The organism is Pleomorphomonas sp. JP5, from assembly GCF_023721815.1.
In the GTDB taxonomy this organism is placed as follows: Bacteria; Pseudomonadota; Alphaproteobacteria; order Rhizobiales; family Pleomorphomonadaceae; genus Pleomorphomonas.
Genome location: NZ_JAMDLI010000007.1, coordinates 770,851 through 828,521, shown reverse-complemented (window position 1 = coordinate 828,521; position 57,671 = coordinate 770,851). Strand labels below are relative to the sequence as shown.

Annotated in this window: 48 protein-coding genes (2 of these 48 only partly in view); 10 read left to right on the top strand and 38 right to left on the bottom strand. The window is 63.1% G+C overall.

The genetic code is table 11. The annotated features are described in order from the left end of the window. The 3 genes in view from speB to M4J40_RS10730 are tightly spaced (at most 31 nt apart) and all read right to left on the bottom strand, a layout consistent with a single transcriptional unit that may run on beyond the window. On the bottom strand, positions 1–394 hold the start of the coding sequence (speB, locus tag M4J40_RS10740; RefSeq protein WP_251754126.1) for an agmatinase. 503 nt of this gene lie to the left of the window's left edge; the window shows 394 of its 897 coding nt (coding positions 1–394); it begins with the start codon at positions 392–394; its stop codon lies beyond the left edge, outside the window. A 31-nt stretch (positions 395–425) separates the two neighbouring features. Further along, positions 426–1,817 carry an ATP-binding protein gene (locus M4J40_RS22535; RefSeq protein WP_251754125.1) on the bottom strand — a complete coding sequence of 464 codons (1,392 nt, stop codon included), beginning with the start codon at positions 1,815–1,817 and terminating at the stop codon, positions 426–428. Further along, positions 1,814–2,542 (bottom strand): response regulator, encoded by a 729-nt coding sequence (locus M4J40_RS10730; protein WP_251754124.1) that lies wholly within the window; start codon positions 2,540–2,542, stop codon positions 1,814–1,816. The genes M4J40_RS22535 and M4J40_RS10730 overlap by 4 nt, the downstream gene beginning before the upstream one ends. Positions 2,543–2,765: 223 nt before the next feature. Between M4J40_RS10730 and M4J40_RS10725 the strand changes: the two genes are divergently transcribed. Then, entirely contained in the window at positions 2,766–3,314 is a 549-nt protein-coding gene (locus M4J40_RS10725) for an EF-hand domain-containing protein (RefSeq protein WP_251754123.1), read from the top strand. A gap of 76 nt (positions 3,315–3,390) precedes the next feature. On the opposite strand, the gene M4J40_RS10720 is transcribed toward M4J40_RS10725, so the two are convergent. From M4J40_RS10720 to M4J40_RS10700, 5 genes are all read right to left on the bottom strand, one after another. Further along, on the bottom strand, positions 3,391–4,455 hold the full coding sequence (locus tag M4J40_RS10720; protein ID WP_251754122.1) for an ABC transporter ATP-binding protein: 1,065 nt from the start codon (positions 4,453–4,455) through the stop codon (positions 3,391–3,393). 30 nt (positions 4,456–4,485) lie between these two features. Continuing rightward, positions 4,486–5,268, bottom strand: coding sequence for an ABC transporter permease (locus tag M4J40_RS10715; protein WP_251754121.1), 783 nt, complete (start codon positions 5,266–5,268; stop codon positions 4,486–4,488). After that, positions 5,265–6,146: an ABC transporter permease subunit gene (locus M4J40_RS10710; protein WP_251754120.1), complete on the bottom strand. Its 882-nt coding sequence runs from the start codon at positions 6,144–6,146 to the stop codon at positions 5,265–5,267. The genes M4J40_RS10715 and M4J40_RS10710 overlap by 4 nt, the downstream gene beginning before the upstream one ends. Positions 6,147–6,252: 106 nt before the next feature. After that, entirely contained in the window at positions 6,253–7,356 is a 1,104-nt protein-coding gene (locus M4J40_RS10705) for an ABC transporter substrate-binding protein (protein WP_251754119.1), read from the bottom strand. A gap of 268 nt (positions 7,357–7,624) precedes the next feature. Then, a complete protein-coding gene (locus tag M4J40_RS10700; protein WP_251754118.1) occupies positions 7,625–8,566 on the bottom strand; it encodes a glyoxylate/hydroxypyruvate reductase A in 942 nt (313 codons plus the stop codon). A gap of 184 nt (positions 8,567–8,750) precedes the next feature. On the opposite strand from M4J40_RS10700, the gene def reads away from it, so the two are divergent. The 3 genes from def to truA all read left to right on the top strand — a co-directional run bounded on the left by def (position 8,751) and on the right by truA (position 11,114). Continuing rightward, the gene (gene def / locus M4J40_RS10695; protein ID WP_251754117.1) at positions 8,751–9,269 is read left to right on the top strand and encodes a peptide deformylase; all 519 of its coding nucleotides are present in this window, start codon (positions 8,751–8,753) and stop codon (positions 9,267–9,269) included. A gap of 169 nt (positions 9,270–9,438) precedes the next feature. Beyond that, positions 9,439–10,371 carry a methionyl-tRNA formyltransferase gene (gene fmt / locus M4J40_RS10690; protein ID WP_251754116.1) on the top strand — a complete coding sequence of 311 codons (933 nt, stop codon included), beginning with the start codon at positions 9,439–9,441 and terminating at the stop codon, positions 10,369–10,371. 5 nt (positions 10,372–10,376) lie between these two features. Beyond that, complete coding sequence (truA, locus tag M4J40_RS10685) at positions 10,377–11,114, top strand: tRNA pseudouridine(38-40) synthase TruA (protein ID WP_251754115.1); 738 nt, start codon at positions 10,377–10,379, stop codon at positions 11,112–11,114. 55 nt (positions 11,115–11,169) lie between these two features. Here the strand turns inward: truA and M4J40_RS10680 are convergent, their stop codons facing one another. Continuing rightward, a complete protein-coding gene (locus tag M4J40_RS10680) occupies positions 11,170–12,744 on the bottom strand; it encodes a glucan biosynthesis protein (RefSeq protein ID WP_251754114.1) in 1,575 nt (524 codons plus the stop codon). 126 nt (positions 12,745–12,870) lie between these two features. On the opposite strand from M4J40_RS10680, the gene M4J40_RS10675 reads away from it, so the two are divergent. Both M4J40_RS10675 and glgB read left to right on the top strand, forming a co-directional pair. Beyond that, positions 12,871–15,066 (top strand): ATP-dependent RecD-like DNA helicase, encoded by a 2,196-nt coding sequence (locus M4J40_RS10675; protein WP_251754113.1) that lies wholly within the window; start codon positions 12,871–12,873, stop codon positions 15,064–15,066. Positions 15,067–15,246: 180 nt separating this feature from the next. Further along, positions 15,247–17,493 carry a 1,4-alpha-glucan branching protein GlgB gene (glgB, locus tag M4J40_RS10670; RefSeq protein ID WP_251754112.1) on the top strand — a complete coding sequence of 749 codons (2,247 nt, stop codon included), beginning with the start codon at positions 15,247–15,249 and terminating at the stop codon, positions 17,491–17,493. 32 nt (positions 17,494–17,525) lie between these two features. Here the strand turns inward: glgB and dapE are convergent, their stop codons facing one another. The 9 genes from dapE to rpmH form a co-directional block, all read right to left on the bottom strand. Continuing rightward, complete coding sequence (gene dapE / locus M4J40_RS10665) at positions 17,526–18,713, bottom strand: succinyl-diaminopimelate desuccinylase (RefSeq protein ID WP_251754111.1); 1,188 nt, start codon at positions 18,711–18,713, stop codon at positions 17,526–17,528. 72 nt (positions 18,714–18,785) lie between these two features. Then, positions 18,786–19,649 carry a 2,3,4,5-tetrahydropyridine-2,6-dicarboxylate N-succinyltransferase gene (gene dapD, locus M4J40_RS10660; RefSeq protein ID WP_251754110.1) on the bottom strand — a complete coding sequence of 288 codons (864 nt, stop codon included), beginning with the start codon at positions 19,647–19,649 and terminating at the stop codon, positions 18,786–18,788. Positions 19,650–19,959: 310 nt separating this feature from the next. After that, complete coding sequence (locus M4J40_RS10655; protein ID WP_251754109.1) at positions 19,960–21,768, bottom strand: DEAD/DEAH box helicase; 1,809 nt, start codon at positions 21,766–21,768, stop codon at positions 19,960–19,962. 115 nt (positions 21,769–21,883) lie between these two features. Then, on the bottom strand, positions 21,884–22,579 hold the full coding sequence (locus tag M4J40_RS10650) for a pyrimidine 5'-nucleotidase (protein WP_251754108.1): 696 nt from the start codon (positions 22,577–22,579) through the stop codon (positions 21,884–21,886). Then, positions 22,579–23,484 carry an acetylglutamate kinase gene (gene argB / locus M4J40_RS10645; RefSeq protein ID WP_251754107.1) on the bottom strand — a complete coding sequence of 302 codons (906 nt, stop codon included), beginning with the start codon at positions 23,482–23,484 and terminating at the stop codon, positions 22,579–22,581. Before argB ends, M4J40_RS10650 begins: the two co-directional genes overlap by 1 nt. A 106-nt stretch (positions 23,485–23,590) precedes the next feature. Then, positions 23,591–24,241 carry a ribosome biogenesis GTP-binding protein YihA/YsxC gene (gene yihA / locus M4J40_RS10640; protein WP_251754106.1) on the bottom strand — a complete coding sequence of 217 codons (651 nt, stop codon included), beginning with the start codon at positions 24,239–24,241 and terminating at the stop codon, positions 23,591–23,593. A gap of 105 nt (positions 24,242–24,346) precedes the next feature. Next, a complete protein-coding gene (gene yidC / locus M4J40_RS10635) occupies positions 24,347–26,155 on the bottom strand; it encodes a membrane protein insertase YidC (RefSeq protein ID WP_251754105.1) in 1,809 nt (602 codons plus the stop codon). Then, the gene (gene rnpA, locus M4J40_RS10630) at positions 26,152–26,559 is read right to left on the bottom strand and encodes a ribonuclease P protein component (protein WP_251754271.1); all 408 of its coding nucleotides are present in this window, start codon (positions 26,557–26,559) and stop codon (positions 26,152–26,154) included. The genes yidC and rnpA overlap by 4 nt, the downstream gene beginning before the upstream one ends. 54 nt (positions 26,560–26,613) lie before the next feature. Continuing rightward, positions 26,614–26,748 carry a 50S ribosomal protein L34 gene (rpmH, locus tag M4J40_RS10625; protein WP_026781973.1) on the bottom strand — a complete coding sequence of 45 codons (135 nt, stop codon included), beginning with the start codon at positions 26,746–26,748 and terminating at the stop codon, positions 26,614–26,616. Positions 26,749–27,146: 398 nt separating this feature from the next. Between rpmH and M4J40_RS10620 the strand changes: the two genes are divergently transcribed. After that, positions 27,147–28,592 (top strand): HAMP domain-containing sensor histidine kinase, encoded by a 1,446-nt coding sequence (locus M4J40_RS10620; RefSeq protein WP_251754104.1) that lies wholly within the window; start codon positions 27,147–27,149, stop codon positions 28,590–28,592. 62 nt (positions 28,593–28,654) lie between these two features. Here M4J40_RS10620 and nagB read toward each other — a convergent pair whose 3' ends face one another. The 13 genes from nagB to M4J40_RS10555 all read right to left on the bottom strand — a co-directional run bounded on the left by nagB (position 28,655) and on the right by M4J40_RS10555 (position 46,514). Next, on the bottom strand, positions 28,655–29,401 hold the full coding sequence (gene nagB / locus M4J40_RS10615) for a glucosamine-6-phosphate deaminase (RefSeq protein WP_251754103.1): 747 nt from the start codon (positions 29,399–29,401) through the stop codon (positions 28,655–28,657). Positions 29,402–29,509: 108 nt separating this feature from the next. Beyond that, on the bottom strand, positions 29,510–30,718 hold the full coding sequence (locus tag M4J40_RS10610; protein WP_251754102.1) for an ROK family transcriptional regulator: 1,209 nt from the start codon (positions 30,716–30,718) through the stop codon (positions 29,510–29,512). Positions 30,719–30,807: 89 nt separating this feature from the next. Next, on the bottom strand, positions 30,808–31,695 hold the full coding sequence (locus M4J40_RS10605; RefSeq protein WP_251754101.1) for a helix-turn-helix transcriptional regulator: 888 nt from the start codon (positions 31,693–31,695) through the stop codon (positions 30,808–30,810). A 52-nt stretch (positions 31,696–31,747) separates the two neighbouring features. Next, positions 31,748–34,294: a phosphoenolpyruvate--protein phosphotransferase gene (ptsP, locus tag M4J40_RS10600; RefSeq protein ID WP_251754100.1), complete on the bottom strand. Its 2,547-nt coding sequence runs from the start codon at positions 34,292–34,294 to the stop codon at positions 31,748–31,750. Positions 34,295–34,414: 120 nt separating this feature from the next. Then, positions 34,415–35,557: a mannitol-1-phosphate 5-dehydrogenase gene (locus M4J40_RS10595; RefSeq protein ID WP_251754097.1), complete on the bottom strand. Its 1,143-nt coding sequence runs from the start codon at positions 35,555–35,557 to the stop codon at positions 34,415–34,417. A 67-nt stretch (positions 35,558–35,624) separates the two neighbouring features. Further along, on the bottom strand, positions 35,625–37,544 hold the full coding sequence (locus M4J40_RS10590) for a PTS mannitol transporter subunit IICBA (protein WP_251754096.1): 1,920 nt from the start codon (positions 37,542–37,544) through the stop codon (positions 35,625–35,627). 591 nt (positions 37,545–38,135) lie between these two features. Then, positions 38,136–39,959, bottom strand: coding sequence for a glutamine--fructose-6-phosphate transaminase (isomerizing) (glmS, locus tag M4J40_RS10585; protein WP_251754094.1), 1,824 nt, complete (start codon positions 39,957–39,959; stop codon positions 38,136–38,138). A 159-nt stretch (positions 39,960–40,118) separates the two neighbouring features. Next, the gene (locus tag M4J40_RS10580; protein ID WP_251754092.1) at positions 40,119–40,442 is read right to left on the bottom strand and encodes a PTS fructose transporter subunit IIB; all 324 of its coding nucleotides are present in this window, start codon (positions 40,440–40,442) and stop codon (positions 40,119–40,121) included. Positions 40,443–40,666: 224 nt separating this feature from the next. Beyond that, positions 40,667–41,686 carry an ABC transporter ATP-binding protein gene (locus M4J40_RS10575; protein WP_251754090.1) on the bottom strand — a complete coding sequence of 340 codons (1,020 nt, stop codon included), beginning with the start codon at positions 41,684–41,686 and terminating at the stop codon, positions 40,667–40,669. 10 nt (positions 41,687–41,696) lie between these two features. Continuing rightward, positions 41,697–43,325 (bottom strand): glycoside hydrolase family 43 protein, encoded by a 1,629-nt coding sequence (locus M4J40_RS10570; protein ID WP_251754088.1) that lies wholly within the window; start codon positions 43,323–43,325, stop codon positions 41,697–41,699. A gap of 3 nt (positions 43,326–43,328) precedes the next feature. Beyond that, positions 43,329–44,129, bottom strand: a complete 801-nt coding sequence (locus M4J40_RS10565) for a carbohydrate ABC transporter permease (RefSeq protein WP_251754270.1) — start codon at positions 44,127–44,129, stop codon at positions 43,329–43,331. Positions 44,130–44,155: 26 nt separating this feature from the next. Then, positions 44,156–45,094, bottom strand: coding sequence for a carbohydrate ABC transporter permease (locus M4J40_RS10560; RefSeq protein WP_251754086.1), 939 nt, complete (start codon positions 45,092–45,094; stop codon positions 44,156–44,158). 163 nt (positions 45,095–45,257) lie between these two features. Then, the gene (locus tag M4J40_RS10555; RefSeq protein ID WP_251754084.1) at positions 45,258–46,514 is read right to left on the bottom strand and encodes an ABC transporter substrate-binding protein; all 1,257 of its coding nucleotides are present in this window, start codon (positions 46,512–46,514) and stop codon (positions 45,258–45,260) included. A 250-nt stretch (positions 46,515–46,764) separates the two neighbouring features. Between M4J40_RS10555 and M4J40_RS10550 the strand changes: the two genes are divergently transcribed. The 3 genes from M4J40_RS10550 (at position 46,765) to M4J40_RS10540 (ending at position 50,066) form a co-directional block, all read left to right on the top strand. Next, positions 46,765–47,967, top strand: a complete 1,203-nt coding sequence (locus M4J40_RS10550) for a DNA-binding transcriptional regulator (protein ID WP_251754083.1) — start codon at positions 46,765–46,767, stop codon at positions 47,965–47,967. 248 nt (positions 47,968–48,215) lie between these two features. After that, positions 48,216–49,196: an AraC family transcriptional regulator gene (locus M4J40_RS10545; protein WP_251754081.1), complete on the top strand. Its 981-nt coding sequence runs from the start codon at positions 48,216–48,218 to the stop codon at positions 49,194–49,196. A 90-nt stretch (positions 49,197–49,286) separates the two neighbouring features. Further along, on the top strand, positions 49,287–50,066 hold the full coding sequence (locus tag M4J40_RS10540) for a DeoR/GlpR family DNA-binding transcription regulator (protein WP_251754079.1): 780 nt from the start codon (positions 49,287–49,289) through the stop codon (positions 50,064–50,066). Positions 50,067–50,091: 25 nt separating this feature from the next. On the opposite strand, the gene M4J40_RS10535 is transcribed toward M4J40_RS10540, so the two are convergent. The 7 genes from M4J40_RS10535 to M4J40_RS10505 all read right to left on the bottom strand — a co-directional run. Then, positions 50,092–51,210 (bottom strand): transposase, encoded by a 1,119-nt coding sequence (locus M4J40_RS10535; protein WP_251754077.1) that lies wholly within the window; start codon positions 51,208–51,210, stop codon positions 50,092–50,094. Between the two features lie 72 nt (positions 51,211–51,282). Then, the gene (gene araD / locus M4J40_RS10530; protein ID WP_251754075.1) at positions 51,283–51,984 is read right to left on the bottom strand and encodes an L-ribulose-5-phosphate 4-epimerase; all 702 of its coding nucleotides are present in this window, start codon (positions 51,982–51,984) and stop codon (positions 51,283–51,285) included. Then, the gene (locus M4J40_RS10525; protein ID WP_251754073.1) at positions 51,977–52,837 is read right to left on the bottom strand and encodes an L-ribulose-5-phosphate 3-epimerase; all 861 of its coding nucleotides are present in this window, start codon (positions 52,835–52,837) and stop codon (positions 51,977–51,979) included. The genes araD and M4J40_RS10525 overlap by 8 nt, the downstream gene beginning before the upstream one ends. Before the next feature lie 36 nt (positions 52,838–52,873). Beyond that, positions 52,874–54,358, bottom strand: coding sequence for an FGGY-family carbohydrate kinase (locus M4J40_RS10520; RefSeq protein WP_251754071.1), 1,485 nt, complete (start codon positions 54,356–54,358; stop codon positions 52,874–52,876). A 327-nt stretch (positions 54,359–54,685) separates the two neighbouring features. Beyond that, positions 54,686–55,789 carry a substrate-binding domain-containing protein gene (locus tag M4J40_RS10515; RefSeq protein WP_251754069.1) on the bottom strand — a complete coding sequence of 368 codons (1,104 nt, stop codon included), beginning with the start codon at positions 55,787–55,789 and terminating at the stop codon, positions 54,686–54,688. A gap of 81 nt (positions 55,790–55,870) precedes the next feature. Then, complete coding sequence (locus M4J40_RS10510; RefSeq protein ID WP_251754067.1) at positions 55,871–56,812, bottom strand: ABC transporter permease; 942 nt, start codon at positions 56,810–56,812, stop codon at positions 55,871–55,873. Positions 56,813–56,828: 16 nt separating this feature from the next. Beyond that, positions 56,829–57,671, bottom strand: the 3' portion of a protein-coding gene (locus M4J40_RS10505; RefSeq protein ID WP_251754065.1) for an ABC transporter permease. Its footprint extends 54 nt past the window's final position; 843 of the gene's 897 nt are visible here — the last part of the coding sequence; the start codon falls outside the window, past its right edge; its stop codon occupies positions 56,829–56,831.

Sequence of the window (57,671 nt, the reverse complement as noted above, 5' to 3'; positions counted from 1 at the left end):
GAACAAGGCCGAGGGGCGCGCCAACCTTGCGTCGGAGCGTCCTGAGGAGCGGCAGCGAGATGCCGTGCTCGCCGCCGATGGCGATGAGATGCTTGAGCCCCTCGGCCTGGCTCTCGATCAGCCGATAGCTCTCGACAAGATCGCCGAGGGCGATCGGGAAGTCACCGATATCGGCGATGTCGAGTCGCGTCGGGTCGATCCAGAAATGAGGATGGTCGCCATCGGTCAGCATGCGGCTCGCCGCTCGCACGGCGGCAGGGCCGGAGCGGGCGCCGGTTCGGTTGGTGACGCCGATATCGAGCGGAATGCCGGCCAGCGCATAGGCGGCACCGCGATCGAAGCGGGAAAGCCCCATGAAGCTTGGGGCGACGGCAAAGGTTGGTGTACCGGACATGACGCTCCTGCTCGCGCTTTCCGGCAGCCCCTCAGGTTTCGGCAGCCACCGGCAGATGAATCGCCGCAGTCAAGCCGCCGCCGGGCCGATTGGCAAGCGTCAATTCGCCGCCATGCGCACGGACGATCGAGCGCGCCGTGGCAAGACCAAGACCGACGCCTCCGGTTTCGAGATTGCGCGACGTTTCGAGCCGGGTGAAGGGGGCGAACACTTCCTCCATCTTGTCCTCGGGAATACCGGGACCGTCGTCGTCGACAGCGATGATCACCCCTGTCGCCGTGCGTTCAAGCCGAACACGGGCGCGGAGCCCGTAGCGGAGTGCGTTCTCGACAAGATTGCGCAAGGCGCGTCGAAGCGAAACCGGCCGAACGGACAGATAGAGGTGTTCTGGCCCTTCGACGCTCACGTCCTGACCAAGATCCGAGAAATCGGCCGACACGGCTTCGACCAGAGCCAGCAGATCCGTGTTGCGCGACGCCTCGCCGGCCGCGTCGTCGCGGGCAAAGGCGAGCGTCGCTTCCGCCATGTGCGTCATCTCGTCGATGGTGTCGACCATCCGTTCGCGTGTTTCATCATCGTCGATGAACTCTGCCCTCAGACGCAGCGAGGTCAGGGGCGTGCGAAGATCGTGGCTGATCGCCGCCACCATGCGGGTCCGGTCGGCAACGAAGCGGCTGACGCGCGCTTGCATGGCGTTGAAAGCCCGGTTGGCTCGCACGATCTCCTCCGGACCGCGCTCGGGAAGGTCGGGGACGCTTTCGCCGCGACCGAGCCGATCCGAGGCCTGCGCCATCTCCCGCAATGGCTTGGTGATGCGCCGCACCGACAGCGCCACAACCAGGGATATGGCGATCACCGTCAGGAACGTCGACATCACCACCGGCCAGGCCCATAGCTGCGGCCGAGGCAGCAGCGTCTCCGAGTTGAGCCATTTGCCGTCGGAGAGCAGGACGGAGAGGGCCAAGGTCGGCGGCCACCGCTTGCCCCTCTGCCGCGCGCCCTGACCGAGACCGTTGCCGCGCATAGGCATGCCGGCGCCGATATCCGTCGTCTCGCCGTCGGCGAACTCCGCGCGGACCTGCCGCCCCGGACCGAAGATCTCGTCGAGCTTGGCTCGCGTCTCGTCGTCCGGCCATGCGGCGACCGCGTCCCTGACCAGGGGCTCTTGCGTGATCGAATAGCTGAGGCGGCTGGTACTCAGCGCCCCCAGGATGCGATCGCGCTGGCCGGCCGGCGTGTCCTCGATCAGATTGGCCAGTGTGGCGATGCGGCCCAGCACCTGTTCGCGCGCCGCCGCGTCGATCGCCGACCGCCGGCTTTCGGCGAAAAAGACCAGCGTGACCACCTGGGCGATCAGTACGGCGGCAATCAGCAACACCGACAGCTGACCGGCAAGGCTGCGCGGGAACAAACGCACCTTCACTCTGACAGTTCCTCGACATCGGCGGAGAAGATGTAGCCACCGCCCCACACGGTCTTGATCAGCTCGGGGTTCTTGGGATCAATCTCGATCTTCTTGCGCAGCCGGCTCACCTGGTTGTCGATCGAGCGATCGAAGATTTGCGGCGTTCGTCCAGACGTGAGGTCCATCAACTGATCGCGGTTGAGGACCATGTTGGGGCGTTTCAGGAACGCGGTGAGCAGTTGGAACTCCGCCGTCGACAACGGCAGAGCCACGCCGTCGCCGCCAACCAGTTCCCTGCGGCGCGCGTCGAGCACGAAGCGGTCGAACTTCAGTCGCCGGGATTCCAGAGGATCCCGAGGCTTGGGCACGGCCTGCGTCCTTCGAAGCACCGCCCGGATGCGCGCGAGCAGCTCACGCGGGTTGAACGGCTTGGTGACATAGTCGTCGGCGCCGATCTCCAGGCCGACGACCCGATCGGTGTCCTCGGCCATGGCGGTGAGCAGGATCACTGGCGTGTCGGAGCTTTCGCGCAGGAAACGGCAAAGGCTGAGGCCATCCTCGCCCGGCATCATGACGTCGAGCACCACGAGGTCGACCGCAGCCGCCTTCAGCGCCTTGCGCGCCGCGGCGGCGCTCTCCGACGTGGTCACGCGGAAGCCGTTCTTCAGAAGATAACGGCCAATGAGGTCTCTAATTTCGCGATGGTCGTCGACCACCAGGATATGGGGCTGTGGCTCGGTCATGTCAGATACTCAGACGTTCCATTTCCCAAGGATAGCGATCCGCGAAAAGGATACCAAAGGAAATGGTATCAAGATGTATCACTCCCCGGCGAGGTTACGCCTCAATACAACCGGGCGGTTTCCGGGCGAATTTGCGCGACAATTGATCCCTATGTTGAGTTTGCCGCCGACGGGAACCCCCTTTCATGCCGTGGGCGGAACGGACACATAAGGAGAAGCTCCCGTGAAAGCGCTCACACTCGCCACGATTTCCGCCCTCTCGGTCATCACCATCGGCACCGCCGCCTTCGCTGCCGGCCCCGGCATGGGACCGATGGGCTTCGGCCCGTCGGGTGGACCGATGAGACTCTTCACCGAGGCCGACACCAACAAGGATGGCAAGGTCGACGACGCCGAGTTCACGGCCTATCGCGACAAGATGTTCGCCGAGGCCAACAACGACGGCAAGGACGGCGTGAACATCCAGGAGTTCGAACCCTGGTTCTGGAAGCAGCATCGCGAAATGATGGTGCGGGCCTTCCAGCGTCTCGACGCCGACGGCGACGGCCAGATCAGCAAGGCCGAGGTCGACGCGGCGGGCGAGCGCATGATGAGCCGCTTCGATCGCAACAACGACGGCGTTCTCTCGGCTGACGATCGGCCGAACCGCGGCGACGGCTGGGGGCGTGACGGCCAGCGCGGCCGGCACCACGGACAGGGCATGGGCATGATGAGGGGCTGGATGGGCCAGGGTCAGGGTCCCGGCCCAGCCGAGGATGGCGCCGCCGACTAATCGCCGAGCCTCGCTAACCACATAAAAGCCTACCTAGACGATGGCCGCCCTCTCCCTGGGGGCGGCTTTCCTCTATTCAGTGCCGGTCTATGATCAGGAGATCGTCTTTCTTGAAGGAAACAGTAGCCGGCTTCCCTATTTTCGGCAGGTCGAGCGCCGGATCGTTGAAGATGTCGAGCGACACCCTCGCTTCCCGCAGCCGTACCCGCACCCGGATCACAGCGCCAAGGAAGGACACCTCTTCGACCGTTCCGGTCAGGGCATTGCGATCGCCATCGCCCCCGCCCAGCGAGAGCGCCTCCGGTCTCAACGCGACCGTCGCCTCGTCGGCGATACCGTAGGTGGAGATGTCGCGCGCGGTCAACACCGGCTGCCCATCGATCGATACGCGACCGGTTGCCGGATCGACGACACGAGCTTCGAACAGGTTGAGTGTACCGACAAAGCTCGCCACGAAGCGGGTCGCCGGATTGTTGTAGATCTCCGAAGGCGTTCCGATCTGGTCGGCCCGCCCCTGGTTCATCACCACGATGCGGTCGGAGATGGACAGCGCCTCCTCCTGATCATGCGTGACAAAGACGGTTGTAATGCCCAACTCGCGCTGCAGGGAGCGGATCTCCTCGCGCAAAGACACGCGGATCTTGGCGTCGAGTGCCGAGAGCGGTTCGTCGAGGAGCAGGACCTGCGGCTTGATCGCCAGGGCGCGGGCGAGCGCCACGCGCTGCTGCTGGCCACCGGAAAGCTGGTAAGGGTAGCGATCGCCGAGGTCCGGCAACTTGATCAGCTCCAGCATCTCGGCAACGCGCGCGTCGATCTCGCCGCGCTCCTTGCCGGCTATCTTCAAGCCGAAGCCGATGTTGCCCGCGACGGTCAGGTTGGGAAACAGCGCGTAGGCCTGGAACACCATGCCGACGTTGCGCTTGGCCGGCGGCAGATTGGTCATCTCGACGCCACCGACATGAAGCGAGCCGGACGTGGCGTTTTCGAAACCGGCGATCATCCTGAGAATGGTGGTCTTGCCGCAGCCCGAGGGACCGAGGAAGGAGACGAACTCGCCCTTCTCGATGGACAGACTGAAGTCATGGACCACTGTGTTCGGACCGAAGGACTTCTTGAGGTGACTGATTTCGATGAAGGACATCGGGGGTTCCGTGGGTGGGTCGGTTGCCGGTCAGGGGCGAGCCGCGACAGCGTTTCGGGAAACCACCTGGATGATGCCCATGCAGGCCCAGGTGATCATGAACGCCATGCAGGCAAGCGCCGCCGGTTCGTAGGCGCGATTGGCGCCGATGAGCTGGAGGTAGGGACCGAAGGCCGGGCGATTGAGAAGACTGGCAAAGGTGAACTCCCCAATGACGATGGCGAAGGTCAGAAAGGCGCCTGACAGCATCGCCGATCGAATGTTGGGAAGAATAATCCGCCAGATGATGGTGGCCGACGAAGCGCCCAGGCTCTCCGCTGCCTCGGTCAGCGTCCTGACGTCGATGGCCCGAAGCCCCGTATCGACCGAGCGATACATGTAGGGCAAGGCCAGCGTCACGTAGCCGCAGGTGAGCAGAAAGTTGGTGCTGAGCGTCGAGTTGGTGAGCGGCAGAAAGCTCGACGAGTTGTAGAGACGCAGGTAGCCGAAGACGATGACGATGGCGGGCACCACCAGTGGCAGAAGCGTCACGAACTCGACGAGCGGCCGCAGTTTCCTCAGGCGAAGCTCGACGAAGTAGGCCATGGGCACGATGATCGCCATGCCGAAGACGATGGTCACCACCGCGAGACCGACCGAGAAGGTGAAGGACGACTGGAACTGAGGGTCGGCCAGAACCACGCGGTAGGCCTCGAAGCTGTAGATGCCACGAAGCTTTCTCAGAGAGAACTCGAAGGTGGCCGCGAGCGGCACCACGAAGTAGAGCGTGCCGATCAAAATGGCGAGCCAGTGGCCAAGACGGTTGCTCTTCATTTGAGCCACCTTTCGCTGCGCACGCGGAGCAGGATGTAGCAGAGGTTGGATAGACCGGTGATGACGATCATGCCGAAGGCGATGGCGTAGCCGAGATTCTGATCGTGCAACACGTCGCCGCGAATCTGCGCGTAGAGCAGAATGGTGACGATATTGAGCGACGAGCCGGTCAACGCGTAGGCTGTGGCGATTGCGCCGAAGGCGTTGGCGAACAAAAGCAGCGCCGCGCCAAGGAAACTCGGCAGTAGAACCGGGCCGGCGATGTGTCGCCAATACTGCCAGTTGGAGGCGCCCAGAATGGTGGCGGCCTCACGCCACTCCTTGCGAAGTCCCTCGATGGCCGGGGTGACGATCAGCACCATCAGCGGGATCTGGAAATAGAGATAGGTGAGCGTCAGCCCCCAGAAGGACAGAAGGTTGAAGCCCTTGGCATAGATGTTGACCCCGAACAGCGACGACAGAAACAGCGTGACCAGCCCCTGCCGGCCGAGCGTAGCCAGAAAGGCGAAGGCCAGCGGTACGCCGGCAAACTGCGAGGCGACGCCGGAAAAGGTCATGATGGTCGGGCGGATCCAGCGCGGCAGCCCGCCGGACACCGCCGCGTAGGCGATGAAGGCTCCGATCGCGGCGCCGATCACGGCCGATGCGACCGAAACCTTGATGGAAATCCAGTAGGAAGCAAGGATGGTCGGGGTCCACAGCTTGCCCAGGTTGGCAAGCGTGAAGCCACCTTCATTGTCCTGAAAGGCGCCGACCACAAGAAACAAGGTCGGTAGGATCAGGAACAGCAGAGCGAACACCATGAAGGGTGTGACGCCGACGACGGCCCAGGGCACGCGCAGGCGGGGAAGACTGGCAGACGAAGCGTTGGAAGCCATGCGATGTGCTGTCCGGATCGGCAATCGTGGAAAACCGCCCTCCGACCGAACGTCGGAGGGCGGCCACCGGAAATGAGGGCAGGCGGCCTTGAGGTCGCGCCGGGCCTTACTTCACGTCGGCGCCGACGACGCTGTCCCAGTTCTTGGTGATGGTTTCCTTGTAGGCCGCCTGCTCGTCGAGCGTCGGGAAGATGGCGTTGGCGTAAGCCTCGGCCGGCGGCAGCTTGTCGAGGAGCTCCTGCGGAATCTTGCCGCTCTTGGCGAGATCGTTGAAGCGGATCGGATGGCAATAGCCCTTCAGCCAGCCGAGCTGACCTTCGTCCGAATAGAGGTACTCCATCCACAGCTTGGCGGCATTGGGATGCGGCGCATAGGCGGAAATCGCCTGGACGTAGACACCGGCGAGCACGCCGGTCTTCGGCACCACGACGTCGATCGGCGGGTTGCCGGCCAGCGTGTCGCGCCAGGACAGGAGGTTGTAGTCCCAGGCGGCGACGATCGGCGTCGTACCCTGGGCGAGAGAAGCGGACTTGCCGATCACCGGGACGAAGTTGCCCTTGGCCACCACGTCCTTGAAGAAGCCCAGACCAGCCTCGCCCGCCTTGGCGACATCACCACCGGAGGCCGACAAGCCCGAGGCGAAGACGGCCGAGATGGCCTGCGACGAGGCGCGCGGATCGCCGGCGAGAGCGACGGCGCTGGCGAGCTCCGGCTTCATCAGGTCGGCCCAGTCCGCCGGACTGTCCTTGATGAGATCCTTGTTGATGCCGAAAGACATCACGCCATAGTAGTCGCCGTACCAGTAACCATCGGCATCCTTGGCGCTGTCGGGAATGGTGTCCCAGGTCGCCACCTTGTAGGGCTGCAGAAGGCCATCGGCCTTGGCGGACGGACCGAAGCTGAGGCCGACGTCGATGACGTCTGGCGCCTGATCGCCAGTGTTGCCCTTGTTGGCCTTGATGGCCTCGATCTCGTCGCCCGAACCGGCGTCGGGGTTGAGCTCGTTGACCTCGAGACCGTACTTGGCCTTGAAGCCCTCGATGACGGCGCCGTAGCCACACCAGTCGTGCGGCAGGGCAATGGTGGTCAGCTTGCCTTCGGCCTTGGCGGCAGCGACGAGCTCATCCAGCGAAGCGGCGAATACCGGCACGGAAGCACACAGAGCGGCCTGCGCGGCGATGGTCGACGCGAGAAACAGCTTGAAAGACATGATGGTTCCCCTGTTGGCCGGACACTCCGGCACTCGGATTTCCCACTCTTCGGCAACGCCTCACGTCCGCCTCGACAAGGAAGCGGGCAAGGTCTGCGCGTTCTAGAAGGCGGATCAATCCGAGATGTCGCGAGCGGTCTCGGAAAGGTTCGCCGTCTCCGCGTTCTTCGTTACCTGAGTTATATGACAGTTTGTTGTGCGTGCCGTCAATTCACCCAGTCCGTTCGGGACGTTGCGTTTTTCGCCGCCTAAAGGCTTTCCTTTCTCCTCAGTAGCCTTTGTTGCGATCGACAAGATGACGAAGCGGCCGGCCAGCCTCGTAAGCCGCAATCTCACCAATCACATACCGGCTGAGCGCGACCGGATCGCTCTCGGCGGCGACGTGCGGCGTCAGGAAAATATTGGGTGCCTTCCAGAGCGGACTTTCGGGCGGCAATGGTTCGGTGGCGAAGACATCAAGGCTGGCGCCCTTGACCCGGCCATCGCGCAGGGCCTCGACAAGGTCTGCCTCCACCAGTGACCGGCCGCGACCGGAATTGAGAATGACCGGGCCGCCAAGCGGGCCATCCTTGGCCAATGCGTCGATCGCGGAATGGTCGATCAGATTTTCGGTCTCCGCCGTCAGCGGCAACAGCGACACGAGAATGTCGGTACGGGCAAGGAAGGGCCAGAGCCCGTCCTTGCCATGAAAACAGTCGACGCCATCCATTCGCTTCTCGCTGCGGCTCCACCCGGCGACTTGGAAACCAAGCGCCAGAAGAGCTCGCGCGGCGTCCTGCCCGAGCTCGCCCAGTCCCATGATGCCGACACGCACGGCGCCGGCGGCCCACTGACGAAGAGGCTTCCAACTGCCGGCCTCTTGCGCCGCCGCGTAATGGAGATGGCGGCGGTGATGCAAGAGCACGTTGAGCACGACCCATTCGGTCATCCGGCCGGTGAGATCGGGATCGACGATGCGGACGACCGGAAGATCCGGGAGATCTGGATCGGTGGTGAGATGATCGACGCCCGCCCCCAGCGAAAAGATCGCTTCGAGCTTTGGGAGTGTCTTGAGGTAGCCGGGCTCCGGCTTCCAGACGAGGGCGTAACGGACGCTGGCCGGATCGAACTCGTCGCCGGGGAGCACCACCGCCCGGTCTGGTGCGGCCTCCCGCAGGGCATGGATCCAGTGATCGGGCTTCCAGCCCCGAACGGCGACAAGAATGGTCATGACGATTCCCGGATGGAGATGATGCCCTACCTTGCCCGGCTCGGAAGCGGAAACGCAAGCCATGCCCATTCACGATCGACGGCAACGCCCCCGACGTTTTTGTCCGGGGCGACCTCGCCACTTCCGCGGCATCGCCGGATAGTCGCTATTGACGGCAATAGCTGCCGTGCGTATCTGACTTTTCATGTCAACACGCCCCCTCGTCATCCTCCCAGCCCCACTGCTTCGTCAGACCTCGGCACCCATCGCTCGTGTCGATGACGGCGTTCGCAAACTCGCCCATGACATGCTCGAAACCATGTATGCGGCGCCTGGTATCGGCCTTGCCGCCGTTCAGGTTGGCGAGATGAACCGCCTCATCACCATCGACGTCTCGCACGATGAGGATGCCAAGGATCCGCGCGTCTTCATCAACCCGGAAATCCTCTGGAAATCCGAGGACCTGTCGGTCTACGAGGAAGGCTGCCTGTCCATTCCCGACTACTACGAGGAGGTCGAACGGCCGGCCAAGGTCCGCGTCCGCTATACCAACCTCGCCGGGGAACCGGAGGAGATCGAGGCCGATGGTCTGCTTGCCACTTGCCTGCAGCACGAAATCGACCATCTCGACGGCGTCCTCTTCATCGACCATATCTCCAAGCTGAAGCGCGACCGCGTCACCAAGAAGTTCGTCAAGGCAGCCAAGGAAAAGGCGAGGATCTAGTTCTCCTGCAGCTTTTGTCGCCGGCAGCTTCCGGCGATGGCTTTTGTGCTTCGCACAGGCGCCGCTTGGCGTCGGAAGGCCCTTTCGCGGCTTCACACGGTTCCAATGCTTGACGGCACCGCCCGCATGGTATGAAACGCCGGGCGGAACAACCGCTCGCAGGATCGCCATGCCGCTCAAGGTCGTCTTCATGGGAACGCCCGACTTCTCGGTGCCGGTGCTCGATGCCGTCGTCGGAGCGGGACACGATGTCGTGGCGACCTATACGCGCGCGCCGAAGCCGGCGGGGCGCGGAATGGAGCTGCGGCGCTCGCCCGTACATGTCCGCGCCGACGCGCTGGGCATTCCGGTTCTGACGCCGAAGACGTTGAGAACCGAGGAAGCGCAAGCGACCTTCGCCGCCCATGGCGCCGACGTCGCCGTCGTTGTCGCCTATGGCCTCATCCTGCCGAAGCCCGTGCTTGATGCCCCTCGCTTCCATTGCCTCAACCTTCACGCCTCACTGCTGCCGCGCTGGCGCGGCGCGGCGCCGATCAACCGCGCCGTCATGGCCGGCGATCCGGAGTCCGGCGTCATGGTGATGAAGATGGAGGAAGGGCTCGACACCGGCCCGGTGGCGCTGACGGCTCGTATCGTCATCGATCCGGACATGACGGCCGGCGAACTGCATGACGCGCTGTCCCCGACGGGCGCCACCTTGATGGCCGAGGCCCTCGGCAAAATCGAGGATGGATCGATATCCTTCGTTCCCCAGGGCGAGGACGGCGTCACCTACGCCTCGAAGATCACCAACGAGGAGACCCGTATCGACTGGCGTCTGGCGGGCGCGGCGGTGCATGATCACGTACGGGGCCTCTCCCCCTTCCCCGGCTCCTGGTTTGCTGCCGACTTCGGCAAGGGCGACGAACGGGTAAAGCTTCTCCGCAGCGAACGCGCGGAGGGAACCGGCCAGCCCGGAACGCTGCTGTCCTCCGACGGTGTAGTCGCCTGTGGCGAAGGCGCGGTGCGTCTCGTCACCGTGCAGCGCGCGGGCTCCAAGGCAATGGCCTTCGCCGACTTTGCACGCGGCGCGCGCCTTGCGCCCGGCTTCAGGTTCGTCTGATCGCCATGCCCCGTTACCGGATGCTCATCGAATACGACGGCACCGCCTTTTGCGGCTGGCAATCGCAGGCCGAAGGAACCGGCGTGCAGGACTACCTGCAGCGGGCGATCCTCGGGTTCACCGGCGAGAAAATCGTCCTCAAGGGCGCCGGTCGCACCGATGCCGGCGTGCACGCACTCGGCCAGGTCTGCCATTTCGACATCGATAAGACGCTGCGCACCGATACCATCCGCGATGCCGGCAACGTTCACCTGCGGCCGCACGCCATTACCATCGTGTCGGCCGAAGAGGTGCCGGAGAGTTTCGACGCCCGGTTCTCGGCCGTGAAGCGGCACTATCGCTACCGCGTCTTCGCGCGACGCGCCCCGCCGACGCTGGAGCGCCACTTGGTCTGGCACGTCCACGCGCCGCTCGACGTCGAGCGCATGGCGGACGCCGCCAAGGTCCTGCTCGGTCGGCACGACTTCACCACCTTCCGCTCATCGGACTGCCAGTCGAAGAGCCCGGTCAAGACGCTCGATCAGCTCGATGTCGTCGAAGCGGGCGGCGAGATTCACTTCCTGGTCTCGGCGCGCTCGTTCCTGCACAATCAGGTGCGATCGATGGTCGGGGGGCTCAGGAAAGTCGGCGACGGTCGCTGGACAGCGGCCGACCTCAAGGCCTCGCTAGACGCGGCGGACCGCCGCGCTTGCGCGCCGGTAGCCCCGCCCGAAGGGCTCTGCCTGATGCGGGTCGACTACTGAAGAAAATGGGCGGGAAGGATCCTCCCCGCCCATCGAGATCAACCGCTCGCCCGGCTCACTTCGGCCAGACGAACGTGGTCGGCAGATGCTGATAGAGCCAGGTCTCGGTCAGCGTCTTGTCGCCGGCACGGAGATAAAGGCGCATGTCGACCGGGTTGGCGCCATCGCCTTCGAAATCGAACACGGCCCGCCAGCGCGTCGTGCCCACCACCGGCAGCGTGTAGACGCCCGAAATGGAGCCCGACGACGCCGAGACCACCGCCTCGACGCCTGATGACTGGTCGTAATTCTTGAGATCGCCGCCGTCGAAATCGATCACGTATTTGACGACACCTGCGGGACGCACCTGGCCGGGAACGCCGCCGAAGCCGAGGCGCGTCGAGTAGACGCGGCCGACCGGCGCCGGATTCGGCTCATCGACACCCCAGGTCAAGCGATAGTCGAATGCAATCTCGCTGCCCTTTATGGCTGGGGCTGCCGGCAGCCAATAGGCGACGATGTTGTCGTGGATCTCGTCGTCGGTGGCAATCTCGACGAGTTGCACGGCGCCGTCGCCCCACTCCCCCCTCGGCTCGACCCATACCGTCGACCGCTTTTCGTAGAAGACGCCGTCGTCCTGGTAGTTCTCGAAGTTGCGGTCGCGCTGGCAGAGGCCGAAGCCCTTGACGTTCTTGTCGACGAATGTCGAGGTCATCACGTTGACCGGATTGTTGAGCGGCCGCCAGACGCGTTCACCGGCGCCGTTCCAGATCGACAAGCCGTCGGAGTCGTGGATTTCCGGCCGCCAGTCGGGCGCCCGCTGACGGTTGGTCTCGTTATACCAGAACATGGAGGTCAGCGCCGCCACGCCGAAGCGGGCGATATCCTCACGCGGATAGAAGCGCACGGCCATGTCCATGACGACCGTCCGATCCTCCTGGCGACTGACGTCCCAGCGGACGGCGCCGGAAACGCGCGGCCCCTCGAGGTCGGCATAGATGGCGAACTGCCCGCCCTTGGAAGCGCCGAAATAGAAGTTGGTGAAGCGCGGGAACTCCTCGGGCGTCGGCATGGCCACATCGATGGCCAACGCGCGAGCCGACAACCCGTACTGGTCGAGTGCGCCAGAAGATCGGAAATAGGCGGCTCCGAGGAAGGCCAGCCAGTCGCGCTGCCCGGTCTCGTCCATGACGCGGAAGCCGGCAAATCCGATGTCGCCCGGCAGGCTGGCGGCCGGATTGCCCTCAGGGATGTCGAAGTAGTCGGGCGAGTAAAGCACTTCCTGCGCCTTGTCGCCGTCGACGAGATAGATGCCGACGGGCAACTTGAAGTAGCGGCCAAGGTGGAAGAAGCGCAACGGCGCTTTGCCGCCGGCCGCCTGAACGGTGTGATCGTCCTTGAACTTGATCTGCCAGTGCCTGTCGTAGTCGATGGCCTCCAGCGCCTCGAAGGCGCGCGGCACCTCCGGCACATAGGCAGCGGCGGCGCGTTCCTTGGCAGCGGTCATCAGCTTGCTGAAGGAGAAAGCCTTCGGCTTGCCGAGCCTGGTCGACGCCTCGACGGCGCGAGCCTCGGTTGCGGATAGGCTCGGAACGAGCCCGAGGGCGGCCAGCATGGCCAGCAGGTCACGGCGGGTAAGCTCGGACGACATGAGAGGGATACACTCCGACGAAGTTCCGCGCCCAGCCCGGCTGTTGCCACAAGGAGGCGCGACGGGCGCATACATAGACCGATCAAGGCTCGACGAACAGTGGGCGAACGCTGCATAACTGATGCGATGATTGATGATTCCCGACCATCCCCTCCCCTTGCCGACCGCTTGTTCGAGCGCCTTGCTGGCACGGTGGAGCGTGTGACCTTCCACAACGAGGAAAACGGCTTCTCGGTGTTGAGGGTGCGTGTGCGCGGTCGCAAGGATCCGGTGGCGGTCGTAGGCCATGTCCCGACCGTGGCGGCGGGAGAGAAGATCGATGCCGAAGGCCAGTGGATGACCGACAAGGTCCATGGCCTGCAGTTCCGCGCCGACCGCATCGAGACGAACGAACCGACGGGCAAGGATGCCGTGATCCGCTTCCTTGGCTCGGGGCTGATTTCCGGCGTTGGGCCGGCGATGGCCGAGCGCATCGTCCAGGTGTTCGGCGCCAAGGCGCTCGACGTGATCGAGAACGAGCCCATGCGGCTCGTCACCGTGCCCGGTCTCGGCAAGCAGACCGCCGCCCGCATCGCCGAGAGCTATCGCGAGCGCAAGGCGGTCAAGGACGTGATGATCGCCTTCCAGGACAAGGGCATCGGCACCGCGCGTGCCGTCGCCATCTGGAAGGTACTCGGCCCGGAAGCGGTCAAGCTGGTCGAGGAAGACCCCTATCGCCTTGCCCGCGAGGTGCGCGGCATCGGGTTTGCCGGCGCCGACGAGATCGCCGAGAAGTTCGGCATCGACCGCGCCGCGCCGGAACGCATCAGGGCCGGCATCGCGCACGCCATCGAGGGCGCGGCGGACGATGGCCATACGGCCGTACCGCGCGCCGACGTGCTGGAGCGTGCCGAACGGCTGTTGGGCGTCGATGCCGACGCCGTGTCGGCCGAAGTTGAGGGCGCAATAGCCCAGGGCGATGTCGAAACCTTCGATATCGACGGCACCGCCTTTCTGGCCGTTCGGCGTCTCGCCCGCTTCGAGCGCTCCGTCGCCAGCCGTCTCAAGGCGCTTTCCGAGGGGCGGCCACCATGGGGCCGCATCGACGTCGACGCGGCCGTCGAGCGGTTCGAAACGCGGAAGGGCATGCAGCTCAGCCCGTCGCAGCGCGAAGCGCTGGCGCTGGTCGCCGGTGCGAAGGTTTCGGTGATCACCGGCGGCCCCGGCGTTGGCAAGACGACGCTGCTGGAGGCCCTGCTCGCCACCATCTCCGCCGCGAAGCTCACGGTGGCGCTTGCCGCACCGACCGGCCGCGCCGCCCGCCGCATGGCCGAGCAGGCCGGCCGTGAGGCCAAGACGATCCATCGTCTCCTGGAAATCGATCCGACAACCGGCGGGTTCAGGCGGTCGGCGTCCGAGCCGCTGGAAGCCGACGTGGTGGTGATCGACGAGACGTCGATGGTCGACGTGCCGCTGATGGCCGCGCTCGTCGAAGCCATTCCTCTCAACGCGGCGCTGATCCTGATCGGCGACGTCGACCAGTTGCCATCCGTAGGGCCGGGACAAGTCCTTGCCGACGTCATCGCCTCCGGCCTGGTTCCTGTCGCCCGACTGACCGAGATCTTCCGGCAGGCCGAGGAAAGCCGAATCATCATCAACGCCCACCGCATCAATCGGGGCGAATGGCCCGAACCGCCTCCTTCCGGCGAGCTCGCCGACTTCTATGTCATCGAAGCGCGTGGAGCCGACGACGCGCTCGCCAAGATCCTGGAGGTCGTCGGCAATCGCATCCCCCGCCGATTCGGTCTCGACGCCATGCGCGACGTGCAGGTGATCACGCCGATGCAAAAGGGAATCTGCGGCGCCCGCAACCTCAACGACCGTCTCGCCGAACTCCTGAATGGCGCCCCGCTCGACCGCATCGATCGCTTCGGCCAAACCTATGCCACCGGCGACAAGGTGATGCAGATCGAGAATGATTACGATCGCGACGTGTTCAACGGCGATCTCGGCATTCTCAAGCGCATCCGCCAGAAGGAAGACGAGGTCGCCGTTTCCTTCGATGGCCGCGAGGTGAAATACGCCCTTGAAGACCTCGAAGCGCTGACGCGTGCCTACGCCATCACCATCCACAAGAGCCAGGGGTCGGAGTATCCGGCCGTGGTCATTCCGCTCCTGCGCGACCACGCCATCATGCTGGCGCGCAATCTGCTCTACACGGCGGCGACTCGCGGCCGACAGCTGGTCGTGCTGGTGGCCGAGCCGAGAGCGCTGGAAATGGCCCTCTCGGGGGACAGAATCCGTCGCCGGTTTACCCGCCTAAAGTCGATGCTGACCGGTTGATCCGGCCTTTCGCGCGAAAGATCCTTGCCCCAGAACCCCCGCTTCGCTGCGCTTAACCGGATGTCGCAGACGGCCGCGGGCCACTTCCGACGGTTGTTTCGATTGGTCGGAAAGCCATTTGCCCTTGCCCTGGCTTCCGCGTAACGTCGAGCAATAGCATCGAAATCGGGAGGTGGGTCGATGGTGGATCTCGGGTTGCGTGAAGGGCTGACGGACGGCGCTGTCCGGGCGATCACCGAGGGAACCCATGGCGATCCCTTCGCGCTTCTGGGGCCGCATCGCGTATCGGGTGCGCGCACCGTCATCCGAACCTTCAAGCCGAATGCCCGCGCTATCGCGCTGATCTCGTCCGATGGACGCAAGCTTGCCGACTTCCAGCACGTGGAGGGCGGGCTATGGGTCGCGTTCGCACAGGGCGATCCCGGCCTCTATCGGCTTCGGGTCGAGTGGCCGCATGGCAGCCACGAGGCGGAGGATCCCTATTCCTTCGGGCCGCTTCTCGGCGAGATGGATGTCTATCTGCTCGCCGAGGGCCAGCACCGGCAACTCACCGATGCGCTTGGCGCCGTGGTGACCGAGGTGGGTGGCGTACCGGGCGTGCGCTTCGCCGTCTGGGCGCCAAATGCCCGGCGTGTGTCGGTGGTCGGCAACTTCAACTCCTGGGACGGCCGGCGTCACCCGATGCGCCTCCGCCGAGAATGCGGCGTCTGGGAGCTCTTCTTGCCGCGCCTGCCGATCGGCGAGGCCTACAAGTATGAGATCATCGGCGCCGGTGGCGAGCTTCTTCCCGACAAGGCCGACCCGGTTGCCCGCCAGTACGAGCTGGCGCCAGCCACGGCATCCATCGTCGCCGATCCCAAGCCGTTCGAGTGGCACGACGCCACCTTCATGCGCAATCGTGCCGCCTTCCAGTCGAAGACCGCACCGTTCTCGGTCTACGAGGTGCATCCCGGATCCTGGCAACGACCGGATGGCAAGCCTGTCACCTGGCGCTTCCTCGCCGAGCATCTCGTCGCCTACGTCAAGCACATGGGCTTCACGCACATCGAGCTGCTGCCGATCATGGAGCATCCGTTCGGCGGTTCCTGGGGCTATCAGCCTCTGGGCCTGTTCGCGCCGACCGCTCGCTATGGCTCTCCGGCCGACTTCGCCCGCTTCGTCGACGCCTGCCATGAAGCGGGCATCGGCGTCATCCTCGACTGGGTGCCAGCACACTTCCCGACCGACGCCCATGGTCTCGCCCGCTTCGACGGCACCCCGCTCTACGAGCACCAGGACCCGCGTGAAGGCTTCCACCAGGATTGGAACACGCTGATCTACAATTTCGGCCGCACCGAAGTGATCGGCTTCCTGGTCGCTTCGGCGCTCGAATGGCTGAAGCGGTTCCATATCGACGGTCTCCGGGTCGACGCCGTGGCGTCCATGCTCTATCGCGACTACTCCCGCCAGCCAGGCGAATGGATCCCCAACAAGTACGGCGGCCGTGAGAACCTGGAAGCGGTGTCCTTCATCAAGCATCTCAACGGCGTCATCGCCCACGAAGTGCCGGATGCACTGATGATTGCCGAGGAATCCACCGCATGGCCCGGCGTCACTGCCCCTCTTGCCGATGGCGGCCTTGGCTTTTCCTACAAGTGGAACATGGGCTGGATGCATGACTCGCTCGACTACTTCTCGCTCGAGCCCATTCATCGCAAGTACCACCACAATCAGCTGACCTTCGCCCTGATGTACGCCTACTCGGAGCGTTTCGTGCTGCCGCTGAGCCACGACGAGGTGGTGCATGGCAAGCGCTCGATCTTCGGCCGCATGCCCGGCGACGAATGGCAGCGCTTCGCCAACATACGCGCCTACTACGCCTTCATGTGGACCCACCCCGGCAAGAAGCTGTCCTTCATGGGCAACGAGATCGCCCAGGGGCGGGAGTGGAACCACGATGGCACGATCGACCTGTGGCTTGAGAGCCGGGCGAGCAACCTTGGGGTCCAGCGCCTGATGCGCGATCTCAACACGCTCTATCGGTCCGAGCCGGCGCTGCATGCCCGCGACTTCGACCCGGAAGGTTTCCAGTGGGTGGTGGTGGACGACAACGAACAGTCGACGCTGGCCTACATGCGCTGGGGCTTCGAGGCGGACGCGCCCTGCCTCGTCGTCGGCAACTTCACGCCGGTGCCGCGCTCGGGCTATCGACTGGGGGTGCCGCGCGCCGGCGTTTGGCGTGAGGTTTTCAACTCCGACGCCGAAATCTACGGCGGCTCCAACATGGGCAACAAGGGGCGGCTCACGGCAAACGAGGTCCCCAGCCACGGCATGGATCTGTCGCTCGATCTCACCTTGCCGCCGCTGGCCGTCGTCATCCTGCGCTGGGACGGCGAGGCGCCGATCGCCGAAGAAAAGCCGGCGAAGAAAGCCAGGGCAAAGAGCTGATCCAGTCGACGAGGGGAGGCCGAACGGCCTCCCTATGCTGCGAAGTACCTGTCGAGGAAGGTCCGATAGATCGTCTTCAAGCGGCGGAGGTCGTCAAGGGCCACGTTCTCGTCGATCTTGTGCATGGTCTGGCCGACGAGGCCGAACTCGACCACCGGGCAATAGTTCTTGATGAAGCGCGCGTCGGACGTGCCGCCAGTGGTGGAAAGCTCCGGCCGACGACCGGTCACCGCCTCCACCGCGTCGGAAAGACCGTCGATCAGAGTCGCGTCGTGGGTCAGAAAGGAAACGGCGTTGGTGGGCTCGAAGGTCAGCTCGTAAGCGAGCGGCGCCGGCCGCCCCGTCCGCAGCGTGGTCGTCTCGACAGCGCGTTTCACCCGCGCGCCGATCTCTTGGTGCAACGCCTCGACCGTCCAGATGTCATTGAAACGGATGTTGAAGGCGATCTCCACTTCGGCCGGAACGACGTTGGTGGCGCGGTTGCCGGTCTCGACCGAGGTGACCTCAAGGTTGGACGGTTGGAAGCGCTCGTTGCCGGCATCGAACGGCGGATCCATCAAGGCAGCGATAACGGCCGGAGCGACGCGGAGTGGATTGTCGGCAAGGTGCGGATAGGCGACGTGCCCCTGAACGCCCCGGAGCTTGACGAATCCCGACAGAGAGCCGCGACGACCGACCTTCACCATGTCGCCAAGGGCGGCGGGATTGGTTGGCTCGCCGACGATGGCATGGCTGAAGCGCTCGCCGCGCCTTGATGCCCAATCGAGAAGCTTCACGGTGCCGTTGATCGACGGGCCTTCCTCATCACCGGTGATCAGGAAGGAAATGCGGCCGCCGAAGTCACGGCCTTTCTCCTCGATGAAGTCGAGAACGGCGGCGGCGAAGGCGGCAATGCCGCCCTTCATGTCGACGGCACCACGGCCATAGAGCCTGTCGCCGTCAATGTCGCCAGCGAATGGGCCGTGGCTCCAGAGCTCAAGCTTGCCCGTCGGCACGACGTCGGTATGACCGGCAAAGGTCAGGTGGCGATTGCCCGAGCCAATGCCGGCGAACAGGTTCTCGATATCCGGCGTACCCTCGTCGGTGAAGACGGGGCGGTCCACCGTGAACCCGGCCGGCGCCAGCAACCCTTCGAGGAAAGCAAGCGCCCCACCCTCGGCGGGCGTCACCGATGGGCACATCAGAAGATCGCGAGCAATGGCAACGGGATCGTGGGGCATGTCCTCTCCTCGAAACGCAAACGGCCGGCAGTTTCCCGCCGGCCGTCCGAATAGCACGAAACTTGTTGGCGGTCAGTCGCGCAGAAGCTCGTTGATCGACGTCTTGGAACGGGTCTTGGCGTCGACCTTCTTGACGATGACGGCGCAATAGGTCGACGGACCCCAATCCTGGCCGGGCATCGGCTTGCCGGGGATCGAGCCGGAGACCACCACCGAATAAGGCGGCACCTTGCCCATGTGTACTTCACCGGTGGCGCGGTCGATGATCTTGGTCGACTTGCCGATGAAGACGCCCATGGAAATCACCGAGCCCTGACCGACGACGACGCCCTCGACCACCTCGGAACGAGCGCCGATGAAGCAATCGTCCTCGATGATGGTCGGGCCGGCCTGCATCGGCTCCAGCACGCCACCGATGCCGACGCCGCCGGAGAGGTGAACGTTCTTGCCGATCTGGGCGCAGGAGCCGACGGTGACCCAGGTGTCGACCATGGTCGCAGTGTCAACGTAGGCGCCGAGGTTGACGAAGGACGGCATCAGTACGGCGCCCGGCGCAATGTAGGCGGAGCGGCGAACGATGGCGCCCGGTACGGCCCGGAAGCCCGCGGCCTCATAGGCGGCGGCATCCATCCCTTCGAACTTCGAGGGCACCTTGTCCCACCAGGCGGCACCGCCGGGCGCGCCGGAAATCAGGGCCGTCGGCGTCAGGCGGAACGATAGCAGCACCGCCTTCTTGAGCCACTGGTTGACCACCCACTCGCCGTCGATCTTCTCGGCGACACGCGCCTTGCCGCCATCAAGCAGGTCCAGCGCCGCTTCGACGGCATCACGCACCTTGCCTTTGGTCTCCTGCGTGACGGAGGCGCGATCCTCCCAGGCGGCATCAAGGGTGGCGACGAGGTCGGCATAGGCGGCCGTGGCGGCAGTCTCGGTCATTGTGATCTCCGAATGGGCCATGCAGGATTGGTATCGGTTTCGTGCTTTAGGGGTTTTGGCCGACGCGCGCAACAAAAGCGACGTGCGCCGACACTCGCCACCTCATCCTCGCCATCAACCGGCGCGAAGATGGAGTGGAGTGACAACAGCTGGCTGAGACGGAGAAAACCTCCTTCAATTCAAAGCCTTACCGGCGCCACCAATGGTTGTACCTAGGGCAGCTGACGAACTCGGCTACCGAAAAGCTGCCCCGTGGCCCCAAGCCGGCGCGGACGTAAGCATTATCCCGCCCCTTGGGGAAGCGTACAGGTCAACCAGCCTTTCGAACTTTCTTCTTGCCCTTGAAAGGCGCCTTGCCGTCACGCGCCTCCTTGTAAGGCGGCTTGGCATCGCGCGGCGCATCCCTGTAGGAAGGCTTGCCGTCACGCGGCGGTTTCGCCTTTCCCTTCGGGCGCTCGTCCTCGCGCCGCGGCTTGTCCTTGCGGGGACCGGCAGGCGATGCCGCCGGCGGGCCGTCGGCGCGGGTGATGCGAACGTTCTCGTCGTTTCCGGCCGAAGCCAGTCGTTCCATGGCGGCGACACCGCCGGGGGCGACCTCGGCGAATGTCTCGCCGTCAGCAAGGCGGATCGCCCCGAAATCGCGTCCCTTGAGACCCGACTGGCGACACAGGAACGCCAACACACGCTTGACCTCGGCACCGTCGCGTCGACCGACCGACAGGCGGAACCAGGCAGACCCCGAAAAATCCACCTTTTCCCTCACCATCGGGCGATCCGGCGCCGAGAGGCTGCGGGGCTTCCTGTCGACCGGATCGGTGATCTCTTCGGGTGCAGGAAGGCGCGTTCGAGCAAGACGAATGAAGGCGGCGGCCAGCTCTTCCGCCGTCCGTCCCTCAGCTAGGCGGCTGGCGAAGGCGCGCTCGTCTTCGCTGATCTCCTCGGCGAGCACGGGATCGGCGAGCAAACGTTCTTCGTCGAGCTTGTGGATGGTGTCGGCCGACGGAACCGCCTCCGAGAACAGCTCGATCCCCGCCCCGGCGAGCAGACTCTCGGCACGGCGGCGGCGGTTCGAAGGCACGAGCAGCACCGACACGCCCTTGCGACCGGCGCGACCTGTGCGACCTGAGCGATGCAGCAGCACCTCGCTATCGTGCGGCAGATCGGCGTGAATGACCAGGCCGAGATCGGGCACGTCGAGCCCGCGCGCCGCCACGTCGGTCGCGACGCAGACGCGTGCCCGGCCATCGCGGAGCGCCGACAGCGCCTCGTTGCGCTCGCCCTGCCCCATCTCCCCCGAGAGAGCCACCACCGAGAAGCCGCGCTCGAGCAACGCGCCGGTGAGGCGCTTCACGCCCTCGCGGGTGCCACAGAAGACGATGGACGTGGCCGCGTCATGAAAGCGAAGGAGATTGACAACCGCCTTCTCGATCTCGTGGGGAAAAACGCGAACGGCGTGATAGTCGATGTCGGCGTGAACCTCGCCGTCCTCGGCCACGTCGACACGCGTAGCGTCCTTGCGCATGAAGTCGCGGGCAAGCCTGACGATATCGGCCGGCAGCGTGGCGGAGAAGAGCAGCGTCTGGCGATCGGCCGGAGCGGCGCTCAGCAGCTTCTCCAGGTCCTCGCGGAAGCCGAGGTCGAGCATCTCGTCGGCTTCATCGAGAACGACGGCCACAGCGTCGGTCAGATCGAGATTGCGCCGATCGAGATGGTCGCAAAGGCGGCCCGGCGTACCGACGACGATATGAGCGCCCTGGGCGAGTTGCCGCTGTTCGCGACGAGGGTCCATCCCGCCGACGCAGGAGACAATGCGAGCCCCGGTTTCGCCATAGAGCCAGGCCAGCTCGCGCGCCACCTGCAGGGCCAGTTCACGGGTGGGGGCAACGACAAGTGCAAGCGGCTTTCCGGCTGGGGCGAAGACCTCGGCCGGGCCGAGGAGACGCTCAGCCAGCGCCATGCCGAAGGCGACAGTCTTGCCGGAGCCTGTGCGGGCAGACACCAGCATGTCGGCGCCAGCGAGCTCCGGCGCTGCGACGGCCGACTGGACGGCGGTGGGATCGGCATAACCACGGGCAGCGAGTGCCCGCGCCAACGCGGGATGAGCTTGGGAAAAGGACATAGGCTTCCTGGGAGGAGCGCGCCAGCAACGGCGAAGGCCGGCACAGCGCGGAAAAACGAAGCCCTCTCATACAGGCGATGGCCCCATTCCGCCACCCCCGGCGGTGCATGGCTCATCAGCCGGAAAGCGCGTCTGCGATGCCGGCTAGGAAGGAAGGCAGGTTGGCCGTGACGAAGTCGGAGACCGGCGGCATAGGTCGCGGCGCCTGGCCACCAATCACGAGAACCGTGCGCATGCCGAGAGCTCGCGGCACGGCGAGGTTGCGTGGCGAATCCTCAAACATGGCGGCAGTGGCCGGTTCGACGCCAAAACGGTCGAAAAAAGCGGCGTAGGTCGCTTCCGCCGGCTTGGGCAGATAGCCGGCGTCCACGATGTCGAACACGCCGTCGAACCGGTCGGCGATGGCGAGGCGGCGGAGCGTCTCGCCGACATGGGCGTGGGTCCCGGAGGTCAGGATGAACTTGCGCCCCGGTAGACGGGACAAGGCATCGGACAGCCCGGCATCCGGCGCGAGCGCCGAGCGATCGACGGCGTGCACATCGGCGAGGAACGCGACGGGGTCGACGCCATGTTCCTCCATCAGTCCGCGCAACGTCGTTCCGTAGCGAGCCGCATAGCTTTTCTGGAGAGCTACCGCATCTTCCCCAGAGGCGCCTGTCACCCGCGCGGTATAGGCGCGGATGCGGCTTATCACAGCTTTGAACACGCCGCTTTCCGGCGGATAAAGCGTGTCGTCGAGATCGAAGACCCAATCCCGAACGCCGGCAAATGCGGAAAGGTCGCCGCCGGCAAGCGATGTGTCCTCGGTCATCAGCGGCGAATTATCGTGCCGGCGCCGGTCTCGGTAAAGATCTCCAGCAGAACGGCATGCGCCGTCTTGCCATTGACGATCACCGCCGCGTCGACCCCACGCTTCAGCGCGTCGAAGCAGGTTTCCACCTTGGGGATCATGCCACCGGATATGGTGCCGTCGGCGATCAGGGCCTGCGCCTCGGCGCGGGTGAGCTGCTTGAGAAGCTGGCCCTCGCGGTTAAGTACGCCCGGCACATCGGTCAGGAACAGCAGGCGCGCGGCATGCAACGCACCGGCAATGGCGCCGGCGAAGGTATCGGCGTTGACGTTGTAGGTCTCGCCATCGACACCCGGAGCGACAGGGGCCACCACCGGGATCAGATCCTCCTTGGCAACCATGTCGAGCACGGCCGGGTTGACCACCTTGGGTTCACCGACGAAGCCAAGGTCGATCACCTTCTCGATCTCGCTGTCGGGATCGCGCATGGTGCGCGTTGCCTTCTCGACCGTGAGAAGATTGCCGTCCTTGCCGCAAAGGCCGATGGCCCTGCCGCCCTCGGCATTGAGGGCCGAGACGATCTGCTTGTTGATGGAGCCGGCCAGCACCATCTCGACGATTTCCATCGTGGCGCGATCGGTGACGCGCAGGCCGTTCTTGAACTCGCTCTTGATGCCGAGCTTGTCGAGCATCGAACCAATCTGCGGTCCGCCGCCGTGGACGACGATCGGCTTCATGCCCGACTGCTTCAAAAGCACGATATCGCGGGCGAAGGCGCGCGCCAGATCGGGGTCGCCCATGGCATGACCACCGTATTTGACCACGATGGTCTTGTCGTCATAACGCTGCATATAAGGCAGCGCTTCCGAGATGATGCGAGCGCGCGACAGCATCTCTTCGGCGGATTCAGGCGTGGATGGGGTCATGACGGCCTCGCGTCGGTTGGATCGTGAACGCCTATAGCCGATCGGGGGGCGAGGCTCAACGGCCGAACAGCGAACGCAAGACCCGACGCTCCACCGCCGCCGTGGCTCAGGCGCCTGCCAGCAACCTGGAAATTGCAGCCTTGAGATCGTCGATGCCGGCGCCCTTCTCGCTGGAGGTGGCCAGCACCTCGGGGAAGGCCGCCGGGCGCTTGCGAATACGCTCGGCAGTGTCGGCGAGCACCTTCTCTATGCCGCCGGGCTTCAGCTTGTCGGCCTTGGTGAGCACGATCTGGTAGGACACCGCCGCCTTGTCGAGCAGCGTCAGCACGTCCTCATCGTTCTTCTTGAGGCCGTGGCGGGCATCGATCAGCACGTAGACACGCCGGAGATTGGGACGGCCGCGCAGATAATCGCGGATCAACGCGTTCCAGACGTCGACCTTCTCCTTGGGCGCCTCGGCATACCCGTATCCAGGCATGTCGACGAGCAGCAGACCGGCGTCGACCTCTGGTTTGAACAGATTGAGCTCTTGGGTGCGGCCCGGCGTATTAGAGGTGCGTGCGAGGCCTTGCTGACCGGTCAGGGCGTTGATCAGGCTGGATTTCCCGACATTGGAGCGGCCGGCGAAGGCAACCTCGATCGTTCCGGCGAACGGGGGCAGATCGTCCACGTTCGCCATGCCCCGTACGAAGGCCCAGGGGCGGGCGAACAGCAGGCGCGTCGCCTCGGGATCGATCACAGTGCGGGTTTCGTCCATCGTGGAAATCCTGGGCTGTCGGCGGCGGGCGGCCTCGCCCTCATAACGGAAACGGACCGGCTTGATGTAGCCGGTCCGCCGATCTTACTCGCTTTGGCAGCCTTTTCAGCCTGCCTTCGGCTTCTTGGCGAATGTGCTCTTCAGATTGTCGAACAGCTCGATCTTGACGCCGTGCTTCTTCATGATCAGCGACTGCTGCAAGATCGAGAGGGTGTTGTTCCACGACCAGTAGATCACGAGACCAGCCGGGAAAGACGCCATCATGAAGGTGAAGACGATCGGCATCCAGGTGAAGAGCATCGCCTGCGTCGGGTCGGGCGGCGTCGGGTTCAGCTTCATCTGCACGAACATCGTGATGCCCATGATGATCGGCCAGATGCCGAGCATCAGCATGTGCGGCGGCGTCCAGGGAATCAGCCCGAACAGGTTGAAGATCGTCGTCGGGTCCGAGGCGGACAGGTCGTGGATCCAGCCGAAGAAGGGCGCGTGACGCATTTCGATCGTCACGTAGAGCACCTTGTAGAGCGAGAAGAACACGGGGATCTGCACGACGATCGGCAGACAGCCGGCCAGCGGGTTGATCTTCTCCCGCTTGTACAGCTCCATGGTCTCTTGCTGCTGCTTGACCTTGTCGTCCGGGTACTTGGCCTTGATGTCGGCCATGGCCGGCTGCAGCATCTTCATCTTGCTCATCGACGCGTAGGACTTGTTGGCGAGCGGGAAGAAGATGGCCTTGACGATCAGCGTCACCAGGAGGATGGCGATACCGAAGTTGCCGACCAGGACGTAGAGCCAGTCGATCAGCAGGAACATCGGCTTGGTGATCCAGTAGAACCAGCCCCAGTCGATCAGGCGATCGAACTTTGGAATGCCGAGTTCGCGCTCGTAGGCATCGACGCGAGCCACCGTCTTGGCGCCGGCAAACAGGCGTGTCTCGGTAGCGGCGGTGCCACCAGCGGGAATTTCCAGAGGATCACGAAGATAGTTTGCCTGGTAGGTGTCGATGTTGCCGGCAAGAGCCCAGGAGAAGCGCGGCTGGAACTTGGTGCCGTCCTCGGGGATCAGCGCCGTCGCCCAATATTTGTCGGTGATGCCAAGCCAGCCGGACGTGACCGGATCGGGCTTCACGCCTTCGCTATCCTTCAGGTTCTTGTAGGTGGTCTCGGTGAGTCCCTCGTCGCCAAACACGCCGAGCAGGCCCTCGTGCAGAACCCAGGTGCCCGGCACCTGCGGCGTGCCGTAACGGGTAACGAGGCCATAAGGATAGACGGTGGCGACGGAACCGGACGTGTTGGCGACGGAGTCCTTCACCGTGAACATGGAGTGGGAGTCGACGGAAACCTCGCGGGTAAAGACAAGACCGGCGCCATTGTCCCAGGTAAGCGTGACCGGCGTCGAGGGCGTCAGGCGAGCACCCTCAGGCGCCGTCCATACCGTGTCGGCACCGGGCAGCTTCACGCCGGTCCCGGCCGGAGCCATAAAGCCGAACTCGGCGTAGTAGGCGTGATCCGTGCCGAAGGGGTTCAGCAGCTTCACGAGAGGCGAGTCGGGTTCGATTGTCTCGCGGTAAAGCTTCAGCGAAAGGTCGTCGATACGAGCGCCGGAAAGGCTGATCGAGCCGGCAAGCTCGGGCGTGTCGATTGCAACGCGCGGGCTTTTGGCGAGCGCTTCCTCGCGGGAGACGAAAGCCGCTGTGGTGTTGAGGCTAACCGTCGGGGCCGCGCCATCGGCCGCAGTTGCGCCGTCAGCCTTGCCGTCGGCCGGAGCCGTAGTGGTCTGGCCGTCCTGCTGCTGAGCCGCCTGCTGGGCGATCTGGGCCTTTTCGAGCTGCGGACCAGCAACGAAATACTGCCAGCCGAGCAGCACGGCCAACGACAGCGCAATGGCCAGGATCATATTGCGGTTTTCGGTCATGGACCTTTTTCTTCCTCGCTCGGCGCCGGCTTCAGCGCCTCTTTGCCGCCGCGCGGCCTTGTCTTGTCGGAGGCCGCAGCGCGAACGGCGCCGACGACTTCGGCGACCAGATCGGAAAACGGCATGTCCAGTGCCGGACGACGGCCGACCAGCACGAAATCGCGCCCGGGATCGGCTGCCATGGCGCCGGCGAGCCGTACCGCCTCCTTGAGACGGCGCCTGATGCGGTTGCGCACCACGGCGTTGCCCATCTTCTTGGTCACCGTGAAACCGAAGCGAGCATCCGCTCCGGCCTCCCCCTCCGCCCCATCGGGACGGCGGAGCGATTGCAGCAAAAAGCCGCGCCGGGGTGTTCGGGCACCCCGGGCGACTTTTACGTAGTCTTTTCGCTTTTTCAGCCGCATCATGTCAGGCGCCTCGCAAGCTGGTTGGCCAGCGTCCGCCATGAACAAGGCCGATCACGCCGACAGACGCTTGCGCCCCTGGGCCCGACGGCGGGCAATAACCTTGCGACCACCAGCAGTGGCCATGCGCGCACGGAAGCCGTGACGGCGCTTGCGAATGAGCTTGGACGGCTGATAAGTCCGCTTCATGGTCGTTTGCCCGCCTCGCGGGCCCCTCGTTCTGGCGGCTCTCCGGCCTCGAAGCGCCTTGCGCCTCGCCTTCGGACAGCTCTTGTGTCTCAACAGGGAAATCGGCCACGGCATATGCGGCCAAGCCGGCCGAAAGACCGGTGGCGCCCTTCCGATCGGAGGGGCTTATACGGGACGGACGGAGGCGCGTCAACGCATCAATGCCAAGCAAACCGCAGCTTGACCACCTGTTCGCGCGGCATTTTGAAGACTGCTGACAGCTGCGGGCACTCCACCGCGCTAGGATATGGGCAAATATGGCGACGCGACAGAATTTTACCTTATTTCGGACGCGGGCCTCTTCCAATTTCTGCGCAAAGCGACAGATAGAGAGCATTATTTTTTCGGAATCGCCCAGCATGGCCCAGACTGACACTTCCGGCGGCATCACCAAGCCGCACTTCCCGACCAAGCACACATTCAGTCTGTCCTTCAAACTTCTGGTCTTCACGATCCTGTTCGTGATGTTCGCCGAAGTGCTGATGTTCGTTCCGGCTATCGCCAACTTCCAGCGCAACTACATCGAATCGAAGATACGCACCGCCGGGATCGTCGCCCACACGCTGACCACCTATCCCGAGACGGCGCTGCCCCGCACCATTCAGGCCGATCTCCTGAACCGCCTCGACGCCTATGCCGTCGCCGTGCGATCGGAGGGCATGAAACAGCTGGTCGCCATGGCCGATGCCCCGCCCACGGTGACCCGCAGCATCGATTTCGACAGTCAACGGGCGCATGGCCTCGTGATGGAGGCGTTGGACACTATGCTGTTCGGCGGCGACCGAACCATCCGTGTTACCGGAAAATACGACGACGAAGGCGAAGTCGAAGTGGTGTTTTCCGAAACGCACCTCCGGAATGAGATCCTGCATTTCGCTGGCGGCTTGCTTATGGTGTCCTTCCTGATCTCGGCTTTCGTCGGCGTTCTGGTGTTTTTCTCCATCCAGTATCTGATGGTCATTCCGATGCGGCGCCTGGGCAAGTCCATCTACAAATGGGCTCAGGAGCCCGAGAGCGACGCCTATCTTGTCCGCTACGGCGGCCGGACCGATGAGATCGGCCGCGCCGAGTTCGCCGCGGCGGCCATGCAGCAGCGCATTCAGGAGCTTTTCAAGCAGCAGAAGCGGCTGGTCGAGCTCGGCCTCGCAGTTTCGAAGATCAACCATGACCTTCGCAACCTGCTCGCTTCGGCCCAGCTCATTTCCGACCGTCTGACGATGATCCCCGATCCTTCGGTACAGCGCTTCGCGCCCAAGCTGGTGTCTGCCATCGATCGGGCCATCAACTACTGCCAGTCTGTCCTCGCCTACGGCAAGGCGCAGGAGGCCCCTCCTTCGCGCCGGCTTCTGTCGCTGTCTCGGCTTTGCACCGACGTCGCGGAAATGACCGGCCTCATTCAGCATGCAAACATCGAGTGGGTGAACGCGGTGCCGGAAGATCTCGAAGTGGATGCCGATTCGGACCAGTTGTTCCGGGTACTGCTCAACCTTGTGCGCAACGCGGCGCAAGCGCTCGAGCAATGCAAGGATGATGCACTGGTGCGCCGGCTCACGGTGTCGGCGGAACGCGACGGAACGAAGGTCCGCATCCAGGTTTCCGACACGGGACCAGGCCTGTCGCAGAAGGCGCGCGAGTCGCTGTTCAAACCGTTCTCCGGATCCGTGCGCTCTGGTGGAACCGGACTTGGCCTTGCCATCGTCGCCGAGTTGGTCAGGGCGCATGGGGGCACCATTTCCTGTCTGGATGGTGGCCCAGGCGCCACCTTCGTCATCGACATCCCAGATCGGCCGGCGCGCGCCGCCTGAACATGCAAAAGCGGCGGCGCCCTGAAAGCGCCGCCGCTCGCAAATGCAATGACGCGGGCGTTTTATTCCGCAGCCAAGCTCTCACCGGCCACGCCGGCCCCACTCTCGGCGTCCAGCCACCAAGTGACGTTGGCGTGACGACGCAGCGCCGTGGCCGGACACTCAGGGCCAATGGGCCCCGTGAGCGCGGCACGCACCGCCTCTCGCTTGGTAGCGCCGGTGGCCAGAACGATAATTTCACGCGACTCGAGAATTGTGCCGATCCCCATCGTCATGGCCTTGGTTGGCGGCAGTTTGCCGTCAAAGAAAGCCGAGTTGGCCTCCAGGGTGGATGCTTCGAGATCGACGACGCGCGTGCGAGCGGCAAAGTCGGCGCCCGGTTCGTTGAAGCCGATATGTCCATTGCGGCCGATGCCGAGAAGCTGGAGATCGATGCCTCCCGCTTCGCGCATCATCGCCTCATAGCGGCTGGCGAAGGCGGAGGTATCGGCGGCAAGGCCATCGGGCACGAACGTCCTTGCCTTGTCGATATCGACGAGATCGAACAACTGGCTGTCCATTGTCGACCGGTAGGAGCGCGGGTCTTCGGGCGGCAAGCCGACATACTCATCGAGGTTGAAGGACGTCACGCGGGCAAAGCTGATCTCGCCAGCCCTATGCAGCGCCACAAGCCGCTCGTAGACCGGTTCCATGGTGGCGCCGGTGGCAAGGCCAAGAACGATACTCGGCTTCGCCTTGAGGCGCTCGGCGATGCGGTCGGCGACGGCATGAGCCGCCGCGATGGTTGTGGGAAAATGGTTGATCGACATTTCATACTCCATCGACCGGCCGCAGCTCGGCAATCGTCATCTCTTGATGAGATGATGGCGATGGTTAATTAGTTCGTCAAGATGCCGAACATAAAATTTCGGTGACACTCAGCCGTGAGTGGCGGCCGGCAAACGTAGAGGCATCGGCAGATCCGCCGGACTGAACAAAAGATTGTGCGCCTGGTTGAGCGCAATAGCGACCGCCCCGGTCAGGGCGGCATGAGCGCCCAGCGTGGACACCTCGACGACGATCGGTCGGCGACTGACGCGCGGCAGCTCGGCCTTTATCCAGTCGACCACGCCCGGCAGGCAGCCGACGATGCCGCCGACCACGATCTTTCTCGGCTCAAGCAACGCATGGACAGCGACCATCGACAGCGCCGCGTTTCGGGCCAGATCGCGAGCGGCCGTGACAGCGGCCTGATCCTGCCCCTTCAGGGCAGCTTCGAAAATATCGAACGGGCTCGATGCCGCCGTTCCGCCAAGCGCCCGGTAGCGCTCTCGGATGCCACGCCTGCCAATGGTACTCTCAAGGGCACCGCGCTCCAGGCTGTCGGAGGCGGTCGGATCGCCACCAATCGGCAGGAAGCCGATCTCACCGGCGGCGCCACTGGCTCCCCGGATCAGCCGTCCCCCCGTGAGCGCGCCGAGGCCGATGCCCGTGCCCAGCGAGACGAAGGCCACTTCTTCGACTCCGACGGCGCACCCCGTCCAGGACTCTCCGATCACCGCCGCGTTGATGTCGTTCTCGATCACCACCGCGCAACCGAGCTCGGCGGACAGCAGGGTGCGAACATCGACATCGCCAAGTCCCTCGAGGTTGGGCGATAGCGATAGCCGCCCGCTCACCGGCTCGACGACACCCGGCATGGCCACAGCGGCCACCAGAACCTTTTGCCTGTCGATGCCGGCCTTGGCGACGAGTTCGGCGGACAGGCGCCCGAGCGCCGAGACCAAAGCCGTCCCGGCGAGATCGTCCGACGGCGCTTCTTCCGATGCGAGGATGTCACCGACAATGTTGGCGAGCGACAGGCGAAGCGAGGTGACCCCGAGTTCGGCGCCGATGACATAGCCTGCCGACGGATCGACCTCATAGATGACCGCGGCACGGCCAACCTTGCCCGAAGTGACCCCCTTGATGCGGACGAACCCGCCGCTTTCCAGCACGCGGATCACCTCCGACATGGTCTGCTTGGAAAGGCCGGTGATCTTGGCAAGGGCAGCCCGCGAAGTGGCGCCGGAGTTGAGGAGCACGTCCATGACGGCGCGCACCGAGATCTGGCGCAGCACCGGTGTTGCGGTATCGTCTGGGATCATCGGGCCGGGGGTCTCCCTGGGAGCGTCACGGGATCGATCCATACACCCAAAACCGCCGTTTCACAGCCCCGACGCGCGGTGTCGAACACTTACGCCTTGGCGGCGGCTCCGGCCTGCACCGAGTTTCGATATTCGGTGGGCGTGCGGCCCACCACCTTCTTGAACACCTTGTAGAAATAGTTGAAGTCGTTGAAGCCGCAGCGCTGAGCGATCTGCGACAGCGGCAGATCGTACTTCTCCAGCATGAACTTGGCTTTCCCTATCCTGACTTGCGTCAGATAGTCCGAAAAGGTCATGGCGCCTTGCTCGCGAAAGACGCGCGAGAAGTAGTTGGGGCTGATGCGCAGGTGGGCGGCCACCGTATCGCGGGTGATCTGCCGGTCGAAGTTCTCCTCTATGTAGAGGCAAGCGGCACGGAAGAAGGCAGACGATTGCCGTTCTTCCTCCGGCACGGGATTGGCGATCAGGCGGCGGGCATACTCGAGGATGGACTGGGCCAGCAAGCGGGCATCCAGGCTGGTTGCCCCTGCATCGTCGCGATGGCTCGTCATCGCCTCCACCAGATGCTGCAGTGGCCCGTTGCCGGGGATCAGGCAGCTCCGTTTTTCAACCGACACGAAGCGCCTCTCGCCGGCACTCCATCGCACGAGACTGACGCCGAGATGGGTCGCGCCGAACAAAAGGCTCAGGACCTCGACATCCTTGTCCCAGAGCGGCTGGTTCCAGCAGTTGCCCGGCACCACCAACGCTTCGTCCGGACCGAGTTCGGCTTCCACGATCCGTGCGTTTCGGTCGCAGAGAACGTTGGTGTAGGTGCCGGCGATCACGAACTCGAAGCGCGCAAACTGCACTTGCAGTGCTCCAAGCGGCGGAGCGGCGGCATCAAGGCCGAAGACGATGCGCTGCGGCCAGCCGACCTCGCCGGCAAGCGCATTCCCACGGGCAAAATCGTCGAGCGTCACGTTGGCATTCAACATGGAGCGTCTCCTTCTTGCTTCGGGGCTCGAAGAAGTGGATCGCGAAAGGAGGTCAAAGCCCGGGCCAGCGCCGGGCTACCATTGCCCGCACCTCGGCCGCGGAATCGAGCGCCAGAGCCTCCTCCGCCACGGCCCGGCAGGTGTTCCTGTCGAGCGTCCGGATGAAGGCCTTCAGGTCAGGAATGCCGGAGCGGGTGGCCGACAGGCTGGTCACGCCGAGGCCGATCAGGATGGGAGCCGCCGGCAGTTCCGAGGCGAGACCGCCGCAGACACCCACCGGACAGTCGTGGCGCGCACCGGCAGCAGCCGTGTCGGCAATCGTCTTCAGCACCGCCGGGTGCAGCGAGTCGATCTCTGGGGCGAGCTCGGTGTTGCCGCGATCCATGGCCAGCACATACTGGGCGAGATCGTTGGTCCCGATGGAAAAGAAATCGGCTTCCTTTGCCAGCTTGTCGGCCATGGCCACGGCGGCCGGCACCTCGATCATGATGCCCAGCGGCACATCTGCGGTCACCCCGAGCCCTGCCTTTTCTTCCTCGAAGATCGACTTGGCCCAACGAAGTTCCCCGATATCGGCGATCATCGGCATCATGATGCGGACGACAGAGACCGGTGTGACCTTGAGGATGGCGCGGAACTGCTGGCGCAACAGATCGGGTCGGCGTCTGGAAACCCGGATGCCCCGCACGCCGAGGATCGGATTCTCCTCGGCCGCCTGCTTCAGATAGGGAAGCGGCTTGTCGCCGCCGATATCCAGCGTGCGGATGGTCAGCGGCTTTCCGCGCAGCGCGTCGGCGATGGCCTGGTATTCGGCCTGCTGCTCCGCTTCGGTTGGCGCTGTCGGCCGATCGAGAAACAGGAACTCGGTCCTGAGCAGCCCGGATCCCTCCGCGCCAAAAGCCAGACCGCGCGCCGCATCGGCCACCGAACCGACGTTGGCGTAAACGGGCAGACGCGTTCCGTCGGCCATAACGCAATCGGTCGCAGCCGCCTCGCGGTTGGCGGCGCGACGGGTTTCGCGTTCGGCCGCCGCCTTGCGCGTAGCCTCGATGGTCGCCTCGGTCGGGTTCACCTGGATCTCGCCGCGCTCAGCATCGACGATGAGAGGTGCGCCTTCGGCGATACGGTGAGCGTCGCTGCCGACGGCGGCCAGCATCGGCACGCCGCTCGCCGCCGAGAGAATGGCGACATGCGAGGTACGGCCACCCTTGGCGACCACAAAGGCTGCCGGCAGACGATCGCCGAACGCCATGAACTGCGACGGCAGGAGATCGTCGGCGATGGCAATGGCGTCCTCGGGCAGCGCCAGGCTTTCGGGCGAACCGCCGGCCAGCACCGTCAACACCTGCTGTTCGAGGTCGACAAGGTCGGCAGCGCGTTCGGCAAGGCGGGCATTGTCAAGCCCGCGCAGCAAAGCTGCCTGGCCCGAAATGGTCTCGGAGAAGGCCCAACCGGCGCTCTTGCCGCGCGCGATCCGGTCACGGGCGCCTTCTAGCAACTCCGTATCCTCAAGAAGCGCGGCGTGGGCTGCCATGATCTCGCGCTGCTGCTGCGTGCGGCCGCCCGTCGCCTGCTCGGTCAGGTGAGTATGGACGCGAGCGATGGCGGCATCCAGCGCCGCGCTCTCGGTCTCCACGTCGCCACCTTCTTCTGCCGGGCGAGCTACCTTGTCCTTGAGGCGAACGGCGCGACCGATGGCCAAGCCGGGGGCCGCGACCACACCGGTCAGTCGGGGCCGGTCGTCCGGACCGAAAGGCGTGAGATCGACGGGCGCCTCGGCGGCGGAGCCGGCCTCATCGACGCCGGGCAGACTGTCCTGCCCCGCATCGACATAGGGTACGACCGGATCGCCCAGCCCGGAGACGATGGCCTCGACCACTCCATCGACCGCGGCAGCCGCATCGGAACCCTCTGCCGACACGATCAGCCGACTGCCCCAACGACTTCCGAGCGTGAGCAGAGACACCGGGCTCTTGGCGTTGGCCTTGCGTTCCCCCAGCGCGATCTCGATGGCACTCGCATACTCCTTGGCCTTGGCAGCAAGTAGTGCCGCCGGCCGCGCATGCAGACCCTCGCTCATTTCCAGCACCACGTCGCGTTCGACCCGCTCGACCGGCGGCGGCGCTTCCACGCCGATCGGCATCACCGCCATGATCTCGTCATCGAGGCCGACCGCGCCGGCAGACTTGCGCGCGGTGACATGAAAGGCGTCCTCGTTGGTGACGAGAACGGGCGTCGTCACGATGCCGCAGCTCTCCGCGAGCGCGGCGAGGTCGAAACGGATGAGAAGATCGCCGGCCGCGACATGGTCGCCTTCCGCCACCAAGGCCTCGAGACCGGCACCGCGTAGCGCTACTGCCTCAAGGCCGACGTGCACCAGGAACTCGGCGCCCTCGTCGGTCATGACCTTCACCGCGTGACCGCGACGATGCACGGAAGTGACCGTACCGGCAACCGGCGCATGCACTTCGCCGACTTCCGGCTCGATGGCGAGGCCGTCGCCCATCATGCCGAGTGCGAACATCGGATCGGGAACGTCGCCGAGCGGCACGATCCGGCCCTTGAGCGGAGCCCGGACGGAGATGGTGGAGGTGGTCATGCGCTTGTCTCCCAGTACCTTGTGTCGAGGCAAAGCCTCCCTCCGCCGCCGAGTCCGGCGACGACCGGCGATGCGAGGGGGACGAGCGCCCGTCATGCTCCCGTCACACCTCGTGGGACCCTAAATCTGGGCGGCGACGGCTATCTCGGCAAGAACCTCGGCGGGAAGGGCATTGCCGGAGAAGCGGTCCACCGCCGCAGCGACACCAACCTCGGTGACGGCGGCCTGCATCTCGACCGCCTGGGGATCGCCGTCGTTGCGGTAATGCAAGGCGGCCGCGATGCCCTTGACGAGGTTTGCATGCGGCAGGCCGTACTCCAGCGTGCCGAGCAGAGGCCGGATCAGCCTGTCGCCCTTGCCCAGCTTACGCAAGGGCTCCCTTCCGACGCGCGCCACGTCGTCGCGAATGAACGGATTGGCGAAGCGGCCGAGGATCTTCTCGATATAAGCGGCGTGTTTGTCCGGATCGAAGCCGTAGCGGCGGATCAGCACGGCGCCGCTCTCTTCCATGGCGGCCTTCACGATGGCACGGATGTCCTCGTTCTCAATGGCATCGCGAATGGTCGGCAGCCCCCTCTCGAAGCCGAGATAGGCGGTAATGGCGTGGCCGGTGTTGAGCGTGAACAGCTTGCGCTCGACGAAAGCCATCAGGTTGTCGGTCAGCTCCATGCCGGGAACGCTGTGCGTCCACCCCTTGAGTTGACCGCGATCGACGATCCACTCGGAGAACTCCTCGACAGTGACGGCGAGCGGTTCGCCTTCGACCGGAGGCGCCGGCGGCACGATGCGATCGACGGCGCTGTCGGCAAACCCCACTTCGATCTCGACCACCGCGGCGATGGCCGCCGGAAGATGGCGGAAGACCGCCTCCTTGAGCTGGGTGGTGCCGCGAATGGTATTCTCGCACGCGATGATGTTGAGCGGAGCGTGCTTGCCGGCGGCGACGCGCGCCTCAAGGCCTCGGGCGATGGTCGGTGCAATCTTCGGCAGGACCGCCGCCCCGACGGCGGTTGTCACGAGATCGGCGGAGGCAATAAGGTCGACGATATCGTCGCCGATCGACGACACGGCGGTGACACCGGTCACCTCCTCGCGGCGGCTATCATTGCCGACGATGTCGACGGAATAGCGGCCGGCACTGGCAATCTGCCCGACAAGGGTTTCGTTGACGTCGGCGAAGGTGACCCCCCATCCGGCGTCAGCAAGAATCTTGCCGATGAAACCGCGGCCGATATTGCCCGCGCCGAAATGAATGGCTCGCATGGTCGTCTCCAGAGCTTGTCTTGGGAGGGGGCCGCTCTCGGCGGCCCCCGGGTCTCAGAAGCTGAGGTCAGCCGAGATCGAGGATGCGCAGCACGTCGGCCGGGTTCTTCGTCGTCGCAAGGTGGGCGACCACCTTGGGATTCTCGAGAACCCTGGCGAGGGCCGACATGACATCCATGTGCTCATTGCCCTTGGCCGCGAGGCCGACAACGAGGCGAGCAACGTTCTCGGGATCGGGGCCGAAGAACACGCCGTCCGGATACTGGCAGACGACGATGCCCGTCTTCAGGACCTCGTTCTTCGCTTCGTTGGTGCCGTGCGGCATGGCCAGCGACTGGCCGAGGTAGGTCGACACGATGGTCTCGCGCTGGAGCATGGCGTCGATGTAGCTCGGAGTAATCGCGCCCATCTCCAGGAGCTTGGAGCCGGCGAAGCGAACGGCTTCCTCTTTGGTGGACGCGGTGAGGCCGAGGAAGATGTTTTCCTCACCGAGATTAAAAGACGAGCCACCCTCGGGCTTGCCGGCGGCCGGAGCCGCAGCGGAACCCGCCTTCGCCTTGATCTCCGCCACGATGCGGTCATAGGCCGCGCCGTCGAGGAAGTTGGTGATGGAGATGTGCGTGGCCTGGGGAGCGGCCCGACGGGCACGCTCGGTCAGGTCCTTGTGGGTAATCACCACATCCACATCACCCGGCAGCGCATTGATGGCGACATTGCTCGACCGAACGGCGCCAAGTCCGGCCTGGTCCAGCTTCTTGCGAAGCATGGAGGCGCCCATGGCGGAGGAGCCCATGCCGGCGTCGCAAGCGACGATGACCGAGCGGACCGGACCGGAGATGGCGGCGGACGGCGCGGCGGCCGGAGCGGCCATGCCCTTCGACTCAGCCTTCATGGCCTTGACGCGGGCGGTCGTGGCGGCGAGGTCTTCAACCTCTTCCGACCTGTCGGTCTTGAGCAGCACCGACGCGACGAGGAAGGTCACGAGGGCCCCCAGCGTCACGGCAGATATGACACCGACAAATCCATCGGCCGGGGTCATGCCGAGCACGGCGAAGATCGAACCGGGGGACGACGGAGCGCGCAGACCGCCACCGAGCATCATGTTGGCCGCGACGCCCGTGGCGCCACCGGCGATCATCGCGATGATCAGGCGCGGCTTCATCAGCACGTAGGGGAAGTAGATCTCGTGGATACCGCCGAAGAAGTGGATGATGGCGGCGCCTGGAGCCGATTCCTTGGCATTGCCACGGCCGAAGACCATGTAGGCGAGCAGCAGGCCAAGGCCCGGACCCGGATTGGCTTCGATGAGGAAGATCAGCGACTTGCCCTGTTCGGCGGCCTGCTGGATGCCGAGCGGGGTGAAGACGCCATGGTTGATGGCGTTGTTGAGGAACAGCACCTTGGCCGGCTCGACCAGGATAGAAGCCAGCGGAATGAGACCGGCGCTGATCAGGGCGTTGACGCCCGCGCCGAGGGCCGCCGACAGATTCTCGACGATCGGGCCGACGATCGCGAAGGCGATCATGGCCAGGATCATGCCAAGGATGCCGGCCGAGAAGTTGTTGACCAGCATCTCGAAGCCGGGGCGGATCTTGCCATCCACCATCTTGTCGAACTGCTTGATCGACCAACCGCCGAACGGACCCACCAGCATGGCGCCGAGGAACATCGGAATGTCGGTACCGACGATGACGCCGGCGGTAACGATGGCGCCGACGACGGCGCCGCGCTCACCATAAACCAGCTTGCCGCCGGTGTAGCCCAGAAGGAGCGGCAGCAAGTAGGTGATCATCGGGCCGACGAGTTTGGCGAAAAACTCGTTGGGCAACCAGCCGGTCGGGATGAAGAGAGTGGTAATGATGCCCCAGGCGATGAAAGCGCCGATGTTGGGCATCACCATGCTGCTCAGGAAGCGGCCCACTTGCTGGACGCGCACCTTGAGGTTGGACGACGACCCGTCGCCCCCTGCGGTTCCGGTATATGCCATGTCTTGGAAACTCCTCCACGAAGTCCTGTCACGCCCCGAAGGGAGACCGACAGGCCACAGGACAAGCGATCCCGTCGCCGCAACTGAGTTGCGTCGAATAAATACCAGCTCCCGGAAAGAGCTAGTCAGGTCGTTATCGCGTAAGCCTCTCCACTCCCTCCATCCCAGCCCCGTATTTCACGGTCCAGGAGATACGAAAACACCGCCACAAGCGCCTATCGACGCTCGGACTCCAGCACACTTGAATGATTGTTCTTACGGGTCTTCGTTCGATTGTGATGAAAACATGACATCACTATGAGTTAAAGTGGAAAGATATAAACACGACTGTAAAAATGTATCCTACACTGAGGTGACAATAATCCACCTCTAGCCCTCCGTGACGAAAAGCCCATGAAATCCATTGATTTGAGGTGATATCCGCGACTCGAAAATTGTATGATTGAGCCCTGCCTCAGACCATACTTAAGTCGACATACGGAGCACTCCAGCTCCCGGACTTATACCTTTTGACCATAGAAAAAAGCGGCGCACCGGTCTCGAAAGACCGGTGCGCCGCTTCAGTCCCACCAGAATCAACCGGTCCGGCGCTTACTCGACGGTGACGCTCTTGGCGAGGTTCCGCGGCTGATCGACGTCCGTCCCCTTGGCCACTGCCGTGTGATAGGCAAGAAGCTGTACCGGCAACGAGTAGAGAATGGGCGCGACGAACGGATCGACCTTCGGCAGCTCGATCGACCAGCGGACCTTGCTGCCCAGGCGGGCAACGCCATCGGCGTCGGAGATCAGCAACACCCGGCCGGAACGCGCCGCCACCTCCTGGATATTGGACAACACCTTCTCGAAAAGGGCATCCGACGGCGCGAGCGCGATAACCGGCACGCCATCGTCGATCAGCGAGATCGGGCCGTGCTTCATCTCGCCGGCGGCATAGCCCTCGGCGTGGATATAGCTGATCTCTTTCAGCTTAAGCGCGCCTTCCAGGGCGATGGGGTAAGCGGTACCGCGACCGAGATAGAGGGCATCGCGGCTTTCGGCCACCATGCTGGCCAACGCCTGGATGGCATCGTCGTGGCGCAGTACCTCGGCGGCGCGTGCCGGCACCTCGCGCAACGCCAGCGCCAGCTCGGCTTCCCGCTCGTGGGAGATCGTTCCGCGAGCACGGGCAAAAGCCAGCACCAGGCAGGCCATGACGGTGAGCTGGGTGGTAAATGCCTTGGTGGAGGCGACGCCAATCTCGGGCCCGGCCAGCGTGTAGAGCACACGGTCGCTTTCGCGGGCTATGGTGCTCTCGGGCACGTTGACGATGGAAACGATATGCTGGCCTGCCCGCTTGGCGTGACGCAACGCCTCCAGCGTATCGAGCGTTTCGCCCGACTGCGACACGAAGACGGCGACGCCGCCAGCTTCGAACGGGGTGTCGCGATAGCGGAACTCGGAGCCGATATCCACCTCCACCGGCAGACGCGCCACCTGTTCGAACCAGTATTTGGCGACCATGGCCACGTAGTAGGCGGTGCCACAGGCAACGATGGTGAGGCGCGGCACCTTGGCCGGGTCGAACGGCATGTCGGGCAGCGCGATCGTTCCCGTAGAGGGCGACACGAAGGCGTTGATGGTGTCGCCGATCACTTGCGGCTGCTCGAAGATCTCCTTCAGCATGAAGTGGCGGTGACCGGCCTTGCCGATCAGGGCTGCCGAGACGTTGGAGACGTGGATCTTGCGTTCGACAAGCGTATCGTCGGCGGCACGGATCTCGGCGGAGCTCCGCGTCAGCACCACCCAGTCGCCGTCCTCGAGATAGGCAAGACGGTTGGTGAGAGGGGCCATGGCGAAGGCATCCGAGGCGAGATACATGGCACCGTCGCCGTAGCCGACCGCGAGCGGCGTACCGCGCCGCGTACCGACCATCAGGTTTTCCTCGCCAGCGAACAGGATGGCCAGCGCGAAAGCGCCCTCAAGGCGATGGAAGGCGAGGCGACAAGCCTCGACGGGCGTCTTGCCCTGCTGGAGATAGTCCGTGATCAGATGGGCGACCACCTCGGTATCGGTCTCAGTGACGAAGACATGGCCCTTCTGCATGAGCTCGGCCGTCAACGCCTGATAGTTCTCGATGATGCCGTTGTGGACCACCGCCACCTTGTCGGTCGCATGCGGGTGGGCGTTGCCCTCGGTCGGACCGCCGTGGGTCGCCCAGCGCGTGTGGCCAATACCACTGGAACCGGCGAGCGGCTCCTCGGCAAGGCGCCGTTCCAGATTGACCAGTTTGCCCTCGGCGCGGCGGCGTTCGATGGCGCCCCCTACCAGCGTCGCGATGCCGGCGCTGTCATAGCCACGGTATTCGAGACGCTTCAGCCCCTCGAGTAACAGTTCAGAGACGCCGTCACGGCCAACGATTCCAATAATTCCGCACATTGACGAACTAACCTATCCTAGCAGCAGAGGTCGATCTATAAGGCGCAACTCGCCTCGACGACCGCCCTTTCATCGGACGCGACCGTGTCACGCCGAATAACTGGCGACAAGTCAACAATAGTTGCCAAATTTTACAGAAAACTTATCCGTCCACCAGGATCAGGACCTTGGCAGAGCCAGGGCCTCAGCCAGAACCGCATCGGGGTCGGCAATGGCGCGCGCGGTGCTTACCGTGAGCACCGGGACGTTCTGGAAGCGATCCAGGCCTTCGATGTCGACGTCGGCGGCGACAATGGCAGCATGGGCGCGGGCGATATCCTTGCGCGTCAACACGTCCTCGCTCCCGAGGGCACCCTGCGTCTCGACCTTGATGAAATAGCCGAGCCGCTGGGCGGTGGTCAAAAGACGCGTGGCGGCCATGTAGGTGAGCGCAACACCGGTCGGACAGGCAGTGACGACAACGATACGGGTGCCGTTCTCCATGTCGCCTCCCTTCCCTGCCGTCTTGCGAGTATTCCGCAAGAGGCGCTCCGCCATTTCAAACCGCTCTGATACTTCAAATGCGCCAAAGCTGCAAACGGGAGGAACGAGACGCCGCTCAGAAAGTTCGAGCTCAAGACGTCGGCCCGAACGACATCGGGATCGCAGGTTCAGGGATCAACAAACGCCCCGGGCCATCGAAGATGCCCCGGGGTACCGCAGCGGTTTCAGTGTGCGTTCCAGCGAACCGGACAAGACTGCCCATCCGCGTCGAAGCCATGCGACGCCGCCGCCTGAGGTGCGAGGCCGATGGTCTCGCCGCCGGTGAGCGCCGCATCGCCAACGGCCCTTACCGTCAAACGCCCAATCTCCGGAACGTCAACATGCAGGTAGGTGTCGCTGCCCAGCCTTTCACTGAACTGCACGGTTCCGGTCCAGTGGGGGGACGATGTGACGATCTCGACGTGCTCGGGCCGAACCCCGAAGGTCGCAACACCCAAGCGTGAAGCGTACTCGCCCGTGATGAAGTTCATCTTCGGCGAGCCAATAAAGCCAGCGACGAACAGTGTCTGTGGGTGATTGTAGAGTTCGAGCGGACTTCCGACCTGCTCGATCCTCCCCTTGTTCAGGACCACGATCTGATCGGCCAGCGTCATCGCTTCGACCTGATCGTGGGTGACGTAGATCATCGTCGCGCCAAGCCGCTTGTGAAGCTGGGCGAGCTCCACACGCATCTGCGTCCTGAGCGCCGCGTCCAGATTGGAGAGCGGTTCGTCAAACAGAAACACCTTTGGCTCGCGCACGATGGCGCGACCAATCGCAACGCGCTGACGCTGGCCGCCCGAGAGTTCGCCCGGTTTGCGCTCCAGAAGGGCATCAAGCTGCAGCGTCTCCGCTGCCGCCTGGACCTTTCGGGTGATCTCCGCCTTGGGCTTTCCAGCCATCTTGAGGCCGAAGCCGATGTTCTGCGCCACGTTCATGTGCGGGTAGAGCGCGTAGGACTGGAACACCATGGCGATGCCGCGTTCGATCGGTCGGGCAAACGTCACGTCTGCCCCATCGATCTCCAGCGTGCCTTCGCTGATCTCCTCCAGTCCCGCCGCGAGCCTCAGGAGGGTCGACTTGCCGCACCCCGACGGCCCGACGAAGACCGTGAACGAACCATGGGGGATGAACAGCGACACATCCGGGATCACCTCGACGGCGCCGAAGGTCTTGTTCACATGCTTGAATTCGAGCGTTGCCATGGACTGATCCTCACGCGTCGAGATCGCGGTAGCGGAAATAGGAGAAGTCGGCCGGCATGCCCTGGCCACTCAGATCGTTGGCCGACATGCCGACGAACGCGCCGGTGAAGTTGGAGTGCTCGCCTGCACCGCACTCGTCAGACAGAAGCGAGGCATCGAGCACGCCGCCCACCTGCCTCCAGTCGCCCGAGCCAACCGCATAGAAGAAGGTCAGGGTTGTCGTCCGAACCTCGACCTTGAGCCGCACCGGCACGCCGCCGGGTACGGGAACAGGTTTGGCGAGACCGATGGCGGTCTGCCCGCCGCCTTGCGTGCCGGTGCAGGAGATCACCTGCAGGCAGGTGCCGGCCTCCTGATCGAAGGTCAACGCGAGGTAGTGGTAGGCAAAGCGATTATAGTAGGCCGCAAGCCCCGCCATCTGCATGTGAACTGCCGGATCGGCATGAACCTCGGTTTCCGCATCATAGCAGAAGGCCGTCTGTCGACGCGCCACCAAGGCCTGCTCGTACCAGGACCCCATGGCCTCCCGCCCGTGGAGGCGCAGAAAACCGGGACGTTCTTCAAGCGAGAACAGCCGCTCTCCATAGGGGGTGCGCAGCCACTGGAAATCCCTTGGTAAGCCGGCATCGGCTGAGAAACGATATTCTTCGGGCGCAGGGACGAACGGATGAGCGGGCACGTCCGGCGCTTCGACTTCGAGTTTCGGCGTCAGCTTGCCGCCCGCGATACGAGGCCAGCCGTCGGCGCCCCACTCGATCTTCTGGATGGCGGTTTCCCGTCCCAGGGGGCAACGGCGCAAACCCGGAATGGGCCGGCCGGTCAGATGGACGAGATAGGTTTCGCCAGCCGGCGTATCGACAAAGTCGGCGTGACCGGCGCGCTGAAGCGGCGCGTTCGGATTGCCGCGTGCCGTGACCACGTAGGTGTCGGGGTGCAGCTCATACGGCCCGTTGAGAGCGCGGGAGCGCCCCACGGTGGCGACATGATTGTAGCCGGTGCCGCCCTCGGCAACCATGATGTAGTACCAACCATCGCGCCGATAGAGATGAGGCCCCTCCGTCAGACCGGCATCGGTGCCCTTGAAGATATTGGTGATCGGCCCCTTCAGCTTGCGCTCGGCAACGTCGTATTCCTGACAAGCGATGCCGGCGAAGCTGTTGTCTCCCGGAAAGCGCGGCGGGCGACCGCGATAGTCCCACCACACGTTGACGATCCACTTGCGGCCGTCATCGTCGTGGAAAAGTGACGGATCGAAGCCGGATGAGTTGAGATAGATCGGATCCGACCAAGGCCCTTCGATGGAGGGGGCCGTCACGAGATAGTTGTGCACGTCCTTGACCGAGCCGTCGCGGCGCTTCATGTCGCTGAAGACCAGCCAGAACATTCCGTCGGCATATGTCAGGCAGGGCGCCCAGACGCCGCAGCTATCCATCTCGCCGCGCATGTCGAGCTGGCTCGGACGATCGAGCGGGCGACAGACGAGATCCCAATGCACGAGGTCGCGGGAATGATGGATCTGCACGCCGGGGAACCACTCGAAGGTGGAGGTGGCGATGTAATAGTCGTCGCCAGCGCGGCAGATCGATGGATCGGGGTTGAACCCCTTGAGGATCGGATTGGTGATGACAGGACGGGACATGTTTCAACCCTTGACCGAGCCGCGCGTAAGGCCGGCCACGATGTATTTCTGTGTGAAGGTGAAGAAGATGAGCGCCGGCAGGATCGTCAGCGACACGAAGGCGAGAATGCGGTTCCATTCCACGATGAACTCGCCACGGAACTGCATGATGCCGAGCGGCCACGTGAACAGGGACTGCTCGTTGAGCACGACCAGCGGCAGCAGGTAGTTGTTCCAGCTCTGGACGAAGACGAAGGTGCCGACCGTGGCCAGGATCGGCGTCGACAACGGCAGCGTGAACCGGAAGAAGAAGCCCACATAGCCGCACCCGTCGACATAGGCCGCCTCGAACAGCTCCTTGGGCAACTGCTGGAAGAAACTCCGGAGCAGCACCACTGCAAAAGCCATGGAGAAGGCCGTCTGAGGCAGGATGATGCCGAGCGGATTGTCGAGCAAACCGAAGCGGTTGATCTGGAAGAACAGCGGCACGATGGCCGTGGCGAAGGGGAACATCATCCCCAGCAGCATGTAGGACTGCAGATAGCGCGAGCCGAAGAAGCGGATCTGCGCGAAAACATAGGCTGCCATGGATGCGCAGAGCACCGTCAGAACAACCGCCGACAGCGAGATGATCAGCGAGTTGCGCAAGTAGCCCCAGAACGCCGAGCCGGTCAGAATGTCGACGAAGACGGTGAAGCTCCATTCGGAGGGGATGCCGAAGGGCGCGGCCCTGAGCTCGCCCAGCGTCTTGAACCCGCCAAGGAAGGTGGCCAGCAGGGGCAGGATGACCAGCGCGGCGATGAAGGACAGGAAAGCCGCGCGCATCAGCTGCGGGAAGAGTTTCGTACGCTTCACAGCTGCCCTCCCTTGTCGATCGCCATGCGCTTGTAGGTGAAGGCCGTGCCGACGCAGAGGGCGAACAGCACCACGCCGACGGCGGCGCCGAAGCCAACGTTCATGCGGGCGAGGCCGAAGGTGTAGAGGTAGCTGACAATCGAGTGAGTCGAGTTCGATGGGCCGCCGTTGGTCAGCGGAATGATGATGTCGAAGACCTGAAGGGCGCCGGTGATGGCAAACAGCACGCTGAGCTTGATAGCGTGCATGATCATGGGCAGCTTGACGTACCAGATCGTCTTCAGCGAGCTGGCGCCATCGATCTCCGCCGCCTCGACAAGATCGGACGGCACCGCCTGCAAGGCGGCGATGAAGATCATCATGTGATAACCGAAGTACTTCCACACCACCACGATGATGATGGTCCAGAAAGCCCACTGCTTGTCCGCGAGGATGTAGAAGGGCTCGGTTCCAAGCTTGTTGGCGACCATTGCCGAAATGCCGTAGTCACCGTCGAAGATGAAGCTCCAGATCAGACCCGTTGCGATCTCGGCCAGGATGTAGGGCGCAAAGAAGATCAACCGGAAGGCCGTGTTGGCGGACGTCTTGCGGTAGAGAAGCAAGGCCAGCACCAGGGCCAGCGGGATCTGCAGGAAGATCGAGGCCAGCAGCAGCTTGAGCGAGTTGAACAGCGATTGGTGGAAGATGGAGTTCTTCACCAGGATTTCGTAGTTCCGCAAGCCGACGAAGTTGGTGACGTCGCCATAGCCGTTCCACTTGTAGAAGCTGAGATCGACCGCGCTGAAGATCGGCCAGATCACGAACAGGGTGAACAGGAGCACGGCCGGAGGCAGGAACAGGATCAGGGCGGTGAGGCTGCCGTCCGTGCGCATGCGGGCAAAGCCGCTCGGCCGCCGTCGCGCGGCGGGAGGCCCCGCTGGTGTTGTGAGGGTCATGGAACAGGTCTCTTGGTAGGCAGCCTGCGGAGACAGGGGAGGCAATCATCGATGCCCGCAGGCGGGGGCAACCAGGCATGGTCGCTGGCCCGGCAGGAACAGTCGGAGCCATTCCGGATGGCTGGCGAGCGCCGCCACCCGGAATGTTCTTTTCAAGCGCCGGTCAGCGCATCTCGTTCGCTTCTTCGACCATCTCCGCCGCTTCCTCGGGCGAGATGTCGCCGGTGGCAAGCTGCGCTGAAGCATCGTTCATTGCCGCGCCGACGTTGGCGCCAAGCTCCTGGTCGAGGTAGAGCTGATGGTGCGGGGCCGAGGCGAGCAGGTTGGCGATCGCCTTGATGTTGGCGTTCTTTATGCCGGCGTCCGCGCCCTTCACGATCGGCAGCCAGAGGTCCATGCTGGCGCTGGTGGTCTGGTTGTCGAGATCCATCAGGCTTTCGAGGAACTTTGCGGCGGCTGGCGTCGCATTCTTGGAGACCAGCCAACCGTTGATGCCGCCGAAAGTGTCCGCCGGATCGCCCTTGCCACCCTCGACAACCGGGAAGGGGATGAAGCCGAGGTTCTCGTCGCTGATCCCGGAGCCGGACGTGGAATTGCGCTTCTGGGCGCCGATCATGTAGTTGCCCGACAGGATGAAGGCGCCTCGTCCGTCGCCAAACAGGCCGCCGGCCTTGGAGTTGTCGGTGTCCATGAAGCCGGGCTGGAAGGGCTGGAGATCGGCCAGCCTCTTGAACTCTTCGCCCGCCTTGATGAAGTCCGGCCCGGCAAGCCCGCCGTTTTCGCCGGCAGAAGCGGCGACAATGCCGTCTGTGCCGGCGATCCGCGTGGCAAGGTAGCCATAATAATGCTGGAGGGGCCACTTGGACTTGCCGCCGACCACAATCGGCGTGATTCCGGCTTCCTTGACCGTCTTCACGGCGGCGAGGAAATCATCCCACGTCTTGATGGTCTTGGGATCGATACCGGCCTTGTCGGTCAGCTCCTTGTTGTAGAACAGCACGACGACGCCGGCGTACATGGGAAGGCCGTATAGCTTGTCCTTGTAGGTCAGCGCCTTGATGCCGCCGGGCGCGAAGGTTTCGAGCGCCTTCGGATCCACGTCGCCGGAGATGTCCCTGAGGACGCCTGCGTCGGCCTGCTCGTGGAAAACGCCGCCGGTCCAGGTGAAGAAGATGTCCGGTCGGGCCGCCGACTGAAGCAGGGTGGGCAGCTTGGACTTGAACGAGGTGTCGTCGAGGTAGTCGAACTGGATTTTGATATCCGGATTGGCCTTCTCGAATTTATCGATTGCCGCGGCGTAAAAATCACGCCCTTCCTTGACATTGGGCTCGATCGAAAGAACTTTTACGGTCTCAGCAAAAGCTGGGAACGAGGCGAGCACCGTCGCTGCAAGCACAGCGAGTGTGGCATACTTTTTCATATTTCTCCTCCCACTCCGCGCCCGCAGTGCTCCAACGTTAATACATTGATTTACGTATCAACCACTTCGATGCGAGCCGAATGGGAGGACACTAGTTGAGCCGATTTGAAAATCGGGATTATGTTTTTTTATAGTTCGGCACCAATGGTGCATTTTTTCAGATGAGGTAGACTATTTGCTCAATGAGGCGCCGTGCCCCAACCGCAAGCCGTTTGGGAAACAGCCCGATCGAGCGGAGAAGCTGGCTGGCATGATCGCCACGGGGGTAAGTTCGTTTCGCGTGGCCTTGATGTTGAAGGCCAAGGGAGCCTGGGGCCGGAACGTGGTCGCGGGCGTCAGCGACTATGTCCAATCGACCCGAGTCGCCTGGGATTTCCTGCTGTTCGAAGACTTCCGAAGCTCGATCACCGGCATCGACGCGTGGTCTGGCGATGGAATTATCGCCGACTTCGACGATCCGGAGTTCGAACGCCTGTTCAGCCGCAGCAAACGGCCGATCGTCGCGGTTGGCGGCTCCTATGAACGCGCGACCGACTACCCCACAGGCACCCCCTACGTCGCCACCGACAACTTCGCTCTTGTCGCAGCGGCTTACGACCATCTTGTCGAGATGGGGCTGACGCACTTTGCCTTTTACAGCCAGCCACCGGCGCCAACCAACCGCTGGGCCCAGCAGCGAGAAGCCGCATTCTGCAAGATCTGCCTGCGCGATGGCATCGACCCGCTATTGTTCGAGGGGCACTTCAACGACGGACTGGATTGGGACAGCATTCTGAGGGAACTCATCGACTGGTTGGCGGGCCTTCCGAAACCGATCGGCATCATCGCGGTAACCGATGCCCGCGCCCGCCAGGTGCTTCAAGCCTGCATCATGGCCAATATCGCGGTTCCCGAAGAGGTGGCGTTGGTCGGCATCGACGACGATCACCTCCTCAGGATGCTCTCCCGCATTCCCATCAGTTCCGTTCGTCAGGGCACACGCGAGATGGGACGGATCGCCGCGGAGATGATGCATAGGCGCCTCATCGGAGACCGCGTGGAACAGAGCCGCGTCCTGGTCCCTCCCAAAGGGCTGAACGCGCTGGCATCCTCCCGTCACCAACCGACCTATGATCCCTACATCATGAGGGCACGCCACTATATCCGCCAGTTCGCCGCGCAAGGGGTGAAGGTGGCGCAGGTGGCAGCCTATGTCGGCGTGTCGCGCGCGACGCTCGACATCCATTTCCGCAAGGCCTTCGGCTGGACGGTCCACGACGACATGTTGGCATTTCGCCTTGAGCGCGCCAAGCAGATGCTGTCCGACCGCACGCTGTCCTTCGCCGAAATCGCCGCGCGCAGTGGCTTCACCTCCCTGCCCTACATGTATGCCGTGTTTCGACGCGAACTGGGCTGCACGCCAACCGAGTTCCAGGCAACGCTACCGGCAGCCACCGTGATCGAGGCGGCATAGAGGAACACCGGATCCATTCCAAGGACGCCGGACGGACTTTTGTCAGGGGCATGACCGGGTTTGGGGTTATGGACAACTGCGGCGATCGCTCTTTAGGATGCGCGGTCGAATACTTTCCATGTCCGATCCACAATAAGTCCAATGAACGGTCGGAGCATGAGAACGACTGGCGGGCGAGGCCTTCGCGGCAGGAACCGCCAGCTTGGAAGCGCGTAATCGCCTGGAGAGGGCGACCCAGGGAGGACGCGATGAAGAGTGCCGCCATGAAGGACTTGGTGCGCGAGGTGATCGTGGCGCCGCTCGACCGCAGCTTCCTCGCCTTCTCGCACGACTACCCCTACTCCTACACCGGATGGCACTACCATCCCGAGTACGAGTTGCATCTCATTCAACGCAGTTCGGGTTCTTTTTTCGTTGGCACCTATGCCGGGCGCTTCGAGCCGGGAAATCTCGTGCTCATGGGCCCGAACATGCCGCACATGTGGGTATCGGACAACTCGTTCAGCGAGCGAGAGGATCGTCTCTTCATCCATGATCGCGACATGGCCCTGCAGTTCTCGGGGACCTTTGCCGAGCGCTGCCTGCGGGATTTCGCCGACGCCACGTCCCTTGGCGCGCTGTTCGAGCAATCGCACGCCGGCATCGAGTTTTCGGCCAGCGTTTCGGCCGAACTGGCCGCTCCCTTGCGCCGTTTGGCGGTGGCGGAAGGTCCTGAGAAGCTGGCGCTGTTCTTCACCGTCTTCGCAACCCTCGCTGCCGACGAAGGACGCCGCCTGCTCTGCCCGGGCCTGCCCGCCGACCTTGGAACCCGCTCGGCCCGCCTCAACTCGGTGTTGCAGTATATCGCCGAGAACTACAACAACCCGAAGCTCACCTGCGGCTTGATCGCCGAGCGGGAAGGCATGCCGCTGTCCACGTTTTCGCGCTTCTTCGAAAAGAACCTCAGCTGCTCCTGCCTCGAGTACATCAACAGGCTGAGGATATACAAAGCATGCCAGCTCCTGATGGAGACGCAGATCCCCATCACGTCGATCTGCTACGACATCGGCTATGACGTATTGTCTACGTTCAACCGCAACTTCGCCCGCTTCATCGGCGTATCGCCGAGCGACTTTCGCCATCGGCGCCTGAAGTGGCGGATCGAGCCGGGATTTCCGCTGTCAGCGGCGGTGGTCGGCAAGGCCGACGAGCCCCAGAAGCCGCGGTACTTCACCCGGAACGCAGGATGATGTAGTAGTCAAGAGGCGCGAAGGGAACGGTAACGAGTAGCGCCAGTCGCCTTATTGTACATGAAGACCGGCCAATACGGGGGGAGGCCCTTGACTGAGAAGGAGCGTCTGGACGCAATAGTAAGCATTCTCGATGAACATCAATTCATCTCGGTCAAGGATCTGACCGAGTATCTTGATGTATCGCCAGCGACAATTCGTCGTGACATCGCAAAGCTTCACAATCTTGGTCGCGTCCGAAAAGTGTTTGGCGGCATCGCTCCGTCATCCGAAACGACTTCTCAACGCCTCGCCGCCCGCCCTTTCTCGGCAAGTCGCGTTCTTCAAATTGAGCGGAAAGTGGCCATTGCCATGGAGGCTGAGAAGCTGTGTCGCGATGGCGACAAGCTTATCGTCAATGGCGGCTCAACCTGCTTCGAATTTGCCAAGCGTCTCGGCTATCGGAACTTGAGTATATTTACAAACTCGATGCCGCTCGCTTCGGCCCTGTACGAAAATGGAGCGTGCAACCTTGTGATATCAGGGGGAGCCGTTCATCGCGAGCCGGGAATAATATTCTCGCCGGCGAACAGTGATTACGAGTATTACGCATCGAAGTTTTTTCTCAGCACACAAGGAATTGATGCTTCTGGATTACAAGAATCTCACCCCCTTCTCGTCAAAACCATCCACGATCTTCAAGAGTTGGCTGACGAAGTCATAGTACTCGCGGATAGCAGCAAGTTCTCGATCCGAGCCAGACACATTTCCATGCCTCTAGCTCGCGTGAGCACACTTATCACTGACGATGGCCTGGCGGAGGCCGATCAACGTATGCTGGAAGAGGCGGGAATCTCGGTTATCATCGCGAAAACCGGTACCCCGACCTGATCTATAGATTTATCGATAGATCATTTCAGGACGGCAGTTCGAAGCAGTGCTTTGAATACGCAAAAGCAATCATTGCCAAAAGCATATGACGATGCTGACTTTGCCAAGTACGCCCTTCAAAATCATTGAGATGAAACTCTGTCCACAGCTGCGTTTGGACTTGTCTATTTAGATTGATTGCGTTTTTCAGAACTGCAAGAAGCGTCTCAGAGCAGTCATGCCCAGAGTTCATCAAGTAATCAAATGTCTTTCCGTCGGCATCGCGCAACCGCACTGACAGAGCGTCACAATCCGAGCGAACTTCGCGTTCTGAGGCAGCCCATGGCTCGGTTGGTGAGCCCAGTATCTTTACCCGCTTGAGGCAATCAACCAAGGCCTCTCCAACCGCTCCTGCCTGCATCGCCCATGGATGCACTGTTTCCGCACGGACGGTAGGAAGCCCAACCGCCGCGATGGAGCGATCTTCCCCATCCGCGTCAAGCACGCGCACCGCACCAGCGCTAGGTACTTCAACAACCCAGGCAAGCTCGCGAGCGCTCAGCGACTGACAGAAAGCCTGCAAGTGATCGCATTGGCCGGTCAGGAAAACCGCTTCGAAGTTGACGCCCAAAGACAGGAGTCGATCGATCTCCTGCAAGGCAACCTCGGCTTTGGACAGAGGCCTGCGGTGGACGTCAGGAACCTCCGCTCTGTCGAGCCGGCGCACGTCGGCAAGCCATTCTCCTGGCAGCATGAGCCGCGCAGCGATCGGAAGAGACGTCTTGGAGCCAACGAGGGTCAGAGAGACAAACCGCTGAGTGACTCTGCTCGTGTTTTCCCGCGGGTGAAATGCCCCCACGCCATGAGCGCTTTCGCAGGAAGACTCGACATCACCAACCACCAGGATCGAGCGACCTTCACCGACCAGGAGATTGGCCTGTCGAGCCAGTTCATCGCAAAGAGGTTGGTGCTCCCATACGCCGCTCGTCACGAAGTGACGCAAACGATCATATTTCTCCTGTCGCGGGGCGAGATGAGACAAGGCTCCCCCACCCGAGTCGAGCAATGACGCGATATAGTGCGAGCAGGTTGATCGCCGTGTCTCGGAGATAAGGAGCGAAAGGAATGGCCTGAGCCATTCCTCTAGTTCATGTTGTGTGTCCATGTACGTTCTCCCGCCCAAAAGTGTCTCTGGCGGTCTGACTGAGAACACCTGGCAATCATGCGCAGCGGCCGATTACGAACCCTGTCCGTAATAGGCGTTCTTGCCGTGCTTTCGCAGGAAATGGCGGTCGAGCAGAGTGCTTTGCATGGGAGGCAGCGTCGGGTTCAGAACTCGCGAGAACAATGCCATGTAGGCGACTTCTTCGAGGACGACCGCATTGTGGACAGCCGCGTCCGCATCCTTGCCCCAGGAAAACGGGCCATGCGAATGAACCAGCACGCCCGGAATATCGCCAGCTTCGATCCCTCTGGTCTTGAAGGTCTCCACGATGACATTGCCGGTTTCGATTTCGTAGTCGCCGGCGATTTCCTTGTCATGCATCAGTCGGGTGCAGGGTACCGGACCGTAGAAATAGTCCGCCTGGGTCGTGCCATAGGCTTCGATATCTCGCCCAGCCTGAGCCCAGATGGTGGCATGTCGCGAGTGCGTGTGGACGATACCACCTAGCTCAGCGAACGCACGATAGAGCACGAGATGGGTCGCAGTGTCGGAGGAAGGCTTCAGATTTCCTTCGACGGTCTTGCCGGTCTCAAGGTCGACGATGACCATATCAGAGGGCTTCAGCTTGTCGTAGTCGACACCCGACGGTTTGATCACGACCAGTCCTTTGGCGCGATCGATCGCCGAAGCATTGCCCCAAGTAAACGTCACCAATCCATGTCGCGGCAGTGCCATGTTGGCCGCGTAAACGGCTTCTTTGAGGTCTTCAAGCATCGAAATCAGCCTCCCGCATTCTCTCTTCCATGAATCGCCGAGCCTTAATCAGCTCCGCTACAGGCTCGTCGGCTTTTTCTGTCCACATTTCAATCAGGAAAGCACCCCGATAGTCGAGACGTTTAAGGATGCGGAATATCTCGGTGAAATCAACACACCCCTCGCCAAATGGCACATCCCTGAACTGTCCCGGAAACTCGGCGGTGACAGCCCTGGTGTCCTTGAGGTGAATGGCGGCAATCCGGTCGATGCCGAGTGCCAGCTCAGCCGCAACGTCGTTCCCCCAAGCGGAGAGATTGCCGACATCCGGGTAGACCGTGAACCACGGCGAGCGCAGCTTCTCGTCCCACAGCTTCCAGCGGCTGATCGAACTCATGAAAGCCGTATCCATGATTTCAACCGCCAGCATGACTTCCGCAGCCGCAGCTCGCTCGACGGCCCATCTGAGCCCCTCTTCGAAGCGTGCCACGGTCCCATCATCGCGCTCTTCATAATAGACATCGTAGCCTGCGAGCTGGATGGTGCGGATGCCGCAATCGCGAGCAAGGCGGAGTGCCTTGTCCATCATGAGGCGGGCATTCTCGACAATCGCAGGATCGTGGCTGCCAAAGGGGAAGCGCCGATGGCCAGACAGGCACATCGACGGCACGCTGATGCCAGTCTCCAGGGTCGCCCGAACGAAATCGAGCCTTTCAGCTTGTGTCCATTCGAGCCTGGCCAGCCGCAGGTCGGTCTCGTCGATTGAAATCTCGACAAAGTCAAAACCACAAGCTTTGGCCAACGCCAGACGCTCGGGCCAGCGCAGCCCTGACGGCAAGGCCTTCTCGTAGATGCCGAGGGGATGACGACGCATGAGTTCGTTCCTTGAGAGATTGAGCGTGACGCGCGATCAAACCGCAGGCGGCAGAGCATCAAGCGCCTTCGCGAGTTCGAGAAAGCGCTCGTACTTGCGGCGATAAGGGGCGGCGAGTGAAAGATCGGGCTCGACCAGCCGCGCGGGTGGACACATCGCGTCCATGGCGTCGACGAAGTTTGCGTAGACGCCGGAACCAACCGAGGCGGCGATCGCGGCGCCCAAACAGCCGGATTGCTCGACGTGAACGACTTCCAGCGGCAGGGCGGCAATATCTGCAACCATCTGCACCCAAGCCCGTGACTTTGTCGGCCCCCCAGTGAGCCGCAAGCGTCGATCACGCCCCGACAATGCGAGGATGCGGTCGAGATGCACCTGTTGGGAGAAGCAAATCCCCTCGAACACGGACTGCACCACCTCGCCAAGACCGTAGGCGTTGGCCAGACCGTAGAAGCCGCCCTGGAGGTTGTCGCCGAGATTGGAGGAAAACAGATAAGGCAGGAACTGAACCGGGGTCGAAGCTGCCGGTACCGTCGTCAGCAGACGATCACACTCCGCGTAAGGCTTGTTCACGTCGGCCATGAAGGTGCGCACAAACCATTCAAGGTTCGCGGCATTCGTCGGGCTTCCCTCGTGGACGAAGTAACGACCGGGAATGCAATACCGCCCCCAGGTATATGGATAGTCACTTGCCGGTATATGGTCGGTCGTCCAAGTGACGATCGTCCAGGTCCCCATGGTGACGTTGATACGGTTCTCGTCGGCCAGCCCCGAACAAACAGCCGCGGAGACGACATCAAAGAAGCCGCCGAACACCGGCGTTCCTGCCTTCAGCCCCGTTTCGGCGGCGGCGGCGGCGGACAGACCGGCCGGGCACTCGGTGGAGCCGACAGGCTCGGGCATGCGCTCTCCGATGTCCTCGATGCCGAAAAGGGCAAGCAGAGCCGGATCGTAGGTTCCAGTGTTGACGTTGAAAAGATTGCTGCCGGAGATGTTGGTGACCTCGCAACCGAGGTGCCCGGTCATCCGATAGCGAATCCAGTCGTGGGCCATCAGGACATGTCCGATCTGTCCGTAGGCCTGGGGATCGTTATCCTTGAACCAGCGCAAAATGGCCGCGGGATGACTAGGCCAGAGCTGCTGATAGCTCATCGGATGAATCTGCTCGGGGATCCCTGCGGCCTTCAACGCCCGAACCTCCGGCATGGCCCGGTTGTCGGAGGAGATAATGCCATTGCGGAAGGGCTTGCCGTCTCGATCGACCAGATAGAGGCCTTTGCCGTGAGCTGAGAAGCTAATGCCGGCAATGGCCTCGGCAGGAACGCCTGTCGTATCGAGCAATTGACGGATTGTTCCACAAACCGAGCCCCACATGACGTTCATGTCGCGCTCGCTCCAACCGACGTGGTTGGCAATCGCAGCGTCACTCATTGACGCCACGCCTTTTTCAACACCGCGTTCGTCGTAAAGGCCGCTCTTGATGACACTGCCGCCGATATCGATCCCCAGAAAATAGGGCATGTCGCGTTTCTCCGAGAGGCCATAACTCCCCCATCGCCGCCGATCTCGCATTGGCGGTCGTCAGACGGAGGATCATCAAAGTTGAGCTAGCGGTTTGACGCTGGCATTCGCCTGCGGTCCCGTCCCCCCGACAACGGGAAGATCTCGGACACCCACTTGCAATCTGTTGTTTTTTCTAGGTTTCGGAACAGGCATCTGATCCAGGAGCGCCGGCCGGCGTTGTCTCAGATGCCCAGTTCACCCACAAAGATCGGAGTGCCACAGGTCGCTCCACGGGCACCCCTGGCGCGTCGCGGGGATGCTCCCCGCGACGTTTTCAACCAGTGGTCAGAAGTCGAAGTTGTTGATGTTTTCCTTGGTGAAGGTCACCGGATCGCCAAGAAGGACGACCGACCCATCGACGATCTTGAGATCGCCAAGCTTGCCAGCCTTGACCGACGTATCGCCCGGCTTCAGGGTCCCATCAACGGCAGCCCGCAGCACTTCGGTCGCGGCATAGCCAAGGTCGCTCGGATTCCAGAGCACAACGCCATTGATGCATCCGCCGTTGATGTAGGGCTTCATCGCATTGGGCAGAGCCAGGCCCGTAACGGCGATCTTGCCGCACATGTTGGCCTGCTTGACCGCCTCGGAGGCAGCCGGCGTGGCAACTGTGGTCATGCCGATGATACCCTTGAGCTCATCGCCATACTTGTTCATCAGGGTGTTGGCCTGATTGAAGGACAGGATGTTGTCTTCCTGGGCCTCGACCGTCTCCAGCCACTTCATCTTGGGATGGCACTTGGCGGTGTAGGCGCTCATCTCCGAAATCCAGCGCGCCTGAACCGGCGTGGTGAAGGTCGAGGTGACGATGGCGAAGGCGCCGTCTTCACCGATCTGGCTGGCAATATTGTCGATCAGGGCCTTGGCTACGCCGTTGAACGAAGCCTGATTGACGAACCATTCGCGAGCATCGGGGGTCGAATCCGAGTCATAGCCGACCACGTGGATGCCCTTGGACAGCGCCTTCTTCAGAACCGGGGCGATGGCTTCCGGGTCATTGGCAGCGAAAACGATACCGTTGACGCCAGACGTGACATAGTTGTCGATCAGAGTGATCTGGTCGTCGATATTGGCCTTGGTCGGACCGTCGGTCTTGGCATCGACGTTACCCAGATCCTTGGCAGCGTCGGCAACGCCCTTGGCAGTGGCGGTGAAGTAGCCGATGCCGATCAGCTTGGGAACATCAACGATGCTGATCTGCTTGCCCTTGAGATCAGGAGCATTCTGGACAGTGGCGCCATTGTAGGGGCTGGCAGTCAACGTCGCAGGGCTACCATCGCAGGCGAGCGGAGAGGTCGGCAGGCCATCGCCACCGGTCCAGACGTCTTCCGCATAGGCAGTACCAGCCATCAGGACCAGACCGGTGGTCAAGCAAAGCAGTTTTTTCATGGGTCGCTTCCTCTCTATTGCCTCAGAATTGGGGCGCCGGCCTTTGAGACCTCCGGCACCGTTTTGGGATGCGGAGCAAACTCAGTCCCGCTTCCGATTGACAAGATTGCTAATGAGAATGGTCAGGATCAGGATCGATCCGATCACGATGATCGTCCCATCCCCCTTCACGCCGGCCAGAGTTAGGCCGTTCTTCATGGTTTGGATGAGCAGGATGCCGAGCAGCGTACCGATCATGGTCCCGCGACCGCCGAAGATGCTGGTTCCACCGAGCACCACCGCCGAGATGGCATCCATCTCGATGCCCATGCCCATGTCGGAGCGTGTCGTCGACACCCGCGAGACGAAAATGACGGCGGCGAGTGCGGCCATCGAGCCGGAGGCCGTGTAGATCAGCAACTTGGCGCGATCGACGTTCATGCCGGAGAAACGGGCCGCGGTCTCATTGGCGCCAACTGCATAGGTGACGCGACCGAAGGTCATGTATCCGAGGATGATGGCAGCGACGACGACCAGAAGACCGAAAACCCAGAGCTGCGTCGGCACTCCAAAAAACTCACCCTGCCCCAGCACGAAGAACCACTCCGGATAGCCACGCACTGAACGAGCCTGGCTGATCCCTTCGGCGAGGCCCCGATAAAGGGCGAGCGTGCCAAGCGTAGCGATCATCGGCGGCATGCGCGACTTGATGATGATGACACCATTGACCGCGCCGCAAACCGCGCCAGCCAGAACGGCGACCACCATGGCCAACGGCAGCGGCACACCCAGCGTCTTCCAGACGACACCAAGGGTGATGGCGGAGAGGCCGAGGATCGAGCCAACCGACAGATCGATGCCGCCGGTGATGATGACGAAGGTCATCGCGATGGCAATGATTCCAACCTCGGTCAACATCCGGCCTTGGTTGAGCAAGTTGTCGACGGTGAAGAAACGATCGGACAGGTTGGCGGACAGCGCAAGCGCCAGCACCAACAGCAAGGCGAGGATCGTTTCGTGGCGGAAGACATATCTCGACAGCACGGGCGGACGCTCCGATTCAGTGGATTTGGCGACGGCGCATGGCGTCGGCTAGAACGGTTGCGAGGATCAGGACGCCCAGAACGGCGCGGAGCCAGTAGGCGGAGATGTTGAGGAAGACCAAAGCCGAGCTGACGGCCGAGAAGAAAATCGCGGCGAGCGTCGAGCCGTAGACGGTGCCTCGACCACCGATGATCGACACACCGCCAATCACCGATGCCGTAATAATCGTCAGTTCGAGATTGTTGGGAACCGTCGACTGGATGACCTGAAGCTGGGTTCCGAACAACACGGCGGCGATGCCAGCAAACATACCGTGCAGGGCAAAGACCCCAACTGTCAGCCGCTCCGGCCGGATACCGACTGTCCGAGCCGCCTCCACATTGCCACCAACCGCATAGATGGCGCGACCAAAGGGAGCGTAACGCATCCACACGCCAGCGGCGATGGTCAGCAGGATCATGAAATAGACGGGCGAGGGAATACCGAACAAACGGAACTGGGCGATCAGGAACTCAGGCGGCAAGTTGCTGATCCAAACACCCTGGGTCACGGTAATGAGGCCGCCTTTGAGGATGGACACCACGCCCAATGTCACCACGATGGCCGGAATTCTCGCGTATGCGACAAGCACTCCGACGACAGCTTCGATAAAGACGCCAACCAGAACAGGAACCAGCCAGCAGACCCAGACTGGATAGCCGCTGACAGCCAGCGTTCCGGCAATGGAGGCAAGGACACCGATCAAGGCGCCAATCGCGACGTCGATGTGTCCAAGGAGAATGATCATCGTCATGCCGATGGCGGCGACGGCAATATAGGCGTTACCCGCGACCATGTTGTTGATGTTGGCCGGCCCGAG

Coding starts and splice junctions, on each gene's coding strand:
- M4J40_RS10730 (WP_251754124.1), bottom strand. CDS start 2,542: ATGACCGAGCCACAGCCCCATATCCTGGTGGTCGACGACCATCGCGAA.
- M4J40_RS10720 (WP_251754122.1), bottom strand. CDS start 4,455: ATGTCCTTCATCGAAATCAGTCACCTCAAGAAGTCCTTCGGTCCGAAC.
- M4J40_RS10715 (WP_251754121.1), bottom strand. CDS start 5,268: ATGAAGAGCAACCGTCTTGGCCACTGGCTCGCCATTTTGATCGGCACG.
- M4J40_RS10710 (WP_251754120.1), bottom strand. CDS start 6,146: ATGGCTTCCAACGCTTCGTCTGCCAGTCTTCCCCGCCTGCGCGTGCCC.
- M4J40_RS10705 (WP_251754119.1), bottom strand. CDS start 7,356: ATGTCTTTCAAGCTGTTTCTCGCGTCGACCATCGCCGCGCAGGCCGCT.
- M4J40_RS10700 (WP_251754118.1), bottom strand. CDS start 8,566: ATGACCATTCTTGTCGCCGTTCGGGGCTGGAAGCCCGATCACTGGATC.
- def (WP_251754117.1), top strand. CDS start 8,751: ATGTCAACACGCCCCCTCGTCATCCTCCCAGCCCCACTGCTTCGTCAG.
- fmt (WP_251754116.1), top strand. CDS start 9,439: ATGCCGCTCAAGGTCGTCTTCATGGGAACGCCCGACTTCTCGGTGCCG.
- truA (WP_251754115.1), top strand. CDS start 10,377: ATGCCCCGTTACCGGATGCTCATCGAATACGACGGCACCGCCTTTTGC.
- M4J40_RS10680 (WP_251754114.1), bottom strand. CDS start 12,744: ATGTCGTCCGAGCTTACCCGCCGTGACCTGCTGGCCATGCTGGCCGCC.
- M4J40_RS10675 (WP_251754113.1), top strand. CDS start 12,871: ATGATTGATGATTCCCGACCATCCCCTCCCCTTGCCGACCGCTTGTTC.
- glgB (WP_251754112.1), top strand. CDS start 15,247: ATGGTGGATCTCGGGTTGCGTGAAGGGCTGACGGACGGCGCTGTCCGG.
- dapE (WP_251754111.1), bottom strand. CDS start 18,713: ATGCCCCACGATCCCGTTGCCATTGCTCGCGATCTTCTGATGTGCCCA.
- dapD (WP_251754110.1), bottom strand. CDS start 19,649: ATGACCGAGACTGCCGCCACGGCCGCCTATGCCGACCTCGTCGCCACC.
- M4J40_RS10655 (WP_251754109.1), bottom strand. CDS start 21,768: ATGTCCTTTTCCCAAGCTCATCCCGCGTTGGCGCGGGCACTCGCTGCC.
- M4J40_RS10650 (WP_251754108.1), bottom strand. CDS start 22,579: ATGACCGAGGACACATCGCTTGCCGGCGGCGACCTTTCCGCATTTGCC.
- argB (WP_251754107.1), bottom strand. CDS start 23,484: ATGACCCCATCCACGCCTGAATCCGCCGAAGAGATGCTGTCGCGCGCT.
- yihA (WP_251754106.1), bottom strand. CDS start 24,241: ATGGACGAAACCCGCACTGTGATCGATCCCGAGGCGACGCGCCTGCTG.
- yidC (WP_251754105.1), bottom strand. CDS start 26,155: ATGACCGAAAACCGCAATATGATCCTGGCCATTGCGCTGTCGTTGGCC.
- rnpA (WP_251754271.1), bottom strand. CDS start 26,559: ATGCGGCTGAAAAAGCGAAAAGACTACGTAAAAGTCGCCCGGGGTGCC.
- rpmH (WP_026781973.1), bottom strand. CDS start 26,748: ATGAAGCGGACTTATCAGCCGTCCAAGCTCATTCGCAAGCGCCGTCAC.
- M4J40_RS10620 (WP_251754104.1), top strand. CDS start 27,147: ATGGCCCAGACTGACACTTCCGGCGGCATCACCAAGCCGCACTTCCCG.
- nagB (WP_251754103.1), bottom strand. CDS start 29,401: ATGTCGATCAACCATTTTCCCACAACCATCGCGGCGGCTCATGCCGTC.
- M4J40_RS10610 (WP_251754102.1), bottom strand. CDS start 30,718: ATGATCCCAGACGATACCGCAACACCGGTGCTGCGCCAGATCTCGGTG.
- M4J40_RS10605 (WP_251754101.1), bottom strand. CDS start 31,695: ATGTTGAATGCCAACGTGACGCTCGACGATTTTGCCCGTGGGAATGCG.
- ptsP (WP_251754100.1), bottom strand. CDS start 34,294: ATGACCACCTCCACCATCTCCGTCCGGGCTCCGCTCAAGGGCCGGATC.
- M4J40_RS10595 (WP_251754097.1), bottom strand. CDS start 35,557: ATGCGAGCCATTCATTTCGGCGCGGGCAATATCGGCCGCGGTTTCATC.
- M4J40_RS10590 (WP_251754096.1), bottom strand. CDS start 37,544: ATGGCATATACCGGAACCGCAGGGGGCGACGGGTCGTCGTCCAACCTC.
- glmS (WP_251754094.1), bottom strand. CDS start 39,959: ATGTGCGGAATTATTGGAATCGTTGGCCGTGACGGCGTCTCTGAACTG.
- M4J40_RS10580 (WP_251754092.1), bottom strand. CDS start 40,442: ATGGAGAACGGCACCCGTATCGTTGTCGTCACTGCCTGTCCGACCGGT.
- M4J40_RS10575 (WP_251754090.1), bottom strand. CDS start 41,686: ATGGCAACGCTCGAATTCAAGCATGTGAACAAGACCTTCGGCGCCGTC.
- M4J40_RS10570 (WP_251754088.1), bottom strand. CDS start 43,325: ATGTCCCGTCCTGTCATCACCAATCCGATCCTCAAGGGGTTCAACCCC.
- M4J40_RS10565 (WP_251754270.1), bottom strand. CDS start 44,129: ATGCGCGCGGCTTTCCTGTCCTTCATCGCCGCGCTGGTCATCCTGCCC.
- M4J40_RS10560 (WP_251754086.1), bottom strand. CDS start 45,094: ATGACCCTCACAACACCAGCGGGGCCTCCCGCCGCGCGACGGCGGCCG.
- M4J40_RS10555 (WP_251754084.1), bottom strand. CDS start 46,514: ATGAAAAAGTATGCCACACTCGCTGTGCTTGCAGCGACGGTGCTCGCC.
- M4J40_RS10550 (WP_251754083.1), top strand. CDS start 46,765: ATGATCGCCACGGGGGTAAGTTCGTTTCGCGTGGCCTTGATGTTGAAG.
- M4J40_RS10545 (WP_251754081.1), top strand. CDS start 48,216: ATGAAGAGTGCCGCCATGAAGGACTTGGTGCGCGAGGTGATCGTGGCG.
- M4J40_RS10535 (WP_251754077.1), bottom strand. CDS start 51,210: ATGGACACACAACATGAACTAGAGGAATGGCTCAGGCCATTCCTTTCG.
- araD (WP_251754075.1), bottom strand. CDS start 51,984: ATGCTTGAAGACCTCAAAGAAGCCGTTTACGCGGCCAACATGGCACTG.
- M4J40_RS10525 (WP_251754073.1), bottom strand. CDS start 52,837: ATGCGTCGTCATCCCCTCGGCATCTACGAGAAGGCCTTGCCGTCAGGG.
- M4J40_RS10520 (WP_251754071.1), bottom strand. CDS start 54,358: ATGCCCTATTTTCTGGGGATCGATATCGGCGGCAGTGTCATCAAGAGC.
- M4J40_RS10515 (WP_251754069.1), bottom strand. CDS start 55,789: ATGAAAAAACTGCTTTGCTTGACCACCGGTCTGGTCCTGATGGCTGGT.